36 protein-coding genes and 3 tRNA genes are annotated in these 47,078 nt (G+C 72.2%); 18 read left to right on the top strand and 21 right to left on the bottom strand.

Annotated features, from left to right (window positions below; genetic code table 11):
• Nucleotides 1-44: 44 nt before the first annotated feature.
• Complete coding sequence (locus ACFWM7_RS06300; protein ID WP_383255705.1) at nucleotides 45-2,222, bottom strand: ThuA domain-containing protein; 2,178 nt, start codon at nucleotides 2,220-2,222, stop codon at nucleotides 45-47.
• The gene (locus ACFWM7_RS06295) at nucleotides 2,219-4,723 is read right to left on the bottom strand and encodes a PQQ-dependent sugar dehydrogenase (protein ID WP_383255702.1); all 2,505 of its coding nucleotides are present in this window, start codon (nucleotides 4,721-4,723) and stop codon (nucleotides 2,219-2,221) included. The genes ACFWM7_RS06300 and ACFWM7_RS06295 overlap by 4 nt, the downstream gene beginning before the upstream one ends.
• A 328-nt stretch (nucleotides 4,724-5,051) precedes the next feature.
• On the opposite strand from ACFWM7_RS06295, the gene ACFWM7_RS06290 reads away from it, so the two are divergent.
• Both ACFWM7_RS06290 and ACFWM7_RS06285 read left to right on the top strand, forming a co-directional pair.
• Nucleotides 5,052-6,545: an acyl-CoA synthetase gene (locus ACFWM7_RS06290; RefSeq protein ID WP_383255700.1), complete on the top strand. Its 1,494-nt coding sequence runs from the start codon at nucleotides 5,052-5,054 to the stop codon at nucleotides 6,543-6,545.
• The gene (locus ACFWM7_RS06285; protein ID WP_383255697.1) at nucleotides 6,538-7,944 is read left to right on the top strand and encodes a carboxyl transferase domain-containing protein; all 1,407 of its coding nucleotides are present in this window, start codon (nucleotides 6,538-6,540) and stop codon (nucleotides 7,942-7,944) included. Before ACFWM7_RS06290 ends, ACFWM7_RS06285 begins: the two co-directional genes overlap by 8 nt.
• 13 nt (nucleotides 7,945-7,957) lie before the next feature.
• On the opposite strand, the gene ACFWM7_RS06280 is transcribed toward ACFWM7_RS06285, so the two are convergent.
• Nucleotides 7,958-9,223, bottom strand: a complete 1,266-nt coding sequence (locus ACFWM7_RS06280) for an MFS transporter (RefSeq protein ID WP_383255695.1) — start codon at nucleotides 9,221-9,223, stop codon at nucleotides 7,958-7,960.
• 151 nt (nucleotides 9,224-9,374) lie between these two features.
• On the bottom strand, nucleotides 9,375-9,632 hold the full coding sequence (locus ACFWM7_RS06275; RefSeq protein ID WP_383255693.1) for a hypothetical protein: 258 nt from the start codon (nucleotides 9,630-9,632) through the stop codon (nucleotides 9,375-9,377).
• Between the two features lie 13 nt (nucleotides 9,633-9,645).
• On the opposite strand from ACFWM7_RS06275, the gene ACFWM7_RS06270 reads away from it, so the two are divergent.
• Nucleotides 9,646-10,689: a substrate-binding domain-containing protein gene (locus ACFWM7_RS06270; protein ID WP_383255691.1), complete on the top strand. Its 1,044-nt coding sequence runs from the start codon at nucleotides 9,646-9,648 to the stop codon at nucleotides 10,687-10,689.
• Here the strand turns inward: ACFWM7_RS06270 and ACFWM7_RS06265 are convergent.
• Genes ACFWM7_RS06265 through ACFWM7_RS06255 form a run of 3 tightly spaced genes read right to left on the bottom strand, consistent with a single transcriptional unit; the run spans nucleotide 10,673 to nucleotide 14,282 of the window.
• The gene (locus tag ACFWM7_RS06265) at nucleotides 10,673-11,383 is read right to left on the bottom strand and encodes a sulfite exporter TauE/SafE family protein (protein ID WP_383255689.1); all 711 of its coding nucleotides are present in this window, start codon (nucleotides 11,381-11,383) and stop codon (nucleotides 10,673-10,675) included. The two genes, ACFWM7_RS06270 and ACFWM7_RS06265, sit on opposite strands and share 17 nt — an antisense overlap.
• Nucleotides 11,380-12,819, bottom strand: coding sequence for an amidohydrolase family protein (locus ACFWM7_RS06260; protein ID WP_383255685.1), 1,440 nt, complete (start codon nucleotides 12,817-12,819; stop codon nucleotides 11,380-11,382). The genes ACFWM7_RS06265 and ACFWM7_RS06260 overlap by 4 nt, the downstream gene beginning before the upstream one ends.
• Nucleotides 12,816-14,282 carry a uracil-xanthine permease family protein gene (locus tag ACFWM7_RS06255; protein WP_383255682.1) on the bottom strand — a complete coding sequence of 489 codons (1,467 nt, stop codon included), beginning with the start codon at nucleotides 14,280-14,282 and terminating at the stop codon, nucleotides 12,816-12,818. The genes ACFWM7_RS06260 and ACFWM7_RS06255 overlap by 4 nt, the downstream gene beginning before the upstream one ends.
• A gap of 744 nt (nucleotides 14,283-15,026) precedes the next feature.
• Here ACFWM7_RS06255 and ACFWM7_RS06250 point away from each other — a divergent pair.
• From ACFWM7_RS06250 to xdhC, 3 genes are read left to right on the top strand one after another with little or no spacing between them, the layout of a single operon-like run.
• Nucleotides 15,027-16,508, top strand: a complete 1,482-nt coding sequence (locus tag ACFWM7_RS06250; RefSeq protein WP_383255680.1) for a xanthine dehydrogenase small subunit — start codon at nucleotides 15,027-15,029, stop codon at nucleotides 16,506-16,508.
• Nucleotides 16,505-18,943 carry a xanthine dehydrogenase molybdopterin binding subunit gene (gene xdhB / locus ACFWM7_RS06245; RefSeq protein WP_383255677.1) on the top strand — a complete coding sequence of 813 codons (2,439 nt, stop codon included), beginning with the start codon at nucleotides 16,505-16,507 and terminating at the stop codon, nucleotides 18,941-18,943. Before ACFWM7_RS06250 ends, xdhB begins: the two co-directional genes overlap by 4 nt.
• 1 nt (nucleotide 18,944) lies before the next feature.
• Nucleotides 18,945-19,754 carry a xanthine dehydrogenase accessory protein XdhC gene (gene xdhC / locus ACFWM7_RS06240; protein ID WP_383255675.1) on the top strand — a complete coding sequence of 270 codons (810 nt, stop codon included), beginning with the start codon at nucleotides 18,945-18,947 and terminating at the stop codon, nucleotides 19,752-19,754.
• Nucleotides 19,755-19,854: 100 nt separating this feature from the next.
• Here the strand turns inward: xdhC and ACFWM7_RS06235 are convergent.
• The 3 genes from ACFWM7_RS06235 to ACFWM7_RS06225 all read right to left on the bottom strand — a co-directional run bounded on the left by ACFWM7_RS06235 (nucleotide 19,855) and on the right by ACFWM7_RS06225 (nucleotide 20,313).
• Nucleotides 19,855-19,928, bottom strand: a tRNA-Ile gene (locus tag ACFWM7_RS06235).
• Nucleotides 19,929-20,162: 234 nt separating this feature from the next.
• Nucleotides 20,163-20,235 (bottom strand) — tRNA-Asn (locus ACFWM7_RS06230).
• 5 nt (nucleotides 20,236-20,240) lie between these two features.
• Nucleotides 20,241-20,313: transfer RNA gene (locus tag ACFWM7_RS06225), tRNA-Asn, on the bottom strand.
• Nucleotides 20,314-20,495: 182 nt separating this feature from the next.
• Here ACFWM7_RS06225 and ACFWM7_RS06220 point away from each other — a divergent pair.
• From ACFWM7_RS06220 to ACFWM7_RS06205, 4 genes are all read left to right on the top strand, one after another.
• A complete protein-coding gene (locus ACFWM7_RS06220; RefSeq protein WP_003969335.1) occupies nucleotides 20,496-20,801 on the top strand; it encodes a hypothetical protein in 306 nt (101 codons plus the stop codon).
• 59 nt (nucleotides 20,802-20,860) lie between these two features.
• Complete coding sequence (locus ACFWM7_RS06215; protein WP_383255673.1) at nucleotides 20,861-22,312, top strand: FGGY family carbohydrate kinase; 1,452 nt, start codon at nucleotides 20,861-20,863, stop codon at nucleotides 22,310-22,312.
• A gap of 184 nt (nucleotides 22,313-22,496) precedes the next feature.
• On the top strand, nucleotides 22,497-24,230 hold the full coding sequence (locus tag ACFWM7_RS06210) for an ABC transporter ATP-binding protein (RefSeq protein ID WP_383255671.1): 1,734 nt from the start codon (nucleotides 22,497-22,499) through the stop codon (nucleotides 24,228-24,230).
• Nucleotides 24,230-26,158 (top strand): ABC transporter ATP-binding protein, encoded by a 1,929-nt coding sequence (locus ACFWM7_RS06205; RefSeq protein WP_383255668.1) that lies wholly within the window; start codon nucleotides 24,230-24,232, stop codon nucleotides 26,156-26,158. The genes ACFWM7_RS06210 and ACFWM7_RS06205 overlap by 1 nt, the downstream gene beginning before the upstream one ends.
• Before the next feature lie 15 nt (nucleotides 26,159-26,173).
• Here ACFWM7_RS06205 and ACFWM7_RS06200 read toward each other — a convergent pair whose 3' ends face one another.
• From ACFWM7_RS06200 to ACFWM7_RS06180, 5 genes are all read right to left on the bottom strand, one after another.
• A complete protein-coding gene (locus ACFWM7_RS06200; protein ID WP_383255666.1) occupies nucleotides 26,174-27,265 on the bottom strand; it encodes an RNA polymerase sigma factor in 1,092 nt (363 codons plus the stop codon).
• 215 nt (nucleotides 27,266-27,480) lie between these two features.
• A complete protein-coding gene (gene dnaG / locus ACFWM7_RS06195) occupies nucleotides 27,481-29,406 on the bottom strand; it encodes a DNA primase (protein ID WP_383255664.1) in 1,926 nt (641 codons plus the stop codon).
• 94 nt (nucleotides 29,407-29,500) lie between these two features.
• Nucleotides 29,501-30,760 (bottom strand): NAD(P)/FAD-dependent oxidoreductase, encoded by a 1,260-nt coding sequence (locus ACFWM7_RS06190; protein WP_383255662.1) that lies wholly within the window; start codon nucleotides 30,758-30,760, stop codon nucleotides 29,501-29,503.
• 138 nt (nucleotides 30,761-30,898) lie between these two features.
• Entirely contained in the window at nucleotides 30,899-32,248 is a 1,350-nt protein-coding gene (locus ACFWM7_RS06185) for a deoxyguanosinetriphosphate triphosphohydrolase (protein WP_383255660.1), read from the bottom strand.
• A gap of 52 nt (nucleotides 32,249-32,300) precedes the next feature.
• On the bottom strand, nucleotides 32,301-33,230 hold the full coding sequence (locus ACFWM7_RS06180; RefSeq protein ID WP_383255658.1) for a sirohydrochlorin chelatase: 930 nt from the start codon (nucleotides 33,228-33,230) through the stop codon (nucleotides 32,301-32,303).
• A gap of 635 nt (nucleotides 33,231-33,865) precedes the next feature.
• On the opposite strand from ACFWM7_RS06180, the gene ACFWM7_RS06175 reads away from it, so the two are divergent.
• Nucleotides 33,866-34,576, top strand: coding sequence for a vancomycin high temperature exclusion protein (locus tag ACFWM7_RS06175; RefSeq protein WP_383255707.1), 711 nt, complete (start codon nucleotides 33,866-33,868; stop codon nucleotides 34,574-34,576).
• Between the two features lie 202 nt (nucleotides 34,577-34,778).
• Here ACFWM7_RS06175 and ACFWM7_RS06170 read toward each other — a convergent pair whose 3' ends face one another.
• From ACFWM7_RS06170 to ACFWM7_RS06160, 3 genes are all read right to left on the bottom strand, one after another.
• The gene (locus ACFWM7_RS06170; protein WP_383255656.1) at nucleotides 34,779-35,267 is read right to left on the bottom strand and encodes a gamma-glutamylcyclotransferase family protein; all 489 of its coding nucleotides are present in this window, start codon (nucleotides 35,265-35,267) and stop codon (nucleotides 34,779-34,781) included.
• Nucleotides 35,264-35,605, bottom strand: coding sequence for a divalent-cation tolerance protein CutA (gene cutA, locus ACFWM7_RS06165; protein ID WP_383255654.1), 342 nt, complete (start codon nucleotides 35,603-35,605; stop codon nucleotides 35,264-35,266). Before cutA ends, ACFWM7_RS06170 begins: the two co-directional genes overlap by 4 nt.
• 78 nt (nucleotides 35,606-35,683) lie before the next feature.
• Complete coding sequence (locus ACFWM7_RS06160; protein ID WP_383255652.1) at nucleotides 35,684-36,352, bottom strand: NADPH-dependent FMN reductase; 669 nt, start codon at nucleotides 36,350-36,352, stop codon at nucleotides 35,684-35,686.
• An 81-nt stretch (nucleotides 36,353-36,433) separates the two neighbouring features.
• Here ACFWM7_RS06160 and ACFWM7_RS06155 point away from each other — a divergent pair, with 81 nt between their 5' ends.
• From ACFWM7_RS06155 to ACFWM7_RS06140, 4 genes are all read left to right on the top strand, one after another.
• Nucleotides 36,434-37,237 (top strand): aminotransferase class IV family protein, encoded by an 804-nt coding sequence (locus tag ACFWM7_RS06155; RefSeq protein ID WP_383255649.1) that lies wholly within the window; start codon nucleotides 36,434-36,436, stop codon nucleotides 37,235-37,237.
• Between the two features lie 56 nt (nucleotides 37,238-37,293).
• A complete protein-coding gene (locus tag ACFWM7_RS06150) occupies nucleotides 37,294-37,755 on the top strand; it encodes a DUF5990 family protein (protein WP_383255646.1) in 462 nt (153 codons plus the stop codon).
• Between the two features lie 407 nt (nucleotides 37,756-38,162).
• Nucleotides 38,163-38,708 (top strand): hypothetical protein, encoded by a 546-nt coding sequence (locus tag ACFWM7_RS06145; protein WP_383255644.1) that lies wholly within the window; start codon nucleotides 38,163-38,165, stop codon nucleotides 38,706-38,708.
• Between the two features lie 120 nt (nucleotides 38,709-38,828).
• Complete coding sequence (locus tag ACFWM7_RS06140; RefSeq protein ID WP_383255642.1) at nucleotides 38,829-39,461, top strand: class F sortase; 633 nt, start codon at nucleotides 38,829-38,831, stop codon at nucleotides 39,459-39,461.
• 48 nt (nucleotides 39,462-39,509) lie between these two features.
• Here the strand turns inward: ACFWM7_RS06140 and ACFWM7_RS06135 are convergent, their stop codons facing one another.
• Entirely contained in the window at nucleotides 39,510-40,301 is a 792-nt protein-coding gene (locus ACFWM7_RS06135) for a TSUP family transporter (protein ID WP_383255640.1), read from the bottom strand.
• 166 nt (nucleotides 40,302-40,467) lie between these two features.
• Between ACFWM7_RS06135 and nirB the strand changes: the two genes are divergently transcribed.
• The 3 genes from nirB (at nucleotide 40,468) to ACFWM7_RS06120 (ending at nucleotide 44,774) form a co-directional block, all read left to right on the top strand.
• Nucleotides 40,468-43,092, top strand: coding sequence for a nitrite reductase large subunit NirB (gene nirB / locus ACFWM7_RS06130; protein WP_383255638.1), 2,625 nt, complete (start codon nucleotides 40,468-40,470; stop codon nucleotides 43,090-43,092).
• Nucleotides 43,092-43,451: a nitrite reductase small subunit NirD gene (gene nirD / locus ACFWM7_RS06125; protein WP_383255634.1), complete on the top strand. Its 360-nt coding sequence runs from the start codon at nucleotides 43,092-43,094 to the stop codon at nucleotides 43,449-43,451. Before nirB ends, nirD begins: the two co-directional genes overlap by 1 nt.
• Before the next feature lie 156 nt (nucleotides 43,452-43,607).
• On the top strand, nucleotides 43,608-44,774 hold the full coding sequence (locus ACFWM7_RS06120; protein WP_383255631.1) for an alkaline phosphatase PhoX: 1,167 nt from the start codon (nucleotides 43,608-43,610) through the stop codon (nucleotides 44,772-44,774).
• A 60-nt stretch (nucleotides 44,775-44,834) separates the two neighbouring features.
• Here the strand turns inward: ACFWM7_RS06120 and ACFWM7_RS06115 are convergent, their stop codons facing one another.
• A complete protein-coding gene (locus tag ACFWM7_RS06115) occupies nucleotides 44,835-45,248 on the bottom strand; it encodes a VOC family protein (RefSeq protein WP_361868644.1) in 414 nt (137 codons plus the stop codon).
• A 347-nt stretch (nucleotides 45,249-45,595) separates the two neighbouring features.
• Nucleotides 45,596-46,633 (bottom strand): ArsR/SmtB family transcription factor, encoded by a 1,038-nt coding sequence (locus ACFWM7_RS06110; RefSeq protein WP_383255627.1) that lies wholly within the window; start codon nucleotides 46,631-46,633, stop codon nucleotides 45,596-45,598.
• Between the last annotated feature and the right edge of the window lie 445 nt (nucleotides 46,634-47,078).

Here is a 47,078-nt window from a genome sequence, read left to right as displayed (position 1 = left end):
GTTCCCGCCGGAACGCGGCCGTTCGTCTGCGGGGGCCGGCAGGACTACCGGCGCTGCTGCCTCAGCTGCTGTTCGAACCGGTCCGCCCAGTACGCGGTCCGGTCCAGGTAGGCCGTCTCGGCGGCTTCCCCGGTCGTGCCGTAGGCCCCCTCGAAGGTCTCGTAACCGTGGCCCCGGGGCGGGGTGGAGGAGGCGGGTTCGATGGAGCTGCCCTCGTGCCACTCGTTGAACGAGGTGACGGAGACCCAGGTGGGGTCGCCGCCGATGGCCGGGTCGAGGGCGTTGTTCCACTCCAGGTCGTACGAGGCGCCGTCCTCGCGGCCGAGGGTGGGGGTGGTGTTGCCGGGGACGGCCCGGTCGTCGATGTAGCCGGGGGCGACCGAGGGGGCCCAGACGAGGCCGTTGGCCTTGGCGTAGTCGCCCGCGTTCTTCCAGCCGGGGGCGGTGGCGCCGGCGATGCCGTCGTAGGTGTAGATCCCGCCGAAGTGGTCGACCTTGCTGGTGTCGGTGGTCTGGGCGAGGACGATGGCGGTGTCCTTGACGGCGTCGAGTGCCGACCAGTCCTGGATCCTCAGGCTTTCGAAGACGTAGTAGGCGTTGCGGTCGCCGTTGGCCGCGTCCCGGTAGAACGCGGGGTGGTCGCCGAACTTCCCTTCCAGATAGGCGATGTCGTCGACGACGGAGGCGGCGGTGCGGCCGCCGTACGGCTCGATGTGCCAGGCGACCTCGATGCCGTGGCGGGCGGCGGCGTCCATCACGTCACCGGCGAGGTCGTCCTCGTACCCCCCTCGCCCCCACCAGCTGTAGACGATGACGCCCGCGCCGGACCGTTTCACCCATTCCATGTGCTGCTCGACGGCTCCGGCGATGTCCCCGGAGTCGTACGGCCCGAGCTTCGGGTAGAGGTCGGCTCCGATGGAGTCCGGTGGGGTGTGGCCGCCCTGCTGCCAGTGCCGCCAGCTGCCCGCCGGACCGTCGGGGGTGCCGTACCACGGGTAGTAGAAGAGGTGCACGTTGGACGAGCCCTCGTCCTCGGTGGCCGGGGTGCGGGTCAGGGTGAAGCGGTCGACGTCGAAGAGCGCGCCCGCTCCTCCGGTGAACCGCAGGAACAGCGGGCCCGCCCCATTGGCGGTCAGGGTGGTGGTGACCTCGGTGAAGGTCTCCCAGCCGCCGGTCGGGGCGACGTCCACCGAGCCGAGGAGCGGTCCGGTGGCGGAGCCCGAGCGGATCTCGATCGTGCCGCCCGCACCGGCCGAGGAGACGGTGGCGGTGAAGGCGGTCGCTCCGGCGGTGTCGAGGGAGGAGTAGCCCGCCCAGTCGCCGTCGTCGATGTAGCCGAGGGTGGCTCCCCCGCTCGCCGATCCGTGGGCGGCGCTCTGCACGCCCGAGGAGGAGGTGTACGCCTCCGCCTCCGCGCTGTCGCCGCCCGGGTCCGGACCGCCCGGGTCACCGGCGGAGCAGTCCGCCTCGACGGCTCCGGCCGCGTACTGGACGCCGCCGAGGAGGAGTTGGCGGAAGTCGGGGTCGGCGAAGGACTCGATGGTGTGGCCGAGCCCGGTGTAGAAGGAGCGGCCCTGCTGCTGTTCGTGGCACCAGGTGATGGGGTGGTCGCCGCCCATCTCGCCGCCGCTGTAACTGGATTCGTCCAGGGACTGGAGGACGTGGACGCTGTCGCGGGGGTTGGAGCGGTAGTTGTACCACTCGTCGGTCCGCGTCCAGGTGTCGTCCAGGTGCGCGGTCGCCGGGTGGTTGTGGTCCTCGGTGGTGAGGCGGGCTTCCTGGATCGCCGGGTGGCTCTGGAACCACGCCCCGACCAGGTCCTCGTACTCGGGCCAGTCGTATTCGGTGTCGGCCGCAGCGTGGACGCCGACGAAGCCGCCTCCGCCGTCCACGTACCCCTTGAGTGCGCTCTGCTGGGTGTCGTTCAGGACGTCGCCGGTGGTGGAGAGGAAGACGACGGCCTCGTACTCGGCGAGGTTCGCCGGGGTGAAGGCGGTCGCGTCCTCGGTGGTGGTGACGGTGAAGTCGTTGGCCGCGCCCAGTTGTTCGAGGGCGGTGATGCCCGCCGGGATGGAGTCGTGGCGGAATCCGGCGGTCTTGGAGAAGACCAGGACCTGGTACGGGTCGGCGGCTGCCGCGCTCTGGACCCCGGGGCTCAGGAAGGCGGTCCCGAGGGCGAGAGCGACAGCGCAGGCGAGTCGGCGGGTACGGGATCGTCTCATCGGTCGTTCACCTGCGCTCCCTGGGTGTTGAACGTGAAGGCGTCCAGGTCGAAGAGGCTGCCCTGACCCGTCGGACCCTTGAAGACGAAGAACAACTCCGTTGATCCGGGCGGGGCGTTGGTCACGTCCGCGGTGACGTCCACGAAGTTCTCCCAGCCGCCGGTCGGGGCGACGGGCAGGGAGGAGAGCAAGGTGCCGGTCGGGGAGCCTGCCCGTACCTCCAGGGTGCCGCCCGCACCGCCGGAAGCGACCCGGGCCGTGATGGAGGTGGCGTTGGACAGGACGTACGGCTCGAAGGAGACCCAGTCGCCGTCGTCGGTGTAGCCGACGCTCGCGCCGCCCTCGGCCGGGCCGTGCGGGGCGACCTCGATGCCGCTCTGGGCGGCGAAGTGCTCGCCCTGGCGGTGGCGGGGCTGGAGGATCGAGTCGCTGTGCGTGGTGAGCCCGCCCGCGTCGGTGTACTCGGCGTCGAAGACCCCGTAGATGTTGGCGGCGCTGTCGTGCTCCCCGTCGACGGGGACATCGATGGTGCCGGAGCAGCCGTTCTTCGAGGTGATCTGGTGGCGGTGGCTGTCATGGCCGAGGAGATAGGTGACCTTGACCTTGGAGCAGTCGACCGTGCCGTCCTCGGGGTCGCTGACCGTGACGGTGAAGGGGACGGAGTCGCCGAAGGAGAAGAGGCTGCCGTCCGCCGGGGTGGTGAGGGTGACCGTGGGGGCGGTGTTGCCCGCAGTCACCACCAGGCTGGCGGTGCCGGTGAGGCCTTCGGGGTCGGTGACGGTCAGGGTCGGGTTGAAGGTCCCGGCCGTGGTGTAGGTGTGGCTGGGGTTGGCGTCGGTGGAGGTGGCTCCGTCGCCGAAGTCCCAGGCGTAGGTGAGGTTTCCGCCCTCGGGGTCGGCGCTGCCCGCCGAGGAGAAGGAGACCGCGAGCGGGGTGGGCCCGGAGGTCGTGTCAGCGGCGGCCTCGGCAACCGGGGAGCGGTTGCTGCCCGCGAGGTACTCGACGCGGTACAGGGCCTGGTTGCCCGCGCCGGTGCCGTAGTCGAGGACGTAGAGCGCGCCGTCGGGTCCGAACGCGGAGTCCATCACCTGGGTGCCGGTCCAGGGGAAGGTGTCGATGGTTCCCGGTGATCCGTCGGCCTTGACCTCGACCGGCTTGATCCATTTGCGGCCGTACTCGGTGGCGAAGAACCGCCCGTCGAGGGAGGCCGGGAACTTCACGGCGGAGTCGAGATCCGCGTCGAAGTTGTACACGGGTCCGGCCATCGGGGACTCGGAGCCGCCGCCGAACTCCGGCGGAGAGCCCGCGTCACCGGCGTACCGGATCCAGGCGGGCTGAGCGGGAGGGAGAGTGGCGAGGCCGGTGTTGCGGAAGGAGTTGTTGGCCGGGCCGGAGGCGCAGTCGTACTTCGCGCCGGACGGGCCGCCGGGGAAGGCGTACTCGCCGTACGTCTCGGTGGGGGTGTTGGTGCCCGTGCAGTACGGCCAGCCGAAGTTGCCGGGCTGGGTGACGCGGTTGAACTCGACCTGGCCGCTGGGGCCCCGGTTCGGGTCGGTGGTTCCGGCGTCGGGGCCGTAGTCGCCGATGTAGACGGCTCCGGTCGACTTGTCGACGGACATCCGGAACGGGTTGCGGAAGCCCATCGCGTAGATCTCGGGGCGGGTGTTCGCGGTGCCGGGGGCGAAGAGGTTGCCCGCCGGGACGGTGTAGCCGCCGTCCGCCGTGGGCTTGATCCGCAGCAGCTTCCCGCGCAGGTCGTTGGTGTTGCCGGAGGAGCGCTGGGCGTCGAACTGCGGGTTGCGGTCGGTACGTTCGTCGATCGGGGCGTAGCCGGCCGACTCGAAGGGGTTGGTGTCGTCGCCGGTGGTGAGGTAAAGGTTCCCGGCGGCGTCGAAGTCGATGTCGCCGCCGACGTGGCAGCACTGGCCCCGATCGCTCTCGACTTCCAGAACGACCTTCTCGCTGGCAGTGTCGAGCGTGCCGTCGGCCTTGAGGACGAAACGGGAGAGGTTGAGGTGACCCTTCCACGGTTCGAAGTCGGCGGCCGAGCCGGTGGTGGGGGCGTCGCCGGGCGGGGTGTCCAGGAGCGGCGAGTAGTAGAGGTAGACGTAGCGGTTGGCCGTGAAGTCCGGGTCTACGGCGATGCCTTGGAGGCCCTCTTCGTCGTGGGTGTAGACGTCGAGCTTGCCCGCTGTCTTCGTGGACCCGGCGGCGTCGGTCAGCCGGACCGTGCCGTCGCGGGCGGTGTGCAGCACGGACCGGTCGGGCAGCACGGCGAGCGACATGGCCTCGCCCAGTTCGGCGGCGCCGAGGGCGAGTTGGACCTGCTGGTAGTCGGCGGCGGGGATGTCGGCCGCGGACGGTCCGGTCGCGGCCCGTGAGGCGCGCACCTCGGGATCGACGGCGAGGGCCGGGGCGGCGGTGGGAACGGCGAGCGCGGCCGCGAGGAGTGCGGCGAGAGCGGTGGCGTATCTGGACCACCGTGGGGGTGCGGGTGACATGGTCGGGTGGTTCCTTCCTGACGGTACGTGGGGTCTGTCAGGCAAGGCGCTGTCGCGCTTTGCGACGTGCAGGGGGGAGCCTCGGGCGCTCGAGAGCGGGCGGGTTTTTCCCTGGAGAGAGCGCTCCAACTCGCTTACTGGGCAAGCTTTTTGCATGCTGGCAACGCAAAATTAATTTGTCAATGCTGTGTCGAAATTGCGGTTCGATGCTCCGTGCAGCCATGTGGCGGAAGGGGCGGGCCCTCCGAAAGCCCGACCTGGGGTGATGCTGCCCTCATCGGTCTTCAGGTCCCGGCGAGGCCGCCGCCGACGCCCTAGGCTTCCCGGCGTGACCGACCTTCTTCCCGCGCTCCAGTCCCCCGCCGGCCCGGCGGCCTCCCGGGAGGCCGTCCGTTTCGGTGACCTCTCCCTGACCTACGGCGAGCTGGCCGAGGCCTCCGCCGCACTCGCCGCCCGCATCGCGGACGCGGGCCGAGTCGCCGTCTGGGCCACCCCTGCGCCGGAGACGGTGATCGCGGTGGTGGCGGCTCTGCGGGCCGGAGTACCGGCCGTTCCGCTCAACCCTCGTACCGGAGAGCGGGAGTTGGCGCACATCCTGGCCGACAGCGAGCCCACGGCCGTGCTGGCCGGCCCGGACGACACGCTGCCGCCCGCGCTGGAGAAGCTGCGGCGCGTGAGAGTGGACGCGCGGGCGGCAGAGACCGATGGGGCGGGCGCGACGCACCCCGACGTATACGAGATCGGCGAGGCCGACCCCGAGGCCCCCGCCCTGATCGTCTACACCTCCGGCACCACCGGGCCGCCCAAGGGGGCCGTCCTGCCCCGCCGGGCCATCGCCGCGTCCCTGGACGCGCTGGAGGACGCCTGGGGGTGGACCGGCGACGACGTCCTGGTCCACGCACTGCCGCTGTTCCACGTCCACGGGCTGATCCTGGGCGTCCTCGGCCCGCTGCGGCGCGGCGGCTCCGTCCGCCACCTGGGGAAGTTCTCGCCCGACGGCGTGGCCCGCGAGCTGGCCTCCGGCGGCACGATGCTCTTCGGCGTACCGACGATGTACCACCGGCTGGCGGAGCTGCTGGACGGCCCGGCGGACAGCGCCGGACGGGAGTCCCTGGCCCGCGCACTGGGCGGGGCGCGACTGCTGGTCTCCGGTTCGGCGGCGCTGCCCGTGCACGACCACGAGCGCATCGCGGCGGCGACGGGGCGGCGGGTGATCGAGCGGTACGGCATGACGGAGACCCTGATGAACACGGGGATCCGGGCGGACGGCGTCCCGCGCCCCGGCACGGTGGGCCCGCCGCTCGCCGGGGTGGAGCTGCGCCTAGCGGAGGACGACGGCGCGGTGCTCGACGAACCGGGGGCGATCGGCGAGATCCAGGTGCGGGGCCCGAATCTGTTCGCCGGCTACCTCAACCGGCCCGACGCCACCGCCGCCGCCCACACGGCGGACGGCTGGTTCCGCACGGGCGACGTCGGCACGGTGGACGCGGACGGGTACGTGACGATCGTCGGCCGCAAGGCCACCGACCTGATCAAGAGCGGCGGCTACAAGATCGGCGCGGGCGAGATCGAAAACGTGCTGCTCGCACACCCCGGGGTCCGGGAAGTGGCGGTGACCGGCGAGGAGGATCCGGACCTCGGCGAACGGGTCGTGGCCTGGGTGGTCGCGGCGGACCCCGACTCTCCGCCCTCCCCCGGAGAGTTGGCGGACCGGGTCTCGGCCGAACTGGCCCCGCACAAGCGCCCCCGCACCGTGCGCTACCTGGACGCCCTGCCCCGCAACGACCTGGGCAAGATCATGAAGAGGTCGCTCCGTGCCTGAGGAAACCCCCGCCCGGGCGACAAGCCGGGAGATGATCACTCTGCTCACCGGCGCCTCGGGCTTCACCGAGCACCGCCCGCCGCCGCGCCCTCTGCCGCCGGACGGACCGCTCGGCTGGGCGGGGTACGACGCGGCCCGGGAACGTGCCTCGGCGCGGACCGGCGAGGAAGAGTCCGTGGTGTACGGCACCGGGGTCGTCGGAGACCGCGCGTGCGTGCTGCTCTCCTTCGAATTCGGCTTCCTGGGCGGCTCGTTGGGGCGGCAGACGGGAGACCGGTTGGCGGCCGCGTACGAGCTGGCCCTGACCCGCCGCCTCCCGCTGCTCGCGCTCGTCGCCACCGGCGGCAGCCGGATGCAGGAGGGCATGGTCGCCCTCACCCAGCTCCAGCGGGTGGCCGCCGCCTCCACCCGGCTGCGCGCGGCCGGGCTCCCGCAGATCGCCGTGGTCCGCGACCCGACGACCGGCGGCGGCTGGGCCACGGTGGGGGCGGGCGCGGACGTGGTGCTGGCGCTGCCGGGCGCGCAGGTGGGCTTCGCCGGTTCCCGGGTGCGGCCACCGGACGCCGACCCGTACGCGTACAGCGCCGAGGGGCAGTTGGCGGCGGGCCAGGTGGACGCGATCGTCCCGCGCGAGGAGCTGACCGCCACGGTGACGCACTGGCTGACCGCGCTCGGCCCGCACGACGTACCCGGCGCGCCGCCATCGCCCGGCCCCGGCCCCTACGAAGCGCCCCCGGCCCCCTGGCCCGCCGCCGCCCCGCTCCCCCGCCCCCTCTCGGCCGCCCCGCTTCCGGAGACCGGGCGGGAGGCGGTGGCGCGGGCCCGGGATCCGCAACGGCCGCGCGCCGAGGCGTATCTGGCCGACTACTTCGCCGTACGGCTCCCCCTCCACGGGGACCGCTCCGGCTCCACGGACCCGGGGCTGCTGTGCGGCTTCGGGCTGCGCGCGGACGGCAGGCCGGTGGCGTACGTCGCGCAGTGCGGGACCGCGACCCGCCCGGCCGGTTACCGCGCGGCGGCCCGGACGATCCGGCTCGCGGACCGGCTCGGCGTCCCGGTCCTCACGCTCGTCGACACCCCGGGCGCGGCCAACGACGCCGAGGCGGAGCGGGCCGGGGCGGGTGCGGCCATCGCGGACACCTTCGCGGCGATCGCGGCGGCCCGCGTCCCGGTGACCACGCTGGTGATCGGCGAGGGCGGCTCGGGCGGGGCGCTGGCGCTCGCGGCCCCGGGCAACACCCATGTCACGGTGGACAGTAACTTCTCCGTCATCGCCCCGGAGCTGGCCGCCGCGATCCTCAAGCGGCCGCCGTCGGAGACCGGGGCCACCGCCGACCAGTTGCGGCTGCGCCCGCAGGACCTTGTGGACCTGGGCTTCGCCCGCTCGATCGTCGGGTGAACCGGAGGCGTGGTCAGGGCTGCGGGTCGCGGGCGTCGTAGCGGGCGAAGGCGCGCCACTTCAGCGCGAGCAGGGCCACGCCCGTCACGCACAGGACGCCGCCGCCGGTGACGGCGACGGCGGGCGACGCGAGGTCGGCGACGGAACCGGCCAGGAAGTCGCCGAGGCGGGGGCCGCCCGCCACGACGACGATGAAGACGCCCTGGAGGCGGCCGCGCAGTTCGTCGGGCACGGCCGCCTGGAGCATCGTGTTGCGGAAGACCATGGAGACGGTGTCGGCGCAGCCGGCGAGGGCCAGGAACAGCAGCCCGAGCCAGAGGTTGCGGGTGAGTCCGAAGACGGCGATGGCGGTGCCCCAGGAGCCGACGGCCAGCAGGATCGCCAGACCGTGCCGCCGGATCCGGCCGAGCCAGCCGGAGAACACCCCGCCGAGTAGTGCGCCGAGGGCCGGGGCGGCGACGAGCATGCCGGTGGTCCGCGCGTCGCCCCCGTACCAGAGGACGGCGACGACCGGGAAGAGAGCGCGGGGGTGGGCGAGGACCATCGCGCACAGGTCGGTGAAGAAGGTCATCCGCAGGTTGGGCCGGGTGCCGAGGAAGCGCAGCCCGTCCAGGACGGAGGCCCGTTTGCCCGTGTCGCTCCTCTGCCGGTCGGGCAGCATCGAGGGCAGCCGCCACATCGCGTACAGGGAGGCGGTGAAGCAGACGGCGTCCACGGTGTACGCGGCGCGGTAGCCCCACCAGCCGACGATCAGGCCGCCGAGCATCGGGCCGACGAGCGTGCCCGTCGTGCTGGTCATGGTGGTCAGCGCGTTGGCGGCGGGCAGTTGTTCGGCCGGGAGGAGCCGGGCGATCATCGAGGAGCGGGCCGGTGCGTTGAGGGCGAAGCAGACGGCCTGGAGGGCGACGATCGCGTACAGCAGCCCGACGTGCTCGATGCCGACGACGGTCGCCGCCACCAGGACGAGCGAGAGCCCGAACGACCCGGTGGCGCTGAACAGGCCGAGCTTGCGGCGGTCCACGGTGTCGGCGACGGCCCCGCCGTAGAGCCCGAAGACGACGAGCGGCACGAGCGAGCAGAACCCGATGAGCCCGACGGAGAACGCGGACCCGGTGATGTCGTAGACCTGGAGCGATACCGCCAGCGCCGTCATGCCCTGGCCGATCCAGGAGACGGTGTTGCCGAACCAGAGCCGCCGGTAGTCGGGCGAGGTCCGCAGGGGCGTGAGGTCGGCGAGTATATGGGTGCGTCGTGCACGCGGTTCGGCTGATTCGGTCACACGGGATGGTAGCCAGCGCCTTACCGGCGGTTCGGTGTCACCCCCACCGGCTGCCGCGGGTCGGTGTCACCCCACCGGCTGCCGCGGTTCTGTGTCACCCCACCGGCTGCCGCGGTTCTGTGTCACCCCCACCGGCTGCCGCGGTTCTGTGTCACTCCACCGGCTGCCGCACCAGCGAGTCCCACAGGGCCACGGCGTGGTCCACGGTGGAGCGCAGCCGTTCCAGCGGGACGCCGTCGCGGGCCTCGATCGACAGGCCGTGCAGGATCGTGGCGTAGAAGGCGGCGACCGAGACCGCGACCGGCGCGAAGGACCGCGCGGCCTTCCTCCCGTGGGTGTGACGGCGAAACGCCGCCCCGGGGAGGGCGGGCCGTGGGCGATGATGGGGTGCCCCGTCCTCAGCCCGCAAGGAGTGCCCGTCGATGCGAACCTCCGGTTCCGGCTCGCGTCCACCGACGATCGCCGACGTCGCGCGGCTCGCCGAGGTTTCGCGTACGACGGTCTCCCACGCCCTCAACGGGATCGGCAAGGTCGATCCGCGGACCAGGGAACGCATCAAGCAGGTCGCCGCCGAGCTGGGATACCGGCCCAATCTGCGGGCCCAGCGGCTGCGCCGGGGGGAGGCGAAGGCCATCGCGCTCGCCTCCTCGATGCCGTTCGCGGTGGCCGGGGGGCCGTCGCGGCTCGGGTTCTACATGGAGATCGCCGCCGCCGCCGCGGAGAGCGCGTTGCTGCACGGCTACGCGCTGGTGCTCGTACCGCCCGTGCAGTCGGGGTCCGCGCTGTACTCCGTCGACATCGACGGCGCCATCGTCGTCGAGCCGGACGTGGACGACGCCGCCGCGGCGCAGTTGAGGGAGCGGGGCCTGCCGTACGTGTCGCTCGGACGGCCGGTGTCGCCGGACGACACGTCACCGTACGTCGATCTGCGCGGCGGCCCGGTCGCCGGGCTGCTGTTCGCGCATCTGCGCGAACAGGGCGCCAGGCGGCCCGCGCTGATCGTCGGCTCCGGGTCACGCCACTCGTCGGTCGACGCGCTCGCCGCGTACGAGCGGGTCGCCGAGCGGTACGGCTGGACGCCCGTCGTGGCGAGCGCGCCGGAGGCGGGCGGCGAGCAGGCCGGGTACGAGAGCTGTGCCGCCCTGCTGGCCGAACATCCCGAGACCGACGCGGTCTGCGCGCTGGTGGACGCGTTCGCGGTGGGCGCGGTGCGGGCGATCCGGGACAGCGGGCGGTCCGTACCGGGCGATGTCATGGTCGTCACCCGGTACGACGGCCTGCGGGCGCGCACCTGCGAGCCGCCGCTGACCGCCGTGGACCTTCATCTGGACCGTGCTGCGGCGGCCGCGGTGGAGCTGCTGCTCGGCCGGCTGCGCGGCGAGGACGCCGCCGCCGAGGTGGCGACGGCGCCCGAGCCGCAGGTCGTTGCGCGCGCCTCGTCGCTACGGATCACAGCCCGAGCATGAGCACCAGGCCGGAGACCAGGGCGAAGACGAGGACGCACAGGCGCATGCGTCGCGCGTCCAGCCGGTGGTGCACCAGCCGGCTCAGCCAAGCGCCCGCGGCGATCACCGGCAGCAGCGCCGCCGCGAGACCCAGGTCTCCGGGCTCGCCCTCCCCGGTCGCGAACAGCAGTACCAGTGAGGCCACTTCGCCGACGAGGAAGCAGGCGGCGACGGTCGAGCGCAGTTCGGCCGGCGGCCGGTGCTGGTAGACGAGCGCGAGCGGGGGGCCGCCGACGCCGGTCGCGGTCTCCGTGAGTCCGGTCACCACGCCCGCCCCGAGGTAGGCCGCCCGGCCGGGGGTGAAGGCGGGGGCGACCAGGCTCACGACCGCCGCCAGTACGGTCGCGATGCCGACGAACAGACCGATGCTGCGGTCCGGGATCAGCCAGAGCAGCGCGAGCCCGGCGGGGGTGGCGGCCAGCCGCGCCCCGGTGATCCAGCCCGCGCCGCGCAGGTCGATCGAGGCCCGTTCGCGCCAGGCGACGTACAGGTTGAGCGGGATCATGGCCGCCAGGACGAACACCGGGAGCAGACCGGGGTCGAGCATCCCGGCCACGGGCGCGACGATCAGGGCGAAGCCCAGGCCGCTGCTGCCCTGGACGAACGCGGCGACGGCCACCGTGACGGCGAGGACCACGAGTGCTTCCGTACTCACTGTGCGGTGCTCCCCTGCCGTGCCGCCGTGGACGTGGGGTGTACGCGGGTGATGGGGGCTCTTTCGACGGCGGCCCGGGCCCTTTCGGCCGCGTGCCGCACGAAGGCGGGGCCGTCCCAGTCGGTGGGGGCGCCCTGCCACAGGCGCAGGCGCCCGGCGACGAACACGGCGGTGATCTGGTCGCGGTTGCCTCGGCGTACCAGCTCCCACGGCACGTCCCAGGAGAGCGCGAGTTCGGGGGTGGTGAGGTCGACGAGGAGGAAGTCGGCGGCCAGCCCCTCGGCCACCGTACCGGTGCGCGCACCGAGGCCGACCGCGTCGGCGCCGCCGGCGGTGGCGTGTTCGAGCCAGGTCCAGCCGGCGCCGCACGACGAGTCCCCGGTGGCCAGCCCGTAGGCGATCCGCTGGGCGGACTCGGCCGCGTCCGCCAGCCGGAACCCGTCACCGCGGGTGCCGTCCGTGCCGAGCCCGAAGCGGATGCCGCGCTCGGCCATGGCGGTGGCCGGGGCCACGGCGTTGCCCTTCCAGGCGCTGGCGACCGGGTTGTAGCTGACGGCGGTCCCGGTGTCGGCGAGCAGGGTCAGTTCGCGGGGGGTGAGCAACGTGGCGTGGGCAGCGAGCAGTTGAGGGCCGAGCGCGCCGATCCTGTGCAGGTGTTCGAGCGGGCGCAGTCCGTGCCGTACGAGGGAGCGCTCGACCCCGGCCAGGTGCTCGTTGACGTGGATCTGCACGGTCGCCCCGGCCTCCGCGGCGAGACGTGCGGTGCGGTGCAGGGTCGCCGAGGTGGCCGCTTCGGGGATCGAGACGGCGAGGGAGGGGTGGATCAGCGGATCGTCGCCGTACCGGGCGAGGTGCTTCTCGGCGTTCTCCAGGACGGCGGTGGTGCTCGCGGAGGCCTCGGCTGCGGTCGTGGAGTCCTCTGCGGCGGTCGTGGGGTCGCCGGTGACGTCGTTGCACACGAGGCCGAGTACGCAGCGGATTCCGGCGTCACGGGCGGCCGACGCGACGACGTCGACGTCCACATCGGCACGCGTACCGGCGTCGGTGACGGTGGTGAAGCCACCGCGCAGGGCCTCCAACGCCGCCAGTTTGGCCGCGACATAGGCCGATTCCTCGTCCAGGGCCCCTTCCAGCGGAACCCAGACCCTGCGGAAGATCTCCGACGGCTCACCGAAGGCGAGCGCGGAGCCGAAGCTCTGGGTCAGATGGTGGTGGGCGTCGACGAAGCCGGGCATCAGGAGATGGCCGGGCAGCGTGACGGCGTCGAGCCGCGGGTGCGTACGCGTCAGCTCCTCGGCAGGCCCCACGGCCCGGAAGACGCCGTCGGCCACGACGACCGCGTATCCGTCGACGGTCCCTTCCGGCAGCAGCACGGCGTCGGGTACGAGGAGGAGCGGGCCGGAGGAGTCGAGGAGGTCGCGGGTGAGCTGGTTCATCGGTCGCTTTCCGTGCGTGAGTTGGTCAGCCGGGCGGCGATGCGCGGCCTGACGTGGTGGAACAGGATGTTGAGCACGGCGGCGACGAACGCGCCGACGGCGACGCCGCTTTCGAGGAGGATGCGGACGTTGGGCGGGAAGCCCGCGTACACGCCGGGAATGAGGATGGGCAGCAGGCCCAGCGCCAGGGCGACGGCGCAGATGAACGTGGCGGTGTGCCGGTCGAGGTCGGAACGGCCGAGCATCTGCACGCCCAGCACGGTGATCACCGCGAAGACGACCATGGCCGTGCCGCCGACCACGGCGGACGGGACGACGCTGATCGCGCGGGTCACCGGCGCGAGGAACCCGATGACGATGAGGACCACACCGGCGGCAGCGGTGACGTAGCGGCTGCGGACGCCGGTGACCCGGACGATCCCGATGTTCTCGCCGCTGGTCACCATCAGCGGCAGTCCGAAGAACCCGCCGAAGAGGGAGGTCAGCGCATCACCGCGGACGGTCTTGGGGACGTCGGTGCGGGTGTCGATCTCCTTGCCGACGGCCTCGGCGTTGATGACGGTCTGCCCGGTGGCCTCCGCCATGGAGGCGAGGCTGTAGAGCATCAGCGGCAGCGCGGCGATCAGGCTGAACTGGGGTGAGCCGAACGGCATCAGCTCCGGCACGCTGACCAGACCGCCCTCGGCGGCGCGACCGAGGTCGATGCTGCCGAGGAACCCGGCCAGCACGGTGCCGGCGACCAGCCCGAGCATGACGGCGAGTTGCCGCAGGATGCCGGTGAACAGCAGGTAGAAGACGACGGTGAAGCCGATCGTCGCCATGCCGAGCGCGAGGTTCCTCGGGTCCGCGAATCCGGGCTCGCCGGGCCGGCCGGTGACGAGGACCGCGCCGACCTTCACCAGGTTGACCCCGACGATGACGATCATGGTGCCGATAACCAGGGCCGGGAAGAACCTGAGCAACCGCGAGAAGACCGGCAGGACGACGAAGTAGAAGGCCGCGGTGAGGATGACCGCGCCGGTGGCGGTGCGCAGGCCGTGCTGCTCGGCGATGGCGATGAACAGGATGAGGGGTGCGCCGCCGGGCAGCATCACGAACGGCAGCCGGGGGCCGAACTTCCAGGGCCCCAGCGACTGGATCAGCGACCCGACACCGGAGAGCACGAACGCCGCGGAAAGCAGATTGATGGTCAGGCCGGCATCCAGCCGGAGGGTGGCGCTCATCAGGAAGATCGCCGAGATGGGGGTGGCGGCCATGACGAGGACGTGCTGAATCCCGAAGAGGACGATCCGCCCGAGGGGGCGCGACTCGTCGACGGGGTGCACGGCTGGGGCGTCGTGCTCGGTGCTGTGCTCGGCGTCGCGCTTGGTGCCGTACGCGGCATCGTGCGGGACCGGCTTCGGCGTCGGTGGAGGTGGTGGTGGTTGTTCAGCTCCGGGTGCCGGCTGGCGATGACTGGACACGTCGGTACTCCCCTTCGGGCGTGAGGAACGCTCGGACATCAGCCGCGATCCAGCCCCGAACGGAGGGCCAAAGCGATGTGGCCAAATCGATTTGGCCGTCAGTATGGGGAGGCCTCGCGACCATCGTCAAGAGCTGTGAACCCCGGGATACAAGAGCTGTGGACCCTCGGGACACCGGCCCCGGGGCGTGGCCTCCGGATACGACGTCGGGGGCGTTCCGGAGGTTTCCGGGGCGCGGTCTCCGGAACGCGGGGCACTCGCCGATCGAACGGCTGCCGGGCGGCGGCAGCCGCCGGAGCGGCGGCGGTCGGGGACGGGCGGGGACGGCGCTCATCCGGGCTTCGGCGCCCGGCGGCCCCTTGACCTCCCCGGGGGCAACCACTAATTTGCCGTAGACGCCGACCCTCAGCCCTCGAAAGGAGGCGACCAGCCGATGTTCACCTACTCCGACCTCGGTCGCCTCGCCGAGTGCACCGCCTGGGTTCCGGGGCGTATCGCGCACGGCTGCTGAGCGCGCCCCTCCGCCTGTGCCCTTCCGCGGCACCTTTGGGCTTTCTCATTCTCTCCTCTCCCCTTTCGCATCACCCCTTTCCCATCACCTTTTTCACGGCGCCTCGCTGTCCCGCGCCGTTCCGCGCCCGCTTCTCCCCCGTGGGTGCGTACGAATCCAGAGAGCTGTCCGACATTGACGAAGACGACGAAGACGATGAACCGACCGACCGCGCACCGGAACGGGGGCATGTCATGACGGCGCCGCGCATCACGGTCAACGGGACCGAAGCGCCGATCTCACCGGCCGCGCCCCACGCCACGGTGCTGGACTTCCTGCGCGAGCGTGGCCTCACCGGCACCAAGGAGGGCTGCGCCGAGGGCGAGTGCGGCGCGTGCGCGGTCCTGGTCGCCCGCCCCGGGACGAACGAGCCCACCGACTGGGTGGCGGTCAACGCCTGCCTGCTGCCGGCCGCGGCGCTCGACGGGCAGGAAGTGGTCACCTCCGAGGGGCTCGCCACCGTCGGCGCGGCCGGCTCGCCGGGCACGCTGCACCCGGTGCAGGAGGAGATGGCGGTCCGGGGCGGTTCCCAATGCGGTTACTGCACACCGGGGTTCGTCTGCAGCATGGCCGCCGAGTTCTACCGGCCCGACCGCTGTGCACACGCGGACCCGGCCGAGGGCACCGACCCGGCCGAGGACGCCGACCCGGAGCACGGCCCGAACGGCTTCGACCTGCACGCGCTGAGCGGAAACCTGTGCCGCTGCACCGGATACCGTCCGATCCGCGATGCCGCGTTCGCCGTGGGCGCTCCCGCCGACGAGGACCCGCTCGCACAGCGTCGTGAGCAGTCCCCGCCCGTGCCGGTCGCCACCGAGTACGTACGGGACGGCAGCGCGTTCCTGCGGAGGAACACCCTGGGCGAGACCTTGCGGCTGCTGCGCGAGCGGCCCGACGCGGTGGTGGTCGCCGGCTCGACCGACTGGGGCGTGGAGGTGAACATCCGCGCCCGCCGGGCGGATTGCGTGATCGCCGTCGACCGGCTGGACGAACTGCGGGAGCTGCGCGTCGGATCCGACTCCATCGAGATCGGGGCGGCGCTGACGCTCACCGAGATCGAGCGCCGCCTCGACGGCCGGGTTCCGCTGCTGGCAGAGCTGTTCCCGCAGTTCGCGTCCCGGCTCATCCGCAACGGTGCGACTCTCGGGGGCAATCTGGGGACCGGTTCCCCCATCGGCGACAGCCCGCCGGTCCTGCTCGCGCTGGAGGCGTCGGTGGTGCTCGCCGACGCCGACGGTGAACGCCTGGTGCCCCTCGCGGAATACTTCACCGGTTACCGGCAGAGCGTGCGCCGCCCCGGTGAGCTGATCCGCGCGGTACGCGTCCCGCTGCCGCTGTCGCCGGTCGTGGCCTTCCACAAGATCGCCAAGCGGCGCTTCGACGACATCTCCAGCGTGGCGGTCGCCTTCGCGCTCGATGTCGAGGACGGGATCGTCCGGAAGGCCCGCATCGGCATGGGCGGTGTGGCCGCCACCCCGATCCGCGCCCTCTCCACCGAGGAGGCCCTGGAGGGCAGGCCGTGGACGGCGGAGACCGTCGACGCCGCGGCGCGGGTACTGCGGGCGGAGGGCACGCCGCTGAACGACCAGCGTGCCAGCGCCGCGTACCGCTCCGCGATGCTGGGCCAGAGCCTGCTGAAGCTGTACGCGCAGACCACCGAGGCGGTTTCGTCATGAGCCATCTGTCCCAGCGCCCCGAGAAGCCGGCCGTCGGCGTGTCGATGCCGCACGAGAGTGCCGTCCAGCACGTCACCGGCGCCGCGCTCTACACCGACGACCTGGTCCATCGCACCAAGGACGTGCTGCACGCCTACCCGGTCCAGGTCATGAAGGCCCACGGCAGGATCACCCGGCTGCACACCGGGCCCGCGCTCGCGGTGCCCGGTGTGGTCCGCGTACTGACCGGGGCCGACGTGCCCGGCGTCAACGACGCCGGCATGAAACACGACGAACCGCTGTTCCCCGACACGGTCATGTTCCACGGTCACGCCGTTGCCTGGGTGCTCGGCGAGACGCTGGAGGCGGCCCGGCTGGGGGCGGCTGCCGTCGAGGTGGACCTCGACGAACAGCCCTCCCTGATCGCCCTCGGGGACGCGATCGCGGCCGGGAGTTTCCACGGCGCCCGGCCCGTGATGCTCACCGGCGACGTCGACGCCGGCTTCGCGGACTCCGCGCACGTGTTCTCGGGTGAGTTCCAGTTCTCCGACCAGGAGCACTTCTATCTGGAGACGCACGCGGCGCTGGCCCTGGTCGACGAGAACGGGCAGATGTTCGTCCAGAGCAGTACGCAACACCCTTCCGAGACGCAGGAGATCATCGCGCACGTGCTCGGCCTGCACAGTCACGAGGTGACCGTGCAGTGTCTGCGGATGGGGGGCGGCTTCGGCGGCAAGGAGATGCAGCCGCACGGCTTCGCGGCCGTCGCCGCGCTCGGCGCCAGGCTGACCGGCCGGCCGGTCCGGGTCCGGCTCAACCGCACGCAGGACCTGACCATGTCCGGCAAGCGGCACGGGTTCCACGCGGAGTGGAGGATCGGCTTCGACGCCGAAGGCCGTATCCAGGCCCTGGACGCCACCCTCACCGCGGACGGCGGCTGGAGCCTGGACCTGTCCGAGCCGGTGGTCGCCCGCGCGCTGTGCCACATCGACAACACGTACTGGATCCCCAACGCACGGGTCGCGGGCCGTATCGCCAAGACCAACAAGGTCTCCAACACCGCCTTCCGCGGCTTCGGCGGACCGCAGGGCATGCTGGTGATCGAGGACATCATGGGCCGGTGCGCACCGCTGCTCGGCCTGGATCCGATGGAGTTGCGGGAACGCAACTTCTACCGTCCGGGCCAGGGCCAGACGACGCCGTACGGTCAGCCGGTCACGCACCCGGAACGCATCTCGGCCGTCTGGCAGCAGGTGTGCGCGGACGGCCGCCTCGCCGACCGGCGGCGCGAGATCGCCGCGTTCAACGCCGCACACCCGAACACCAAGCGCGGGCTGGCGATCACCGGGGTCAAGTTCGGCATCTCGTTCAACCTCACCGCCTTCAACCAGGGCGGCGCGCTGGTGCTGGTCTACAAGGACGGCTCGGTCCTGATCAACCACGGCGGCACGGAGATGGGCCAGGGCCTGCACACCAAGATGCTGCAGGTCGCCGCGACGACGCTGGGCATCCCGCTGCACAAGGTGCGCCTCGCCCCGACGCGTACCGACAAGGTGCCCAACACCTCCGCCACCGCGGCCAGTGCGGGGGCGGACCTCAACGGCGCGGCGGTGAAGAACGCCTGCGAGCAGATCCGCGAGCGGCTGCTCCAGGTGGCCGGCGGCCGGCTGGGGACGAACGCCTCGGACGTACGCATCGTGGAGGGCGTCGCGCGTGCCCTCGGCAGCGAGACGGAGCTGGCCTGGGACGACCTGGTGCGCACCGCCTACTTCCAGCGCGTGCAGTTGTCGGCGTCGGGCTTCTACCGGACCGAGGGTCTGCACTGGGACGCGAAGGCCTTCCAGGGCTCACCGTTCAAGTATTTCTCCTACGGCGCGGCCGCGGCCGAGGTGGAGGTGGACGGGTTCACCGGCGCGTACCGCATCCGACGGGTGGACATCGTGCACGACGTCGGCGACAGCCTCTCCCCGATGATCGACATCGGTCAGGTCGAGGGCGGTTTCGTGCAGGGCGCGGGCTGGCTGACGCTGGAGGACATGCGCTGGGACACCGGTGACGGGCCGGGCCGCGGCCGGCTGCTGACCCAGGCGGCGAGTACGTACAAGCTGCCCAGCTTCTCGGAGATGCCGCAGGAGTTCCACGTCCGGCTGCTGGAGAACGCCACCGAGGAAGGCGCCGTCTACGGGTCCAAGGCCGTGGGCGAGCCTCCGCTGATGCTGGCGTTCTCGGTACGCGAGGCGCTGCGGCAGGCCGCCGCGGCGTTCGGGCCCGCCGGAGTGAGTGTGGAACTCGCCTCGCCCGCCACACCGGAGGCGGTGTACTGGGCGATCGAGGCGAGCCGTCGGGCCGCCGCTTCCCCCGACGGTCACCGTGGCGACGGATCCACGACCGGAGCCGGTTCCACCACCGGGGCCGGGCCGCGAGCCGAGGCAGAAGCATTGAGCAGCAGTGCCTGACATGACCTGGTTCGCCGCGGTCGCACGGTTGCGAGCACGCCGGGAGGCCGGCGTGCTGGTGACCGTCGCGACCGTGCGCGGCCACGCCCCTCGTGGCCCCGGCGCGAAGCTCGTCGTGGGGCGGAGCGAGACATGGGGCTCGATCGGTGGCGGCAACGTCGAGGCGGTCACCATCGACCGGGCCCGAGAACTGATCGCCGCGTCCGCGGCCGGACCGGAGCTGATGGATTTCGCCCTGAACGACAAGGTGACCAACCGGCACGGCGTCCAGTGCTGCGGCGGCACGGTCTCGGTGCTGCTCGAACCGCTGCCGGTGGTAAGGGCGGTGGCGATCTTCGGCGTCGGACACGTCGGGATGGAACTGGCACGCGTCCTGGCACGCCAGGACCTCGACCTCCATCTGATCGACAGCCGCTCGGACCTCCTCACCGAGGAACGGCTCGCCGTCCTCGGGGACGCGGTGGCGGGGGTGCACGTCCACCACACTCCGCTGCTGCCCGAGGAGGTCCTGGAGCAGTTGCCGCGCGGCACCCACATCCTGATCATGACCCACGATCACGCCGAGGACGCCGCGCTGTGCGACGCTGCCCTGCGTACGGCCCACCTGGGTTCCATCGGACTGATCGGCTCGGCGGCCAAGTGGAGACGCTTCCGCAAACGCCTCCTCACGGAGGGCGGCCACGACGAGGCCGCCCTCGACCGGATCAAGACCCCGATCGGACTGGCCGACATCACCGGCAAGGACCCCGCGACCATCGCCGTGAGCGTCGCCGCCGACCTGCTGCGCGCCTTCGAGGCGGAGGGGGACTGACGCTCGCCGCAAGAGGCCGATGCGGCGTTCACCGCACGGAGAAATGCCCCCGGAGAACACGTGTCCCCAGGCAAGAACGATTCTGCCTGGGGACGCTCGGTGGGGCGGGTGGGACTCGAACCCACGGCCGACGGATTATGAGTCCGCTGCTCTAACCGGCTGAGCTACCGCCCCGTTTCGGCGTGGCGCGTACAAGTGTGCGCACCGTCTGCCGCAGCATAGCCGGTCATACGATCTCTCGCTTCGGTTGGCCGGCTTCACCTGATCTTGAGGACGTCGCTGCGTGCTGCCCGGTTGCAGGGGAGATCCAGGAGACCCGAAAGAGTCGTTCCGGGGGCCGTCCGAGGGTCCGGGAGAGGGTCGGCCGGGTACGCGAAAGAGGACCCCGAAGGGTCCTCTTCCGTTCCGCTCCCCCGACTGGACTCGAACCAGTAACCCTCCGGTTAACAGCCGAATGCTCTGCCAATTGAGCTACAGGGGATCGCGCTCCCCCGACTGGACTCGAACCAGTAACCTGCCGGTTAACAGCCGGCTGCTCTGCCAATTGAGCTACAGGGGATTGTTGCGTTGCTTCGAAATCGTACCTGCCTGGCGGCTGCCGAGCGGCGCGCGTTCGCTGCGACACATACATTAGCGCAAGCAGGGGGGTGCTCCGCCAATCGGTATCGCCCGGGGTGATCTCGGGTGCTCGCGGGTAGGCGGGCTGCACACGTCGCACCAAGCGTAGGAAGGGTGGCAGCCATGCGGTACCGGCTCACGTTCATCGCCGGAGTGGCCCTCGGTTACGTGCTCGGCACGCGAGCCGGGCGCGAGCGTTACGAGCAGTTGAAGAAGTCGGCCCGGCAGTTCACGGAGAACCCCGCCGTGCGCAACGCCGCCGAGAGTGCCGCGCACAGCGGACGGGACATCGCCGGCAAGGCGTACCACTCGGTCAGCGACAAGGTCGGGGACAAGGTGCCCGCCTCCGTCGCCGAGCGGGTCCGGTCGCTGCGGGACCGCAGCAGCCAGAACGGCTTCGAGGACGACTGGGGGACGACCAACACCTAGGGAGCCCGTGGGGCGCCGGTGAGTTCCGGGATGGTCCCGCCGTGCGGCAGAATCTCCGTATGGGCATAGTCGCGGGGCTGGACAGTTCGTCCACTTTCACTCACATCGTCGTCTGCGACACGGACTCGGGCGCCGTGCTCCGCGAGGGGTACGCCGCCCATCCGGTCGAGGCCAAGGCCGCCGAGGCCGATCCGCAGGTCTGGCTGCTCTCGCTCGGTGAGGCGGCCTCCGGCGGGCTGCTCGAAGGGGTGCAGGCCATCGGGGTCTCCGCGCAGCAGCACGGACTCGTCCCGCTGGACCGGCAGGGCAATCTCGTACGTCCCGCCCTCCTCGGCAACGACCGGCGGGCGCAGGTCGCCGCGGCCGATCTCGTTGACGGGCTGGGCGGGCGGCAGGCCTGGGCCGAGGCGGTCGGGGCCGTACCGCAGGCCGCGCAGCCCGTGGCGAAGCTGCGCTGGCTGGCGCGGACCGAGCCGGAGAACGCCCAGCGGGTCGCCGCCGTGCTCCAGCCGCACGACTGGCTCGTGTGGCAGTTGCTGGGCCGGCCCGCCCGGCGGACCACGGACCGTGGCGCGGCCTCGGGTACCGGGTACTGGTCGGCCGGGTCCGCCTCCTACCGGCCCGATCTCGTGGAGCTGGCCCTCGGGCACTCCGCCGCGCTGCCCGAGGTGCTCGGGCCCTCCGACTCCGCCGGGATGACCCCGGAAGGGCTGCTGATCTCCGCGGGCACCGGCGAGACCATGGCCGCCGCCTTCGGGCTCGGGGTCGCCGTGGGCGACGCGGTGGTGTCGCTCGGGGCCTCCGGGTCCGTGATGGCCGTGCACCACGAGGCGCTCGCCGATCCGAGCGGGATGATCACCTCGTTCGCCGACGCCACCGGCATGCATCTGCCGGTCGTCCACCTCTCCAACGCCGTACGGGCGCTGCGTGGCACCGCCGAGATGCTGGGCGTGGACGGGCTGGAGGAGCTGTCCGCGCTCGCCCTGAAGTCCACCCCGGGAGCGTCGGGGTTGGTTCTGCTCCCTTATCTGGAAGGGGAGCGCACCCCGCAGCTCCCGCACACCGCCGGCACCCTCTGCGGGCTGCGGCGTGAGTCGATGAAGCCGGAGCACCTGGCGCGGGCCTCGTTCGAAGGCATGCTGTGCTCGCTGGCCGACGCCCTCGACGTGCTGCGCGGGCGGGGCGTCGAAGTGCGGCGGGTGTTCCTGCTGGGCGCCGCCGCCGAGCTGCCCGCCGTACAGGCGCTGGCCCCGGCGGTGTTCGGCACCCAGGTCGTGGTGCCGCAGCCCGCCCAGTACGCGGCGATCGGCGCGGCCCGGCAGGCGGCCTGGGCGCTCGGGGTGTCGCAGGGTTCCCTCGACCCGCGCACTCCCCCGGCCTGGCAGGGCGCGGCGGCCCAGGTACTGGAGCCCGGCGACGAGCTGGCGGTGGGCGGTGCGGTGCGTCAGCAGTACGCGGCGACCCGGGATCAGATCCACCCCGGGGCCTTCGGCGGCCAGCACCCCGCGTAGGGCCCGCCTCTCCCCTCAGCGGCGCGCACCCGGCGCAGGGCCTGGCGACAGAGTGAGCCCGGGCGCGTGGCGCTCCCCCGCGCTCCAGGTTTGACCCGGGCTTGGGGAAAACGGTTCGCCCGTAACGTACGGCGTACGCGAAACTGGGTCGGCCTCTGCCTGCCGCCGATTCCGAGAGACCCGCGTGCTCATAAAACTCCTTCGGGCCCATCTGGGCCCGTACAAGAAACCCATCGTGCTGCTGGTGCTTCTCCAGCTGCTCCAGACCTGCGCCACCCTTTATCTGCCCAGCCTGAACGCCGACATCATTGACAACGGTGTCGTCACGGGCGACACCGGCTACATCCTGGAGTTCGGCGGTCTCATGATCGCCGTCAGTGTTCTGCAGGTGCTCTGCAATGTGGGGGCCGTGTTCTACGGGGCCCGGACCGCCTCCGCCCTCGGGCGTGATGTGCGGGCCGCCGTCTTCGACCGGGTGCAGTCCTTCTCGGCCCGGGAGCTGGGGCGCTTCGGGGCGCCCTCGCTGATCACCCGGACCACCAACGACGTCCAGCAGGTCCAGATGCTGGTGCTGCTGGCGTTCACGCTGATGGTGTCGGCACCGATCATGTGCGTCGGCGGGATCATCATGGCGCTCGGCCTCGACGTGCCGCTCTCCGCCGTGCTGCTGGCGGTCGTGCCGGTGCTCGGGGTCTCGGTCGGCCTCATCGTACGGAAGATGGGACCGCTGTTCCGCACCATGCAGGAGCGGCTGGACGGCGTGAACCGGGTGCTGCGCGAGCAGATCACCGGCAACCGGGTCATCCGTGCTTTCGTCCGGGACGGGTACGAGGAGAAGCGCTTCCGGGGTGCGAACACCGAGCTGACCGATGTGTCGGTGGCGACCGGGCGGCTGATGGCGCTGATGTTCCCGACCGTGATGACGGTGGTCAACCTGTCGTCGGTCGCGGTGGTGTGGTTCGGCGCGCACCGGATCGACAGCGGCGGGATGCAGATCGGTGCGCTGACCGCGTTCCTCGCCTATCTGATGCAGATCGTGATGGCCGTGATGATGGCCACCTTTATGTTCATGATGGTGCCGCGCGCCGAGGTGTGCGCCGAGCGCATCGAGGAGGTCCTCGGGACCGAGTCGAGCGTCGTGCCGCCCGTCGCGCCCGTCACCGAGCTGCGGCGGCACGGGCATCTGGAGGTGCGCGGGGCCGAGTTCCGGTATCCGGGTGCGGAGGAGCCGGTACTGCGGAACGTCGATCTGGTGGCCCGGCCCGGCGAGACCACCGCGGTCATCGGGTCCACCGGCAGCGGGAAGTCCACGCTGCTCGGGCTCGTACCCAGGCTGTTCGACGTGACGGACGGCGAGGTGCTGGTCGACGGCGAGGACGTGCGGACGCTGGACCCGGTGCTGCTGGCGAAGACGGTGTCCCTGGTGCCGCAGAAGCCGTACCTCTTCTCGGGGACGGTGGCGACGAACCTGCGGTACGGGAATCCGGACGCCACCGACGAAGAGCTGTGGCACGCGCTGGAGGTGGCGCAGGCCAAGGGATTCGTCGAGGAGCTGGAGCACGGGCTCGACGCGCCGATCGCGCAGGGCGGCACCAATGTGTCCGGCGGTCAGCGGCAGCGGCTCGCCATCGCGCGGACGCTGGTGCAGCGCCCGGAGATCTATCTGTTCGACGACTCGTTCTCCGCGCTGGACTACGCGACCGACGCGGCGCTGCGGGCGGCGCTCGGCCGGGAGACGGCCGGGGCGACCGTGGTGATCGTGGCGCAGCGGGTGTCCACCATCCGTGACGCGGACCGGATCCTGGTGCTGGACGAGGGCCGGGTCGTGGGGTCCGGAACCCATCACGAGCTGATGGACGGCAATGAAACGTACCGGGAGATCGTGCTCTCCCAGCTGACGGAAGCGGAGGCCGCGTAATGGCCGGTCCGGGCGGACGGATGATGGCCGGGGGCGCACCCACCGACCGGTCGATGGATTTCAAGGGATCGAGCAAGCGGCTGCTGAAGCGGTTCGGCCGGGAGAAGGCCTCCCTGTGGCTGATGCTGGGCGCGGTGACGCTGAGTGTCGCGCTGTCGGTGGCCGGGCCGAAGATCCTCGGCATGGCGACCGATCTGATCTTCGCCGGTGTGGTCGGGCACGAGATGGCCGAGGGCACGACGAAGGCGCAGGCGATCGAGGGGCTGCGGGAGGACGGCCGGGGGTCGATGGCCGACATGTTGTCGGGCGTGGACTTCACCCCGGGCGAGGGCATCGACTTCGGCGCGGTGGGGAACGTCCTGCTACTGGCCCTGGTGATCTACGTCGGGGCCGGGCTGCTGATGCTGGTCTCCACGCGGCTGTCGATCCGGGTGATCAACCGGGTCGTGTTCCAGTTGCGCGAGGACCTGCAGACGAAGCTGGCGCGGCTGCCGTTGTCGTACTTCGACCGCTCCAAGCGCGGTGAGGTGCTGAGCCGGGCGACGAACGACATCGACAACATCTCGCAGACGCTCCAGCAGACGATGGGGCAGCTCATCAACTCCCTGCTGACGATCGTCGGCGTGCTGATCATGATGTTCTGGATCTCGCCGCTGCTGGCGCTGGTCGCGCTGGTGACGATCCCGCTGTCGTTCGTCGTGGCGACGCAGGTCGGCAAGCGGTCGCAGCCGCAGTTCGTGCAGCAGTGGCGGGTGACGGGCACGCTCAACGCCCACATCGAGGAGATGTACACCGGGCACACCCTGGTGAAGGTCTTCGGCCGGCAGAAGGAGTCCGCGCGGGACTTCGCCGAGCAGAACGAGGCGCTGTACGAGGCGGGTTTCAAGGCCCAGTTCGCCAGCGGGGTCATGCAGCCGCTGATGATGTTCATCTCGAACCTGAACTATGTGCTGGTCGCCGTGGTCGGCGGGCTCCGGGTCGCATCGGGCGCGCTGTCGATCGGTGACGTCCAGGCGTTCATCCAGTATTCGCGGCAGTTCTCGATGCCGCTGACGCAGGTCGCCTCGATGGCGAACCTGGTGCAGTCCGGCATCGCCTCGGCGGAGCGGGTCTTCGAGCTGCTGGACGCCGAGGAGCAGGACGCGGACCCGGAGCACGGGGAGCGGCCGGAGCGACCGGTCGGCCGGGTCTCGCTGGAGAAGGTGTCCTTCCGCTACGAGCCGGAGAAGCCGCTGATCGAGGAGCTGTCGCTGAGCGTGGAGCCGGGGCAGACCGTGGCGATCGTCGGTCCGACCGGTGCGGGCAAGACGACGCTGGTCAATCTGCTGATGCGGTTCTACGAGGTGACCGGCGGGCGGATCGCGCTCGACGGGGTCGATGTGGCGAAGATGTCCCGGGACGACCTGCGGTCCTCGATCGGCATGGTGCTCCAGGACACCTGGCTGTTCGGCGGGACGATCGCGGAGAACATCGCGTACGGCGCTTCGCGCGAGGTCACCCGGGAGGAGATCGAGGAGGCGGCCCGGGCGGCGCACGCCGACCGGTTCATCCGGACGTTGCCCGACGGGTACGACTCGGTGATCGACGACGAGGGCTCCGGGGTCAGCGCGGGCGAGAAGCAGCTGATCACCATAGCGCGGGCGTTCCTGTCCGACCCGGTGATCCTGGTGCTCGACGAGGCGACCAGCTCGGTGGACACCCGGACCGAGGTGCTGATCCAGAAGGCGATGGCGCGCCTGGCCCACGGGCGTACGTCGTTCGTGATCGCGCACCGGCTCTCCACGATCCGGGACGCGGACGTGATCCTGGTGATGGAGAGCGGCTCGATCGTCGAACAGGGCACGCATGACGAGTTGTTGGCAGCCGGGGGTGCTTATGCCCGGTTGTACGCCGCCCAGTTCGCGGAGGCGCTGGCCGAGGTGGACTGATTCGTCCCGCGTGGATCAGTCGAGGTAGCCGCGGAGTTGGTCGGCGAAGGCGTGGTCCCGCAGCCTGCTGAGGGTCTTGGACTCGATCTGGCGGATGCGTTCGCGTGTCACGCCGAAGATCCGTCCTATCTCCTCCAGGGTGCGGGGCCGCCCGTCGTCCAGGCCGTAACGGAGTTGGACGACCTTGCGTTCGCGCTCGCCGAGGGTGGAGAGCACCGCCTCCAGGTGTTCGCGCAGCAGCAGGAAGGCGGCGGACTCGACGGGTGAGGCGGCGTCGCCGTCCTCGATGAGGTCGCCGAAGGAGACGTCGTCCTCCTCACCGACGGGCGCGTGCAGGGAGACCGGTTCCTGGGCGAGGCGGAGGACTTCGGTGACCCGCTCGGGGGTCAGGTCCAGCTCGGCGGCGACGTCCTCGGCGGTGGGCTCGACGCCGCGCTCCTGGAGAAGGCGGCGCTGGACGCGCACCACGCGGTTGATCAGCTCCACGACGTGGACCGGGACTCGGATGGTGCGGGCCTGGTCGGCGAGTGCGCGGGACATGGCCTGGCGGATCCACCAGGTCGCGTACGTGGAGAACTTGTAGCCCCGGGCGTAGTCGAATTTCTCCACGGCCCGGATCAGGCCGAGGTTCCCCTCCTGGACCAGGTCGAGCATGGTCAGGCCGCGGCCCACATACCGCTTGGCGACGGAGACGACGAGGCGGAGGTTGGCCTCGATCAGGCGGCGTTTGGCGGTGCGGCCCATCACCACCAGCCGGTCCAGGTCGCCGGCGAGGCGGGAATCGAGGTCCGGGGTGCCCGCGAGGCGTTCCTCGGCGAAGAGCCCGGCCTCGACGCGGCGGGCGAGCTCGACCTCCTCGGCGGCGGTGAGCAGCGGGATGCGGCCGATCTCGCGCAGATACTGCCGGAACAGGTCGGAGGTGGGGCCGCCGGAGTCCGCCCGGTTCCGCGGCTCCGGGGGCTCGGGGAGGTGCGTCGCTTCCACCATGACCGCCTCGGGTGGGTGTCCGGGCGGGCCTGCCGCGTTCTCCGGGTGGTGCAGGGCCCTGTGCTGCGCCGGGATGGCCGCGATGGGCTCGGTCGTGGTCGTCACGGTCCGGGTCTGCACGGGGGCGACCTCCAGGTGATCGCTGCCGGATGACGGGGCGGAGGTCTGTCCGGCCCCAGGGGTGCTCCCCTGTGGACCGGCGTGCTCCGATGACTCAGACATTCCCCAGTGTGGGGTACGACACACGGCTGTCACGAGGGGCGTGCGGGGACTTTTTGGTTCCGGTCCGTCACCGGACGACTACCGGCCAGGCCCGGAGCGGGTGCCGGACGGGCTCAGAGCGCGGCGGCGCCGTGGGCGCGCAGGGACTGGGCGTACTGCTGGAGCACCCAGACCTCGTTCTGCGCGGCGGCCAGGTCCTGGGGAGCGACGTGGTTGCCCAGGCGGGCGAGGCTGCCCTGTACGTCGTTGATGCGGCGGTCCACGGCGCGCAGCCGGACGTGGACGAGGTGCATGCCCGCGTAGGTCTCGTCGATGGACTTGCCGCGGAAGACCTCGACGGCCAGCTCGGTGACGAGGTTGCGGACGGTGTTGTCGGGGGCGGCGTCCAGGACCGCGCCCAGATACGCCCGGTCGTCGGTGAGGCCCTGCTCGGCGCCGCCCGCCTCCTCGATGCACCGGCGCACGGCGGCGTAGGGCGGGGCGGTGAACTCGTCCACGCCGTACGCGTCGAAGGCCGGGGAGACCAGGGCGGGCTTCTGGAGGGCGAGCTTGAGCAGCTCGCGCTCGGTGCGGTGGGCGGGGCTGCGGAGGTTGAGCGCGGGGCCGGAGAAGCCGGGGGCGGGGGCGGCCTGCTGCGGGGCGCCGCCGCGCGGGCCCCGGCCCTGGGGTCCGCCCCGGCCGCCGCGGTCCCCGTGGTCGCCGCCCTTGTCGCGGGCCCAGCGGGCGAGCTGGGCGACGCGGTGGACGACGAACTCCTGGTCGAGGATGCCGACGAGGCCGGCGAGCTGGACGGCGACCTCGCGCTGCACGCTGCTCGTCTTGATCTTGGCGACGACGGCGGCGGCCTCGTCGAGGGCGGCGGCGCGGCCGGCCGGGGTCTCCAGGTCGTAGCGGCCGACGATCTGGCGCAGCGCGAACTCGAAGAGCGGGGTGCGCGGCTCGACCAGGTCGCGCACCGAGTCGTCGCCCTTGGCGAGCCGCAGGTCGCAGGGGTCCATGCCGTCCGGGGCGATGGCGATGTAGGTCTCGGCGGCGAACTTCTGGTCGTCCTCGAAGGCGCGCAGGGCAGCCTTCTGACCGGCGGAGTCGCCGTCGAAGGTGAAGATCACGCGGGCGCTGCCGTTGTCCATGAGGAGGCGGCGCAGGATCTTGATGTGGTCGTTGCCGAAGGCGGTGCCGCAGGTGGCGATGGCGGTGGTGACGCCGGCGAGGTGGCAGGCCATGACGTCGGTGTAGCCCTCGACGACGACGGCGCGGCTGGCCTTGGCGATGTCCTTCTTGGCCAGGTCGATGCCGTACAGCACCTGGGACTTCTTGTAGATCGGGGTCTCGGGGGTGTTGAGGTACTTCGGGCCGTTGTCGTCGTCGCGGAGCTTGCGGGCGCCGAAGCCGACGACGTCGCCGGCGGTGTCGCTGATCGGCCACATGAGCCGGCCGCGGAAGCGGTCGATGGGGCCGCGGCGGCCGTCCTGGGAGAGGCCGGAGGTGATCAGCTCCTTGTCGCTGAAGCCCTTGCCGCGGAGATAGCGGGTGAGGTGGTCCCAGCCGGCCGGGCTGTAGCCGACGCGGAAGTGGGTGGCGGCGTCCTGGTCGAAGCCGCGCTCGGCGAGGAACTTCCGGCCGATCTCGGCCTCGGGGCTCTCCAGCGCGCGGACGTAGAACTCGGCGGCGGCCTGGTGGGCCTCGATCAGCCGGATGCGTTCGCCGCGCTGGTGGGAGGGGTTGTAGCCGCCCTCCTCGTACCGCAGGGTGATGCCCGCCTTGGCGGCGAGGCGCTCGACCGTCTCCGAGAAGGAGAGGTGATCGATCTTCATCACGAAGGCGATCGTGTCGCCGCCCTCCTGGCAGCCGAAGCAGTGGAACAGGCCCTTGCTCGGGCTGACCTGGAAAGAGGGGGACTTCTCGTCGTGGAAGGGGCAGAGACCTTTGAGATTTCCGCCGCCCGCGTTGCGCAGCTGGAGGTATTCGGACACGACGGCGTCGATCGGGACCGCGTCCCGTACCGCCTTCACGTCGTCGTCGTTGATCCTGCCAGCCACGGGTGAAGTCTACGGGTGGCCTCGGACAACCTGGGCCCCGGCGGGCGGTCGGCCGGGGTGCGGGACCTGGCCGCCCACACCCCGTTCGTACGTCTCAGAGCAGGGAGTCCAGCGGAACGGACGGGTCGGCGAGGGCCTCCGGGTCGTGCTGCTGACGGGCCCGGATCAGCTCCTGGATCGTTTCGGTGACATCCCACACGTTGACGTTCATCCCGGCGAGGACGCGGCGGTCCTTCAGCCAGAACGCGATGAACTCCCGCTTCCCGGCGTCGCCCCGGATGATCACCTCGTCGTAGGAGCCGGGCGGGGCCCAGCCGGAGTATTCGAGGCCGAGGTCGTACTGGTCGGAGAAGAAGTACGGGACGCGGTCGTACGTCACGTCCTGGCCGAGCATGGCCCGGGCGGCGGCCGGGCCGCCGTTCAGGGCGTTGGCCCAGTGCTCGACGCGCAGCCGGGTGCCGAGCAGCGGGTGGGCGGCCGCGGCGACGTCCCCGGCGGCGTAGATGTGCGGGTCGGAGGTGCGCAGCGAGGCGTCGACGGCGATGCCGCCGCCGTGGGCGCGCTCGGCCAGCTCCAGGCCGGCGGCCTCGGCGAGGGCGGAGCGCGGGGCGGCGCCGATCGCGGCGAGGACGTCGTGGGCGAGGTGCTCCTCGCCGTCGTCGGTGCGGGCGGCGAAGACCATGCCGTCCTGGCCGGTGATCTCGGTGAGGCGGGCGCCGAAGTGGAAGCGGACGCCGTGCGAGCTGTGCAGTTCGGTGAAGATCTGGCCCAGCTCGGGGCCGATGACCTGGTGCAGCGGGGTGGGCTCGGCCTCGACGACGGTGACCTCGGCGCCGTAGCCGCGGGCGGCGGCGGCGACCTCCAGGCCGATCCAGCCGGCTCCGGCGATGACCAGGTGGCCGTTGTCGCGTCCGAGGGCGGCGAGCACGTTGCGCAGCCGGTCGGCGTGGGCGAGGCGGCGCAGGTGGTGGACGCCGGCCAGGCCGGTGCCGGGGATGTCGAGTCGGCGCGGTTCGGAGCCGGTGGCCAGCAGCAGCTTGTCGTAGTGGATGACGGTGTTGTCGCCGAGCTGCACGGTCTTCGCGTACCGGTCGAGAGCGGTGACCGGCTGGCCGAGGTGCAGCTCGATGTCGGCGCCCGCGTACCAGGGGCGTTCGTGGGTGAAGACGCTGTCCCGGTCGGCCTTGCCGTCCAGGTAGCCCTTGGAGAGCGGCGGCCGTTCGTAGGGGTGGTCGCGCTCGTCGCCGATGAGGATCACCCGGCCGGTGAACCCTTCGGCGCGCAGTGTCTCGGCCGCCTTCGCCCCTGCGAGTCCTGCTCCGACGATGACGAACGTCTGGTGTGCGTCGACCACTTGATGCCTCCTCAGTGCTGTGCTGCGCGGCGCCCCCACAGCTGCGAGCGTCCCGCACGCAGCGTGATGGCGAAAGAGGGTGTGCCCCGGACAGGTCACACCCAGTGGTCAGAAGTCCGGCCCCTTCCAGTCTGCCGGTCAGCCGCGACGGGCGGTGAGTGCGGCGTGCAGGGATCGTGCGGAGGCGTCGGTGAGGGCGGCGATCTGGTCGATCAGGACCCGCTTGCGGGCGTGGTCGTCGGGGGCCTGGTCGAACAGGGCGCGGAAGTGCGGCTCCAGGCCCTCGGGGGCGCGGGCGGTGAGGGCGGCGGCCAGCTCGGCGATGACGATGCGCTGGTCGGCGCGGAGGGTCTCCTGCTCGGCGCGCTGCATCACGTAACGGTCGGCGACCGCCTTGAGGACGGCGCACTCGTGGCGCACCGCGCGCGGGACGACCAGCTCCGCGCCGTACCGGCCGAGGCGGCCGGGGCCGTACACCGCGCGGGTGGCGGTCTCGGCCTCGGTGCAGAAGCGGCCGATGAGCTGGCTGGTGGCGTCCTTCAGGCGGGCCTGGGCCACGGCGGAGCCGTCGTAGCCGTGCGGCCACCACTCCTGGTCGATCAGCCGGTCCAGGGCCTCGGCCAGTTCCTGGGGGTCGGTGTCGGCGGGGACGTAGCGGCCGATGGCGACCGCCCAGATCTCCTCGCGCTCCGGTTCGGCGTAGAGGCAGTTGGGGTCGATGTGCCCGGCGTGCAGCCCGTCCTCGAAGTCGTGCACGCTGTACGCGACGTCGTCGGACCAGTCCATGACCTGGGCCTCGAAGCAGGTGCGGTCCTCGGGGGCGCCCTCGCGGGCCCAGGCGAAGACCGGGAGGTCGTCGGCGTACACCCCGAACTTCACCGAGTGCGGGTCGGTGGGGTGCGCGCCGCGCGGCCAGGGGTACTTGGTGGCGGCGTCCAGGGCGGCCCGGGTGAGGTTGAGGCCGACGCTGACCAGGTCGCCGGTGCGCGGGTCGTGGACGAAGCGCTTGGGCTCCAGGCGGGTGAGCAGGCGCAGCGACTGGGCGTTGCCCTCGAAGCCGCCGCAGTCGGAGGCGAAGTCGTTGAGCGCCTGTTCGCCGTTGTGGCCGAACGGCGGGTGGCCCATGTCGTGCGAGAGGCAGGCCGTCTCCACCAGGTCGGGGTCGCAGCCGAGGACCGCGCCGAGCTCGCGGCCGACCTGGGCGCACTCCAGGGAGTGGGTGAGGCGGGTGCGGGGGCTGGCGTCCCAGACGAGGGAGCGGGTGCCGGGTGTCACCACCTGGGTCTTCCCGGCGAGCCGGCGCAGGGCGGCGGAGTGCAGGACCCGGGCGCGGTCGCGCTGGAATGCGGTGCGGCCGGGGCGCTTGTCCTCCTCGGTGTCGAAGCGCTGGGTGTCGGCGGTGCCGTAGGGGCTCGGCCCCGTACCACTCTGTGCGCTTCGCGTGCCGTGTGCCGGTTCTGCCCCGTGTGCGCCCTGTGTGCCGTCCATGGTCCCGACAGTAGCGACCGGGACGGACAACGGGCGTGAGCGGGCCGGGATGTCAGGCGGAAGCGAGCAAGCTCACCGCGTCGGCCGGGGCTCCGGCGGTCAGTGCCTGGTCGTAGCGGTGCAGCACGAGGCGGGCCATGGCCGGGTGGGCGCCGAGCGGGGCGGCGGCCCGGTGCGGTACGGCGTCGGCGCAGGCGTTCGCGAAGCGGCCGGGGGCGGTGAAGTACGAGGCGACGAAGGTCCGGTGACGCCCTCGGGCGGCCAGCGCGCGCAGGGCGGCCGGGACGGTGGGCGTGGTGGCGGAGGCGTAGGCGGGGACGACGGGCACGCCGAGGCGCAGCGCGAGCAGGCGGGCGGTGCGCCGGGTGTCCTGGGCGGAGTCGGGGTCGCGGGATCCGGCGGCGGCGAGGACCACGGCAGCGTGGCGGCCACCGTGGTCGGCGACGTCCCAGCCGGCCTCGCCAAGCCGTTCGTACAGCGCCTCGACGAGCAGGGGGTGCGGGCCGAGGGGCGCGGCGATCCGGGTGCGTACGCCGGTGGCGGCGGCCGCCCCGGCGGGCAGGTCGCGCTTGACGTGGGTGCCGCGTCCCAGGAGCAGCGGTACGAGGACCGCGTCGGACCCGCGCAGGCCGTCCAGGGTGTCCGGGAGCAGCGGCGCGTTCAGCTCGATGTGGCCGAGCCGGACGTCGAGGCCGGGGCGCAGGTCGCGCACCCGGTCCAGGAGGGCCAGCACAGTGCGCAGGGCCTCCGGGTCGCGGCTGCCGTGCGCCACGGCGACCAGGGCCGGGGCGGACGGGCGGCCGTGCGCTGCGGGGCGGTCGGGCTGCCGGGTGCGGTGCATGGGTCTGCGGGTTCCGTTCCGGGAGACGAGGCTGAGCTGGGCGCCGAGCTGGTCGGTGATGCGGGTGAGGAGGTGCGCGGCGCTGTCGGTCACCAGGGGTGGCTGGTGGGGGTGGGGCTGTTCCGGGGCCGGCTCCGTCATGGACCGATGGTGCCGGGCGGAGGTTGCCGGGCCGTTGCGTGAGGGTCACGGGTGTTTTCCGCCGCCTCACGGTGGGGGCGGGGGCAGTGTGCGGAGGCCGGACGGCCGGTCGGCGGCCGGTGCCGGACGCGCTGGTGTCGGACCCGCCGGTGCCGGACGCGCTGGTGCCGGACCCGCCGGTGCCGGACGCGCCGGTGCCGGACCCGCCGGTGCCGGACGCGCCGGTGCCGGACCCGCCGGTGCCGGACGCGCCGGTGCCGGACCCGACGGCGCCGGACCCGACGGCGCCGGACGCGCTGGTGTCGGACGCGCTGGTGTCGGACGCCACAGGCCGGGCGGCGGGCGAACCTTTGCGGCGTTCCGGTCGTCAGGTGGGGTGGGGGCACGGTGCGCTCAGGGCGCGACGGACGGCGGGACGAATGGGGGTTGCGGTGCGTGGGAAGAGCGGGAAGAGACGGAAGCGGCTTCGGCGGTGGCTGAGGGGGGCGCGGAGGCCTGCCCGGCCCGCGCTACGGCTCCGGGGGCGGTTCGCCGGGCTGCGGGAGCGGGCCGCCGTACAGCGGCTCCGCGAGCGGCTCGCCGCCGTACGGCTGCCGGGACAGCCCACGCTGCGGGACCGGGTCGCCGGGCCGCAGCTGCCGGGGCGGTCCGCGCCCCGGCTTCGCCAGCGGCCCGCCGCTCTGCGGCTGCCGCGCACCCGGCCCGTTCAACGGCGGCTGGTGCAGGGGCTGATGGCCGCCTGTGTGCTGGCTCTCGTGCCCGCGACCTGGATGCGTCTGGAGGCCGGGGACCGGGTGGGCACGACGGCCGAGGCTCCGGCGCGGGAGGTCGCCGTCGTGTTCGGCGCCGGGCTGTGGAACGGCCGGCCGACCCCGTATCTGGCGCACCGGCTGGACGCCGCGGCCGAGCTGTACCGCACCGGGAAGGTCAAGGTCGTCCTGGTCACCGGGGACAACAGCCGGGTGGAGTACGACGAGCCGGACGCGATGCGCACGTATCTCACCGGGCGCGGGGTGCCGGACGAGCGGATCGTGAGCGACTACGCCGGGTTCGACTCCTGGGACTCCTGCGTCCGGGCCAAGAAGATCTTCGGGGTCGACCGGGCCGTGCTGGTGAGCCAGGGATTCCACATCCACCGGGCGGTCACGCTGTGCCGGTCCGCCGGGATCGACGCGTACGGCGTCGGGGTCGACGAACCACGGGACGCCACCTGGTACTACGGCGGGGCCCGGGAGCTGGCGGCCTCGGGCAAGGCGGCCCTGGACGCCCTGTTCCGGCCCGACCCGCGCTTCCTGGGGCCGGAGGAGCCGGGCGTGACGGAGGCGCTGGCGGCCGGGGCGCGCTGACGGGCACGCCCCGCCCGGAGCACGGAACCGTCGCTCGGGACGGCCCCGGCACCCTCACTATCCGCCACAGAAGGGTCGCCGCTCCCCGCCACCAGGGTTCCGTCCTCAAGCGCCGGACGGGCTTGAACGGGGCCCGCCGAAGTACCGCTGAGCACGGCGCCGGCCGCCTGCTAGGGCCGGGTGGCCCCTCGGGCACCCGGCCCTAGGAGGCGTCGGGCGGTCGCCCGGTGACCCACCGTCCCTCGGGGATCAGCACGCCGCCGGTCCGCAGCGAGCGGGTGACGGCGGTGGCGGCGAGGTAGACCCAGGCCTGCGCGGACTCGCCGGGCACGGACGCGCCGGGGCCCGGCAGCTCGACCTCGCGGACGACGCGTTCGTACAGGTTGCGCGGGTGGCCGGGGCCGAGGAACTCCTCCAGGTGGTCCAGCAGCCCGAGCAGTTCCCCGTACACCCCGGGCGCGGCGACGAGCAGGGTGCCGTGGACGCGGCCGTGGCCCTCGATCGCGTACGGGTAGCCGGGGCCGTCGTACAGCAGGGCCCGGGGCAGCACGGCCGGGCGCTCCCCCGCCGTACGGCCCCGGAGGAACAGGTCGTGGTTGGGCTCGCCCGGCAGCAGCGTCCCGTACACGAAGAAGGGCAGCTCGGCGGTGACGGGGCCGCCGGGGGCGAGCGTGGTCACGGCCGCCGTCACAGGGCGGCCGGGGGCGCCGTCTCCGCCGTCACCCAGGCGAGGTAGCGGGCACTGCCCCGGATCACCGGCAGGGCGATGATCTCCGGCGTGTCGTAGTCGTGCTCCCGCTGGATGTGCTCCTCCAGTTCGTCGTAGCGCTCCGACGTCGTCTTGAGGAGCACCTGCCACTCCTCGGTCGTCTCGATGGCGTTCTGCCACCGGTAGACGGAGGTGACGGGGGCGGAGATCTGCGCACAGGCCGCCAGCCTGGCCTCCAGCGCCGACTGCGCCAGGGCGTGGGCCTTGTCCTCGCTGTCGGTCGTGGTCAGTACGGTCAGCCATGCCGGCGGCGCTGTCATCGTCGGTCTCCTCGGAATGCGGACTACGGCGGGCTTCCTACCCGTGGGCCTTCAGTGCGATTGTCGGCCCACGGGGCGTCAGGCGCCGTACGGACGGGAATTCCGGGCGTCGCGAAGCGCCGTGCCCCACCACACCACCTGGTCCAGCAGCGTCTTGGCGGCCGCGTCGGCGGGCTCCGGGTCCAGATGGCGTCCCGCGTCGTCGAAGAGGGCGCCCGCGTTGTGGAAGGAGACGGTGTCGCGGACGGTGACGGTGTGCAGTTCGGCGAAGACCTGCCGGAGCTGTTCGACGGCGCGCAGCCCGCCGGAGATGCCTCCGTAGCTGACGAAGGCGACGGGCTTGGCGTGCCATTCCGGGCCGTGCCAGTCGATGAGGGTCTTCAGCGGGGCGGGGAACGAGTGGTTGTACTCGGGCGTGAGGACGACGAAGGCGTCGGCCGCCGCGAGGCGTTCGGAGACCGCGCCGATCCGCGCCGCCTCCTCGGGTCCGGGGTGGAAGGTGATCGCGTTGGGGAGGGCCGCCTCGGCGACGTCGATCAGGTCGGTCTCGATGCTGGGGTGACGCGCCGCGCGGGCCAGGAACCAGTCGGCGATGACGGGGCCGAAGCGGCCGTCGCGGTTGCTGCCGAGGATGACGGCCACCTTGAGGGGGGCCGCCTCGGCGGACGAGGTGGATGATGTGGATGCGGTGGATGCGGTGGATGCGGTGGATGCGGTGGATGCGGTGGATGCGGCTGTGGTGTCCATGAGGTCGACCTTTCCGCCTCAACCATGGTTGAGGTCAAGCCCGGTCCGTATCGGGGCGCACGCACGGCCTACGGTGGCCGCATGACGACGCAGTCGCCCGCGCCCCACATCGAGTTCGACGGACGGCCGGCCACCGAGGAGACCTTGCGGATCCCCGCCCTGTACGCATTCGGCCACTTCACCGCCCTCCAGGTGCGGGACGGCCGGGTCCGGGGCCTCGGCCTGCACCTCGCCCGGCTGGACGCCGCGAGCCGGGAGCTGTTCGACCTGCCGGTGGACGGCGACCGGGTGCGGGAGCTGATCCGGCACGCCCTGAACGGCGCGGGGCGGCGGGACGCGTCGGTGCGGGTGAACGGCTACCTGCCGCCCGGCGCGACCCGGACGACCCTGATGGTGACGGTCCGGGGGCCCGCCGTCATGCCGGCCGGGGCGCGCAGCCTGATGTCGGTGCCGTACGCGCGTTCGGCCCCGCACATCAAGCGGCCGGGCGAGTTCGGGCAGACGTATTACGGAGTGCTGGCCGGGCGGGCGGGGTTCGACGAGGCGCTGCTGACCGCGCCGGGCGGAGTGGTGACCGAGGGGGCGATCACCAACATCGGCTTCTGGGACGGCACCTCGGTGGTGTGGCCCGACGCCCCGGCTCTCACCGGCATCACGATGACCCTGCTGAAGGAGGGCCTGGAGCGGACCGGACGGGCCTCGGTCCGCCGTCCCGTGACGCTGGACGGGCCGGACGGGGTGGGCCGTTTCCGCGCCGCCTTCGTCTGCAACTCGCAGGGCATCGCGCCGGTGCGGCTGATCGACGGCACCGCGTTCGCGGTGGACGAGGCGCTGATGAAGGAGCTGGGCACGGTGTACGACAGCGCTCCGCAGGACACCGTCTGAGGCCCCGCACGGAAGGGCCGGGGCCGGCAGGCACGGGCGTGCCGGACCATGGGGGCATGCAGATCCATATCGAGGCCTCGCCCCTTCCCGGTCGCGCCTGCGGCCCGGACAGCGACTTCCCCGGGTACGAGAACATCCACGTCGGCGTCCAGCGCAAGGACCGGCCGGGCGAGCTGCTCGGCCTGCACCCCGGGGACGCGCCCTCCGCCTCGTGGGTCCTCGACTGCACGGCCAAGGTGACGGAGGACGGGGTCGAGGTGACGGGGCCGTACGTCCAGAACCGGCTGGGCGGGCGGTTCGTCTATCTGTCGTGGGGCACGGTGGACGACGCCGGGGTCTTCACCATGTTCCGGCGCGCCAAACTGATGTTCAGCGACATCGATCCGGACGTCCTTGCCGCCGCCGCGCGCTCCGGGCGCCTCACCGGACGGCTCGGCCTCACCGACGCCAAGGGGCAGCCGCTGTGCGCCCGGGTGCGTCCGCCGCAGATCGTCTGGAGCGCCACGGACGGGGCGTGAAGCAATGCCGTAGGGCGACGGGCACCCCGTACGGCGGCGGGCCGGAGGCGGATCCGACACCGCCCCCACCGGTCCAGGGGGGAGTGGACCGGTGGGGGCGGGTGCCGTGGGGGCGGGAATCCGTCCCGTGGGGGGGTGTTGTGCGTGTGCCCGGGGCCCGCGAGGTCATTCGTGTGACCTGCGTCACACTTCGCGCAGGCGCCTCACCCGATCGGCACCCGGACCGCCAGTACGGACCGAACGGCCCAGCCGCACCCCCGCGACCTGCGGTGATCCATTCCGGCAAGGGTGCCGCGCCGGTCCGTACGGGTGAAAGCTGACCCAGTGTCAGAAGGCGTGGCCGGCCGCACCCCCGTTGGCTCGGGGACAGGACACACCCGCTCGCGCCGTCTGCCCGGAGGATCCTCATGCGCAGTCCTGCCCGCCTCGTGACCGGCACCGTCGGTGCCGCGTTCACCGTCATCGCGTTCGGTCTCACCGCCGCCGCTCCGTCCGCGTACGCGGGTGACTTCGGCCGTCTGGAGATCACCCCGGCGACCGCGCCCCCCGGTGCCACCATCACCGTGAACACCACCGCCTGCGGCCCCAAGGGCTCCGGCATCGGCGACGCCAACGAGCTGGACGCCGGGGACTTCGAAATGCGCCCCGGCACCCACAAGGAGGTCGTGGTCGGCCAGTTCACCGTGCCGCACGACACCCGGCCCGGCACCTACGAGATCGTCGTCTCCTGCGACAACGGCAAGGACGCGGTCGGCGACCTCAAGGTGATCGGCGGCGGCAAGCACGAGAAGCCCATCCACGACCGCCCGTCCGGCCATGTGCGGACCGGGGTCGGCGGCAGCGTCGAGCCGAACTCCACGCAGGTCGCCCTCGGCGTCGGCGTGATCGGCCTGGCCGCCGTGGGCGGACTGTGGCTGCTGCGCCGCCGCTCCGAGGGCGCCGAAGGAAGCTGAACCGCCGCTTCCCCCCTGACCGGGCGGGGCGCGTCCCCGAGCGCGTCCCGCCCGCCCCGGACCACCGACCGAGGACCGGATCACCGACCGAGGACCGGACCACCGACCGAGGACGACGCCGTGTCACCGAGCGCGCAGAAGGCCAAGGGCTGGCTGGTGGGCATCGCCGTGCTGTGCGGCATCTGGCTCATCCAGAACGGTCCCGGCGGCCAGCTGATCCCGCCGCAGCCCTCCAGCGCCCAGGCCTTCGCCTCCGGCCCCCAGCTCCAGCCCGGCTCCCCGGTCGCCGAGCCGCTGAACCCCTCCGAGCCGGTCCGCATCCGCATCCCGAGCATCGACGTGGACGCGCCGATGACCCGGCTGGGGCTGGCCGCCGACGGCAGTCTCGACGTACCGCCGGACGAGGACCGCAACCTCGCGGGCTGGTACGAGGGCGGCGTCCCGCCCGGCGCCAAGGGCACCGCGATCGTCGCCGGGCACGTGGACAACGCACAGGGCCCGTCCGTCTTCTACGCCCTGGGGGCCCTCACCAAGGGGACCGGCGTCGAGGTGGACCGCAAGGACGGACGCACGGCCGTGTTCTCGATCGACGCCATCGAGGTCTACGACAACGACGACTTCCCCGACCAGCGCGTCTACGGCGACTCGCCGCACGCCTCGCTCCGGCTGATCACCTGCGGCGGCGGCTTCTCGCAGGAGACGGGCTACCAGGGCAACGTGGTGGCGTACGCGCACCTCACCGACGTGCGCTGAGCCGACGTGCCCTGAGCCGACGTGCGCTGACCACCCCGCCCAGGAACGCTAGGCGTTCCACTGGTCGAAGCCCAGCTTGGCGACCAGCGAGAACACCACGGTCAGCAGCACCGCCCGGACGAAGCCGCTCCCCCGGCTCAGCGCCATCCGGGCGCCGATCATCCCGCCCGCCAGGTTGAAGAGCGCCATCACGGCCGCGAGCTGCCACAGCACGGTGCCCTGGTACGCGAACATCGCCAGCGCCCCTCCGTTGGTGCACACGTTGACGATCTTCGCGGTGGCCGAGGCGGTCACCAGGTCCAGATGGAGCACGGCGGTCAGGGCCAGCACCAGGAAGGTGCCGGTGCCCGGCCCGAACAGCCCGTCGTAGAAGCCGATCCCGCCGCCGACCAGCACGACCGCCGTGACGACCCGGGCCCGGGTGACCGGCCGGTCCGTGCCGTCGCCCGCCGCCGCCGTGCCGAAGGACGGGCGCAGCATCACGAAGGCGGCGACCCCCAGCAGCACGACCATGATCACCGGGCGGAGCACCTCACTGCTGATCCCGGCGGCGAAGAACGCGCCGGTCATCGACCCGGCGAGCGCCATCAGCCCGACCCGCACCGCAAGACCCACCCGTACCGGGGCTTTGCGCAGGAAGGTCACCGCCGCGCCCGAGGTCCCCACGATCGCCACGGCCTTGTTGGTGCCGAGGACCTGGGCCGCCGGGACGTGCGGCAGGCCGAGCAGCAGCGCGGGCAGGAGCAGCAGGCCGCCGCCGCCCACCACCGCGTCGATCCAGCCCGCGGCGGCCGCGGCGAGGCAGAGGAGGACCAGGGTCGTCAGGGTTATGTCAGGCACGAACCGACATTAGACGCCTGTCGCCGATCCCTCCTCATCGGTCCCTCACAGGGCCCGGGCCCGGCCGCTGAGCGCAAGGTTCCGCCCGGGAAACAGGCGGGATGCGGCCGGGTAACACCTCCCGCCCAGGCTCATGGCATCAGGACAACCGACGGAGGCCACTGAGATGCCGGAGCCCACCTTCGAGCCGCGCACCACCGCCGCCGCCTCGAACACCCCCCCGAACGCCCTGGCGCCCACCGCCGTCCCGACGATCGTGGTCGTCGGGCACGGCATGGTCGGCCAGCGGTTCCTGGAGGCCCTGGCCGACCGCGGGCTGACCCCGGTGGCCGGCGGCGCCCGGGTCGTCGTGCTCTGTGAGGAGCCCCGGCCCGCCTACGACCGGGTGCGGCTGACGTCGTACTTCGACGGGCGGACCCCCGAGGACCTCTCCCTGGTGGAGCGGGGCTTCATGGAGCGGCACGGCATCGAGCTGTACGTCGGCGACCCGGCAACGAGCGTCGACCGGGCGAGGCGGACGGTGACCGCGCGGTCCGGGGCGGTGTTCCCGTACGACACGCTGGTGCTGGCGACGGGCTCGTACCCCTTTGTGCCGCCGGTGCCGGGGAAGGACGCCCGGGGCTGCTTCGTGTACCGGACGATCGAGGACCTGCTCGCGATCGAGGAGTACGCGAAGGGCGCGGCAACCGGTGCGGTGGTGGGCGGCGGGCTGCTGGGTCTGGAGGCGGCCGGGGCGCTGAAGGGGCTCGGGCTGGCCACCCATGTCGTGGAGTTCGCACCCCGGCTGATGCCGGTCCAGGTGGACGAGGGCGGGGGCGCGGCGCTGCTGCGGACGATCGAGGACATGGGGCTGACCGTGCACACGGGGGTCGGCACGCAGGAGGTCACCGCGGGCGAGGACGGTGCGGTGACCGGGATGGCCCTCTCCGACGGTTCCTCGCTCGACGTCGATCTCGTCGTCTTCTCGGCGGGCGTACGGCCCCGGGACCAACTGGCCCGGGAGTGCGGCCTCGCGGTCGGGGAACGCGGCGGGATCGTCGTGGACGAGGAGTGCCGGACGTCGGACCCGGCGGTGTTCGCGATCGGCGAGTGCGCGCTGGCCGCCGACGGCCGGGTGTACGGGCTGGTCGCGCCGGGCTACGAGATGGCGCTCGCGGCGGCCGAGGTGATCGCGGGCGGCCGGTCCGCGTTCACCGGGGCGGACCTGTCGACGAAGCTGAAGCTGCTCGGCGTGGACGTGGCCTCGTTCGGCGACGCGCACGGGGCGGCCGAGGGAGCGCTCGACGTCGTCTACTCCGACGCCCGATCGGGTATCTACAAGAAGCTGGTGATCGGGCGGGACGGCACGCTGCTGGGCGGAGTGCTGGTCGGGGACGCGGAGAGTTACGGCACGCTGCGGCCGATGACGGGCACGGTACTGCCCATCGCCCCCGAGCAGTTGGTGCTGCCGGCCGGGGCGGGCGGCCCGGTGGCGCTCGGCCCGTCCGCGCTGCCCGACGAGGCGGTGATCTGCTCCTGCCACAACGTGAGCAAGGGCGCGATCTGTGAGCACACCACGCTGCCCGAGGTGAAGAAGTGCACCAAGGCCGGTACGGGCTGCGGCAGTTGCCTGAAGGTGATCGGGCAGCTGATGCCGCCGCCCGAGGACGCGGGACTGTGCGGATGCTTCCCTTACAGCCGCAGCGAGTTGTACGAGATCGTCCGCACCCTGGAAGTCACGTCGTTCGTGGAGCTGCTCGACTCGCACGGCCGCGAGGAGGCGCGCGGCGGCGACGGCTGCGAGGTCTGCAAGCCGACGGTCGGCTCGGTCATCGCCTCGCTGGCGCCCACGGTCGGCGCTTGCGGCTATGTGCTGGACGGCGAACAGGCGGCGCTCCAGGACACCAACGACCATTTCCTCGCCAACCTCCAGCGCAACGGGTCGTATTCGATCGTGCCGCGCATCCCCGGCGGCGAGATCACCCCGGAGAAGCTCATCGTCATCGGCGAGGTGGCCCGCGACTTCGGCCTCTACACGAAGATCACCGGCGGCCAGCGCATCGATCTCTTCGGCGCCCGGGTCGACCAACTGCCGCTGATATGGGCCCGGTTGGTCGACGCGGGCTTCGAGTCCGGGCACGCGTACGGGAAGTCGCTGCGCACGGTCAAGTCCTGTGTGGGGCAGACCTGGTGCCGCTACGGCGTGCAGGACTCGGTGAGGATGGCGATCGACCTGGAGCTGCGCTACCGGGGCCTGCGCTCCCCGCACAAGCTGAAGTCGGCGGTCTCCGGCTGCGCCCGCGAGTGCGCGGAGGCCCGGGGCAAGGACTTCGGGATCATCGCCACCGCCCAGGGCTGGAATCTGTACGTCGGCGGCAACGGCGGGGCCACCCCGCGCCACGCGGACCTGCTGGCCCAGGACCTCTCCGACGCCGAACTGGTGCGCCTCATCGACCGGTTCCTGATGTTCTACATCCGCACCGCCGACCGCCTGGAGCGCACCTCCGCCTGGCTGGAGCGGATCGACGGCGGCCTGGACCACGTCCGGGACGTGGTCGTCCACGACTCGCTGGGGCTCTGCGAGGAGTTGGAGCGGCTGATGGCCGACCATGTCGCCGGCTACCGCGACGAGTGGGCCGAGACCATCAACGACCCGGACCGGCTGCGCCGGTTCGTCACCTTCGTCAACGCGCCCGACGCCCCCGACCCCTCGGTGAGGTTCGTTCCGGAGCGGGACCAGATCAAGCCGGATCTTGAGCTGCTCGCCGGGCCCGTCCTCGCCGTCCGCACCCTCGAAGGGACCGCTCCCTGATGACCACCGCCACGATCACGACAGCGCAGGACACCGGGTTCGTCCGGATCGCCCACGGGAAGGACTGGCTGACGGTCTGCGAACGGGGGGTGCTGCTCCCCGGGCGGGGCGTCGCGGTGCTGCTGCCGGACGGGGACCAGGCGGCCGTCTTCATGGACCGGTCCGGGCAGGTGTACGCGATCGGCAACCGGGATCCGTTCACCGGCGCGTACGTCCTCTCGCGCGGGCTGCTCGGCTCGGCGGGCGGGCGGCCGTTCGTGGCATCGCCGCTGCTGAAGCAGCGCTTCGACCTGGCGACGGGGGCGTGCCTGGACGACGAGGAGGCGACGGTCCCGGTGTTCGCCGTACGGGCGGACTGACCCGGCCCGCCAGGGAGGGCGGCGGAGCCTGCGCAACCCCTCCGCTGCCCGTTCACCCCCGCTTGACGTTCCGTCAACTCCGCACTCCTACAGTCCTGACGCGCGACCCGCCGGTCCGTCCGGAGCGGCGGGCCCTCACTCATGCGTGGAGTGATCGTGGAACGTCGGAACTTCTTGCGCACCGCCGTGATCGGCGGCTCGGCGGCGGCCTTCGGCGGCACGCTGTGGCGCGGCGCCGCCTTCGCCGACCCGGCCCAGCCGGCCCCCGGCCCGTACGGCGCGCTCCAGGCGGCCAACGGCAACGGCATCCAGCTGCCGAGCGGCTTCACCAGTCGCATCGTCGCCCGCTCCGGGCAGACCGTGCCCGGCACCTCCTACCGCTGGCACAGCGCGCCCGATGGCGGCGCGACGTACGCCGACGGCTCGGGCTGGATCTATGTCTCCAACGCCGAGGTGTCCCCGAGCAGCGGCGGCGGGGCGAGCGCGGTGCGGTTCAACTCCTCGGGGACGGTGACCTCCGCGTACCGGATCCTGGGCGACACGAACAACAACTGCGCGGGCGGTGCCACCCCGTGGAAGACCTGGCTGTCCTGCGAGGAGGTCACCCGGGGGTACGTCTACGAGACCGACCCCTGGGGCGTGAACGCGGCGGTGCGGCGCCCCGCGATGGGCCGCTTCAAGCACGAGGCGGCGGCGGCCGACCCGGACCACGGCTACATCTATCTGACCGAGGACGAGAGCGACGGCCGCTTCTACCGCTTCCGGCCCACGACCTGGGGGAACCTGTCGAGCGGCACGCTTCAGGTGCTGGTCGCGGGCACGGGCACGTCAGGCCCGGTGACCTGGGCGAACGTACCGGATCCGGCCGCCTCCTCCACCCAGACGCGGCACCAGGTGTCCGGGGCGAAGGTGTTCAACGGCGGTGAGGGCTGCTTCTACGCGGCGGGCACCTGCTGGTTCACCACCAAGGGCGACAACCGGGTGTGGGCGTACGACGCGAACGCCTCGTCGATCTCGCTCGCGTACGACGACTCGCTGGTGACAGGCGGCTCCGCCCCGCTGACCGGGGTGGACAACGTCACCCGGTCCGGGTCCGGCGACCTCTACATCGCGGAGGACGGCGGGAACATGGAGATCTGCCTGATCACGCCGGACGACACGGTGGCCCCGTTCCTGCGGATCACCGGCCAGTCCGGTTCGGAGATCACCGGGCCCGCGTTCTCGCCGGACGGCAGCCGGCTCTACTTCTCCTCGCAGCGCGGGACGAGTGGAAGCTCCTCCGGGGGCATCACGTACGAGGTGAAGGGGCCGTTCCGCAGCTGACGCGGACACCCCGCGTGCGCCGGCGCCCGTCCACGGGCCCGGCGCACGTCGTCCCGCGGCTCAGCCCTGGTCCCCGGCAGCGGCGGCCGGGTCCATCCAGATGACCTCCCAGATGTGGTGGTCGGGGTCCTGGAACGACCGGCCGTACATGAAGCCGAGGTCCTGCGTCTCGCCCGCCGGGGAGCCGCCGGAGGCCAGGGCGGCGTCCGCCAGCCGGTCGACCTCCTCGCGGCTGTCGCAGCTCAGGGCCAGGATGACCTCGGTGGTCTTCGAGGCGTCGGCGACGTCCTTCTTGGTGAAGTCCTTGAAGCGCGGCTCGGTCATCAGCATGGCGAAGATGGTGTCGCTGATGACCAGACAAGCGGTCTTGTCGTCGCTGAACGCCGGGTTGAAGCCGTAGCCGAGCTTCTCGAAGAAACCCTTGGTGGTCTCCAGGTCCTTCACCGGCAGGTTCACGAAGATCATCTGAGCCATGGTCGTTTCCTCTTCCTCTGTCCCGTGGCGCCTGCGGTGGTCCGTCCGGCGCTTTCGAGGGGTTAGACGGCGGCACCGCCCGGAACTCATCGCCGTACGCGGGAAAAGTTTCCGCCGCGGTGCGCACTCTGCCGCCCTGCACCGGCCGGCGCACTCTCCGGCCGCACCCGGGTGGGGCTGGACACGAGAAGCTGGCGGACGCCGACGCCGTGGCCGCGTACAGGGCGTTCCGGAAGGAGCGGCTCGGGGCCCTCACGTCGCTGTGGGCAAAGGAGGGCTGAGGCGGCCCTCGTCGCTGCCGGCGGAGGAGGGCTGAGGCGGACCCCGGAGCCTTCGGCCGGTCCGGCTCAGGGCAGGGCGAGCGGGGCGCCGCCGCGCAGCAGGGAGCCGCCGAGCGGGGTCAGCGTGTGCAGGACCGAGCTGCCGTGGCGCAGCGTCAGGACCAGGCCCGCCTCGCGCAGCACGGAGGCATGCTGGCTCGCGGAGGCCAGCGACACCCCGGCGCGGCGGGCGAGTTCGCTGGTGGTGCAGCCGCTGCCGATGGAGGACAGGACGGCCGAGCGGGTGTGCCCGACGAGCCGGCCGAGCCAGGGGCCCGGCTCGGCGAAGACCGGGGCACCGGGGGTGGTCACGGGGTAGACGAGGACCGGCGGGAGCGAGGGGTCGCGGTAGACGACGGGGGTGCCCCGGCAGAAGAAGGACGGCTGGAGCAGCAGCCCGCGACCGTCGAGGTGGAGATCGCGGTCGACCGGGTAGTCGGCCTCCAGCACGGGCGAGCGCCACCGGATCATCGGCGGCAGGGTGCCCAGGAGCCCGTCGGCCCCGCCGTCCAGCAGAGCCCGGCCGCGCACGGCCCGGTCCGCCTCTATGCTGGCCCGGATGTGCGGCCAGTAGGGTTCGACGGCCGCGTGGTGGTAGCTGCGGAGTGCTCCGATGAGCCGGGCGAGCGGCTCGGCGCGGCCCTCCATGAGCGCGGCGGGCAGCGCCGCGCCCGCTCTTCCCGCTCCGGCGGCCCGCTGACCGACCGACCGGTCTGCCCGCTGCCGCAGACGTCCGGCGGCCAGCAGCTCCAGCTCCGCGTGGACCCGGTCGGCGGGGGTGTCGCGCAGCGCCTCCATTCCGACGTCGAGTCCGAAGGGTTCGGCGCCTTCCTGAGAGGGCGTCAGGAAATCCGGGAAATAGCCGCGGGGCGGAACCACCGCCGCCAGCAGCTGCGCTTCACCATTCAACCGCGCCCGGGATTCCGTACGCCATTTCCCGAACACCGTCGAAGCACGCCGGTCCCTGAGCCGGTGAAAACTGAGAATGGTTTCCCACAACGCGTCCGGCCTCGTGGCCATCCGCACCCGCGAAAGGTCCAGCCTGGACACATGAATACGCAGCACTACTCCCCCACCTGTTGCATCCGCAATTGCCCCCACCGAAGGGTATGCGGACCGTCACAGGAGGTCACCACGGGGTTTCGGCCAGAAGTGAAAGGTCTCGCCCCGTTCCGCTTCACCGATGAGGCTGTACGACGTCGGGTACGCATCCGGTGCCCACCGGATGAGCACGTGAAGGCCGTGGGGGGCTTTGTGTGTTCGGCGGCGGTGGGCGACGGTGCGGCTCCGTACCCGACGGGGGTAAGCCGGGTGCGGTTCATGGGTGGGGATCCATGGACCGCACCCCGGTCCGGTTCCCGCCCGTCACCCGAATTTCTTTGCGTATTAAACGAAGCAATGTGCTCTGCGCCACATTCTTCGCGCCGCATTCGGTGCGCGCTCCTGACGACTTCCCCGTACCGCCGGTCATTTCCGCGCACGCAAAGCGAAGCGGCGGCACCCCCGCACC

Origin of the sequence: Streptomyces sp. NPDC058375 (assembly GCF_042723425.1) — a bacterium.
GTDB lineage: Bacteria > Actinomycetota > Actinomycetes > Streptomycetales > Streptomycetaceae > Streptomyces > Streptomyces durocortorensis.
Note: the sequence above shows the minus strand (reverse complement) of the source record. Positions and strands in the feature narration are given on the sequence as shown.

Excerpts from the sequence above, each read along its gene's own strand:
- ACFWM7_RS06300 (WP_383255705.1), bottom strand. The coding sequence starts at position 2,222 with ATGAGACGATCCCGTACCCGCCGACTCGCCTGCGCTGTCGCTCTCGCC.
- ACFWM7_RS06295 (WP_383255702.1), bottom strand. The coding sequence starts at position 4,723 with ATGTCACCCGCACCCCCACGGTGGTCCAGATACGCCACCGCTCTCGCC.
- ACFWM7_RS06270 (WP_383255691.1), top strand. The coding sequence starts at position 9,646 with ATGCGAACCTCCGGTTCCGGCTCGCGTCCACCGACGATCGCCGACGTC.
- ACFWM7_RS06260 (WP_383255685.1), bottom strand. The coding sequence starts at position 12,819 with ATGAACCAGCTCACCCGCGACCTCCTCGACTCCTCCGGCCCGCTCCTC.
- ACFWM7_RS06250 (WP_383255680.1), top strand. The coding sequence starts at position 15,027 with ATGACGGCGCCGCGCATCACGGTCAACGGGACCGAAGCGCCGATCTCA.
- xdhB (WP_383255677.1), top strand. The coding sequence starts at position 16,505 with ATGAGCCATCTGTCCCAGCGCCCCGAGAAGCCGGCCGTCGGCGTGTCG.
- xdhC (WP_383255675.1), top strand. The coding sequence starts at position 18,945 with ATGACCTGGTTCGCCGCGGTCGCACGGTTGCGAGCACGCCGGGAGGCC.
- ACFWM7_RS06220 (WP_003969335.1), top strand. The coding sequence starts at position 20,496 with ATGCGGTACCGGCTCACGTTCATCGCCGGAGTGGCCCTCGGTTACGTG.
- ACFWM7_RS06215 (WP_383255673.1), top strand. The coding sequence starts at position 20,861 with ATGGGCATAGTCGCGGGGCTGGACAGTTCGTCCACTTTCACTCACATC.
- ACFWM7_RS06205 (WP_383255668.1), top strand. The coding sequence starts at position 24,230 with ATGGCCGGTCCGGGCGGACGGATGATGGCCGGGGGCGCACCCACCGAC.
- ACFWM7_RS06185 (WP_383255660.1), bottom strand. The coding sequence starts at position 32,248 with ATGGACGGCACACAGGGCGCACACGGGGCAGAACCGGCACACGGCACG.
- ACFWM7_RS06180 (WP_383255658.1), bottom strand. The coding sequence starts at position 33,230 with ATGACGGAGCCGGCCCCGGAACAGCCCCACCCCCACCAGCCACCCCTG.
- cutA (WP_383255654.1), bottom strand. The coding sequence starts at position 35,605 with ATGACAGCGCCGCCGGCATGGCTGACCGTACTGACCACGACCGACAGC.
- ACFWM7_RS06160 (WP_383255652.1), bottom strand. The coding sequence starts at position 36,352 with ATGGACACCACAGCCGCATCCACCGCATCCACCGCATCCACCGCATCC.
- ACFWM7_RS06155 (WP_383255649.1), top strand. The coding sequence starts at position 36,434 with ATGACGACGCAGTCGCCCGCGCCCCACATCGAGTTCGACGGACGGCCG.
- ACFWM7_RS06150 (WP_383255646.1), top strand. The coding sequence starts at position 37,294 with ATGCAGATCCATATCGAGGCCTCGCCCCTTCCCGGTCGCGCCTGCGGC.
- ACFWM7_RS06145 (WP_383255644.1), top strand. The coding sequence starts at position 38,163 with ATGCGCAGTCCTGCCCGCCTCGTGACCGGCACCGTCGGTGCCGCGTTC.
- nirB (WP_383255638.1), top strand. The coding sequence starts at position 40,468 with ATGCCGGAGCCCACCTTCGAGCCGCGCACCACCGCCGCCGCCTCGAAC.
- nirD (WP_383255634.1), top strand. The coding sequence starts at position 43,092 with ATGACCACCGCCACGATCACGACAGCGCAGGACACCGGGTTCGTCCGG.
- ACFWM7_RS06115 (WP_361868644.1), bottom strand. The coding sequence starts at position 45,248 with ATGGCTCAGATGATCTTCGTGAACCTGCCGGTGAAGGACCTGGAGACC.